The sequence below is a fragment of the Pyxidicoccus fallax genome (assembly GCF_012933655.1).
Classification (GTDB): Bacteria; Myxococcota; Myxococcia; order Myxococcales; family Myxococcaceae; genus Myxococcus; species Myxococcus fallax.
Genome location: NZ_JABBJJ010000030.1, coordinates 1 through 56,519 on the forward strand (window position 1 = coordinate 1; position 56,519 = coordinate 56,519).

The 56,519-nt window shown below is 69.6% G+C and carries 47 protein-coding genes (1 of these 47 running past the window's edge); 24 read left to right on the top strand and 23 right to left on the bottom strand.

Annotated features, from left to right (window positions below; genetic code table 11):
* The first annotated feature begins 81 nt into the window (after positions 1-81).
* Positions 82-984, top strand: coding sequence for an SDR family oxidoreductase (locus tag HG543_RS09065; protein WP_169344301.1), 903 nt, complete (start codon positions 82-84; stop codon positions 982-984).
* Between the two features lie 28 nt (positions 985-1,012).
* Here HG543_RS09065 and HG543_RS09070 read toward each other — a convergent pair whose 3' ends face one another.
* On the bottom strand, positions 1,013-1,315 hold the full coding sequence (locus tag HG543_RS09070; protein ID WP_169344302.1) for an Mpo1-like protein: 303 nt from the start codon (positions 1,313-1,315) through the stop codon (positions 1,013-1,015).
* Positions 1,316-1,503: 188 nt separating this feature from the next.
* Between HG543_RS09070 and HG543_RS09075 the strand changes: the two genes are divergently transcribed.
* Positions 1,504-2,010 (top strand): hypothetical protein, encoded by a 507-nt coding sequence (locus HG543_RS09075; RefSeq protein ID WP_246356865.1) that lies wholly within the window; start codon positions 1,504-1,506, stop codon positions 2,008-2,010.
* Positions 2,011-2,021: 11 nt separating this feature from the next.
* On the opposite strand, the gene HG543_RS09080 is transcribed toward HG543_RS09075, so the two are convergent.
* Both HG543_RS09080 and HG543_RS09085 read right to left on the bottom strand, forming a co-directional pair.
* A complete protein-coding gene (locus tag HG543_RS09080; protein WP_169344304.1) occupies positions 2,022-2,279 on the bottom strand; it encodes a hypothetical protein in 258 nt (85 codons plus the stop codon).
* 256 nt (positions 2,280-2,535) lie between these two features.
* Entirely contained in the window at positions 2,536-3,126 is a 591-nt protein-coding gene (locus HG543_RS09085) for a DUF4291 domain-containing protein (RefSeq protein ID WP_169344305.1), read from the bottom strand.
* Positions 3,127-3,266: 140 nt separating this feature from the next.
* Here HG543_RS09085 and HG543_RS09090 point away from each other — a divergent pair, with 140 nt between their 5' ends.
* Positions 3,267-4,340 carry a YihY/virulence factor BrkB family protein gene (locus tag HG543_RS09090; protein ID WP_169344306.1) on the top strand — a complete coding sequence of 358 codons (1,074 nt, stop codon included), beginning with the start codon at positions 3,267-3,269 and terminating at the stop codon, positions 4,338-4,340.
* A gap of 293 nt (positions 4,341-4,633) precedes the next feature.
* Positions 4,634-8,167, top strand: a complete 3,534-nt coding sequence (locus tag HG543_RS09095) for a chitobiase/beta-hexosaminidase C-terminal domain-containing protein (protein WP_169344307.1) — start codon at positions 4,634-4,636, stop codon at positions 8,165-8,167.
* 93 nt (positions 8,168-8,260) lie between these two features.
* On the opposite strand, the gene HG543_RS09100 is transcribed toward HG543_RS09095, so the two are convergent.
* Entirely contained in the window at positions 8,261-8,812 is a 552-nt protein-coding gene (locus HG543_RS09100; RefSeq protein ID WP_169344308.1) for a hypothetical protein, read from the bottom strand.
* Between the two features lie 135 nt (positions 8,813-8,947).
* Positions 8,948-10,546: an ABC-F family ATP-binding cassette domain-containing protein gene (locus HG543_RS09105; RefSeq protein ID WP_169344309.1), complete on the bottom strand. Its 1,599-nt coding sequence runs from the start codon at positions 10,544-10,546 to the stop codon at positions 8,948-8,950.
* 333 nt (positions 10,547-10,879) lie between these two features.
* Between HG543_RS09105 and tgt the strand changes: the two genes are divergently transcribed.
* The 6 genes from tgt (at position 10,880) to HG543_RS56240 (ending at position 16,485) form a co-directional block, all read left to right on the top strand.
* Positions 10,880-12,049 carry a tRNA guanosine(34) transglycosylase Tgt gene (tgt, locus tag HG543_RS09110; RefSeq protein ID WP_169344310.1) on the top strand — a complete coding sequence of 390 codons (1,170 nt, stop codon included), beginning with the start codon at positions 10,880-10,882 and terminating at the stop codon, positions 12,047-12,049.
* Positions 12,046-12,909 (top strand): MnmC family methyltransferase, encoded by an 864-nt coding sequence (locus HG543_RS09115; protein WP_169344311.1) that lies wholly within the window; start codon positions 12,046-12,048, stop codon positions 12,907-12,909. Before tgt ends, HG543_RS09115 begins: the two co-directional genes overlap by 4 nt.
* A 24-nt stretch (positions 12,910-12,933) precedes the next feature.
* Positions 12,934-13,740, top strand: a complete 807-nt coding sequence (locus HG543_RS09120) for a hypothetical protein (RefSeq protein WP_169344312.1) — start codon at positions 12,934-12,936, stop codon at positions 13,738-13,740.
* 63 nt (positions 13,741-13,803) lie between these two features.
* Entirely contained in the window at positions 13,804-14,112 is a 309-nt protein-coding gene (locus HG543_RS09125) for a hypothetical protein (protein WP_169344313.1), read from the top strand.
* 17 nt (positions 14,113-14,129) lie between these two features.
* Positions 14,130-14,597 carry a hypothetical protein gene (locus tag HG543_RS09130; RefSeq protein ID WP_169344314.1) on the top strand — a complete coding sequence of 156 codons (468 nt, stop codon included), beginning with the start codon at positions 14,130-14,132 and terminating at the stop codon, positions 14,595-14,597.
* 202 nt (positions 14,598-14,799) lie between these two features.
* Positions 14,800-16,485, top strand: coding sequence for a M57 family metalloprotease (locus tag HG543_RS56240; protein ID WP_281404378.1), 1,686 nt, complete (start codon positions 14,800-14,802; stop codon positions 16,483-16,485).
* On the opposite strand, the gene HG543_RS09140 is transcribed toward HG543_RS56240, so the two are convergent.
* Entirely contained in the window at positions 16,479-17,243 is a 765-nt protein-coding gene (locus tag HG543_RS09140) for an aminotransferase class V-fold PLP-dependent enzyme (RefSeq protein WP_169344315.1), read from the bottom strand. The genes HG543_RS56240 and HG543_RS09140 overlap by 7 nt on opposite strands.
* A 175-nt stretch (positions 17,244-17,418) precedes the next feature.
* On the opposite strand from HG543_RS09140, the gene HG543_RS09145 reads away from it, so the two are divergent.
* A complete protein-coding gene (locus HG543_RS09145; RefSeq protein WP_169344316.1) occupies positions 17,419-17,685 on the top strand; it encodes a GlsB/YeaQ/YmgE family stress response membrane protein in 267 nt (88 codons plus the stop codon).
* Positions 17,686-17,729: 44 nt separating this feature from the next.
* Positions 17,730-18,590 (top strand): alpha/beta fold hydrolase, encoded by an 861-nt coding sequence (locus tag HG543_RS09150; protein ID WP_169344317.1) that lies wholly within the window; start codon positions 17,730-17,732, stop codon positions 18,588-18,590.
* A gap of 1 nt (position 18,591) precedes the next feature.
* Here HG543_RS09150 and HG543_RS09155 read toward each other — a convergent pair whose 3' ends face one another.
* The 3 genes from HG543_RS09155 to HG543_RS09165 all read right to left on the bottom strand — a co-directional run bounded on the left by HG543_RS09155 (position 18,592) and on the right by HG543_RS09165 (position 22,693).
* On the bottom strand, positions 18,592-19,131 hold the full coding sequence (locus tag HG543_RS09155) for an OmpA family protein (RefSeq protein WP_169344318.1): 540 nt from the start codon (positions 19,129-19,131) through the stop codon (positions 18,592-18,594).
* An 87-nt stretch (positions 19,132-19,218) separates the two neighbouring features.
* Positions 19,219-20,589 carry a sigma-54-dependent transcriptional regulator gene (locus tag HG543_RS09160; protein WP_169344319.1) on the bottom strand — a complete coding sequence of 457 codons (1,371 nt, stop codon included), beginning with the start codon at positions 20,587-20,589 and terminating at the stop codon, positions 19,219-19,221.
* Positions 20,579-22,693 (bottom strand): two-component system sensor histidine kinase NtrB, encoded by a 2,115-nt coding sequence (locus tag HG543_RS09165; protein ID WP_169344320.1) that lies wholly within the window; start codon positions 22,691-22,693, stop codon positions 20,579-20,581. Before HG543_RS09165 ends, HG543_RS09160 begins: the two co-directional genes overlap by 11 nt.
* Before the next feature lie 298 nt (positions 22,694-22,991).
* On the opposite strand from HG543_RS09165, the gene HG543_RS09170 reads away from it, so the two are divergent.
* Positions 22,992-24,395: a sensor histidine kinase gene (locus tag HG543_RS09170; protein WP_169344321.1), complete on the top strand. Its 1,404-nt coding sequence runs from the start codon at positions 22,992-22,994 to the stop codon at positions 24,393-24,395.
* On the opposite strand, the gene HG543_RS09175 is transcribed toward HG543_RS09170, so the two are convergent.
* A complete protein-coding gene (locus HG543_RS09175; protein WP_169344322.1) occupies positions 24,370-25,155 on the bottom strand; it encodes a DUF3014 domain-containing protein in 786 nt (261 codons plus the stop codon). The two genes, HG543_RS09170 and HG543_RS09175, sit on opposite strands and share 26 nt — an antisense overlap.
* A gap of 204 nt (positions 25,156-25,359) precedes the next feature.
* Here HG543_RS09175 and HG543_RS09180 point away from each other — a divergent pair, with 204 nt between their 5' ends.
* The gene (locus HG543_RS09180) at positions 25,360-26,166 is read left to right on the top strand and encodes an alpha/beta fold hydrolase (protein ID WP_169344323.1); all 807 of its coding nucleotides are present in this window, start codon (positions 25,360-25,362) and stop codon (positions 26,164-26,166) included.
* A 6-nt stretch (positions 26,167-26,172) separates the two neighbouring features.
* Here HG543_RS09180 and HG543_RS09185 read toward each other — a convergent pair whose 3' ends face one another.
* The 3 genes from HG543_RS09185 to HG543_RS09195 all read right to left on the bottom strand — a co-directional run bounded on the left by HG543_RS09185 (position 26,173) and on the right by HG543_RS09195 (position 28,519).
* The gene (locus HG543_RS09185) at positions 26,173-26,634 is read right to left on the bottom strand and encodes a flagellar biosynthesis anti-sigma factor FlgM (protein WP_169344324.1); all 462 of its coding nucleotides are present in this window, start codon (positions 26,632-26,634) and stop codon (positions 26,173-26,175) included.
* Between the two features lie 166 nt (positions 26,635-26,800).
* On the bottom strand, positions 26,801-27,415 hold the full coding sequence (locus HG543_RS09190; protein WP_169344325.1) for a DUF2378 family protein: 615 nt from the start codon (positions 27,413-27,415) through the stop codon (positions 26,801-26,803).
* Positions 27,416-27,496: 81 nt separating this feature from the next.
* The gene (locus HG543_RS09195; RefSeq protein ID WP_169344326.1) at positions 27,497-28,519 is read right to left on the bottom strand and encodes a LysR family transcriptional regulator; all 1,023 of its coding nucleotides are present in this window, start codon (positions 28,517-28,519) and stop codon (positions 27,497-27,499) included.
* An 81-nt stretch (positions 28,520-28,600) separates the two neighbouring features.
* On the opposite strand from HG543_RS09195, the gene HG543_RS09200 reads away from it, so the two are divergent.
* Positions 28,601-29,500, top strand: a complete 900-nt coding sequence (locus HG543_RS09200; RefSeq protein ID WP_169344327.1) for an NmrA family NAD(P)-binding protein — start codon at positions 28,601-28,603, stop codon at positions 29,498-29,500.
* A gap of 276 nt (positions 29,501-29,776) precedes the next feature.
* Here HG543_RS09200 and HG543_RS09205 read toward each other — a convergent pair whose 3' ends face one another.
* Genes HG543_RS09205 through HG543_RS09215 form a run of 3 tightly spaced genes read right to left on the bottom strand, consistent with a single transcriptional unit; the run spans position 29,777 to position 32,702 of the window.
* A complete protein-coding gene (locus HG543_RS09205; RefSeq protein ID WP_169344328.1) occupies positions 29,777-30,964 on the bottom strand; it encodes a glycosyltransferase family 2 protein in 1,188 nt (395 codons plus the stop codon).
* Between the two features lie 30 nt (positions 30,965-30,994).
* Positions 30,995-31,507: a phosphoribosyltransferase gene (locus HG543_RS09210; RefSeq protein ID WP_169344329.1), complete on the bottom strand. Its 513-nt coding sequence runs from the start codon at positions 31,505-31,507 to the stop codon at positions 30,995-30,997.
* Positions 31,508-31,511: 4 nt separating this feature from the next.
* The gene (locus tag HG543_RS09215) at positions 31,512-32,702 is read right to left on the bottom strand and encodes a radical SAM protein (protein WP_343073308.1); all 1,191 of its coding nucleotides are present in this window, start codon (positions 32,700-32,702) and stop codon (positions 31,512-31,514) included.
* A 943-nt stretch (positions 32,703-33,645) separates the two neighbouring features.
* Here HG543_RS09215 and HG543_RS09220 point away from each other — a divergent pair.
* Together HG543_RS09220 and HG543_RS09225 are read left to right on the top strand one after the other, a co-directional pair.
* Positions 33,646-34,365: a siderophore-interacting protein gene (locus HG543_RS09220; protein ID WP_169344331.1), complete on the top strand. Its 720-nt coding sequence runs from the start codon at positions 33,646-33,648 to the stop codon at positions 34,363-34,365.
* A 69-nt stretch (positions 34,366-34,434) separates the two neighbouring features.
* Complete coding sequence (locus tag HG543_RS09225; protein WP_169344332.1) at positions 34,435-37,173, top strand: bifunctional acetate--CoA ligase family protein/GNAT family N-acetyltransferase; 2,739 nt, start codon at positions 34,435-34,437, stop codon at positions 37,171-37,173.
* Positions 37,174-37,178: 5 nt separating this feature from the next.
* Here the strand turns inward: HG543_RS09225 and HG543_RS09230 are convergent, their stop codons facing one another.
* Both HG543_RS09230 and sitA5 read right to left on the bottom strand, forming a co-directional pair.
* Positions 37,179-37,772, bottom strand: coding sequence for a pentapeptide repeat-containing protein (locus HG543_RS09230; protein WP_169344333.1), 594 nt, complete (start codon positions 37,770-37,772; stop codon positions 37,179-37,181).
* Positions 37,773-37,795: 23 nt separating this feature from the next.
* Positions 37,796-39,295 carry a SitA5 family polymorphic toxin gene (gene sitA5 / locus HG543_RS09235; RefSeq protein ID WP_439332603.1) on the bottom strand — a complete coding sequence of 500 codons (1,500 nt, stop codon included), beginning with the start codon at positions 39,293-39,295 and terminating at the stop codon, positions 37,796-37,798.
* 134 nt (positions 39,296-39,429) lie between these two features.
* On the opposite strand from sitA5, the gene HG543_RS09240 reads away from it, so the two are divergent.
* The 4 genes from HG543_RS09240 to HG543_RS09255 all read left to right on the top strand — a co-directional run bounded on the left by HG543_RS09240 (position 39,430) and on the right by HG543_RS09255 (position 44,385).
* Positions 39,430-39,624: a hypothetical protein gene (locus HG543_RS09240; protein ID WP_169344335.1), complete on the top strand. Its 195-nt coding sequence runs from the start codon at positions 39,430-39,432 to the stop codon at positions 39,622-39,624.
* Positions 39,625-39,787: 163 nt separating this feature from the next.
* Positions 39,788-42,469: a cyanophycin synthetase gene (cphA, locus tag HG543_RS09245; protein ID WP_169344336.1), complete on the top strand. Its 2,682-nt coding sequence runs from the start codon at positions 39,788-39,790 to the stop codon at positions 42,467-42,469.
* Entirely contained in the window at positions 42,421-43,569 is a 1,149-nt protein-coding gene (locus HG543_RS56750; protein WP_169344337.1) for an amidohydrolase family protein, read from the top strand. Before cphA ends, HG543_RS56750 begins: the two co-directional genes overlap by 49 nt.
* 3 nt (positions 43,570-43,572) lie before the next feature.
* Positions 43,573-44,385 carry a cyanophycinase gene (locus tag HG543_RS09255; RefSeq protein WP_169344338.1) on the top strand — a complete coding sequence of 271 codons (813 nt, stop codon included), beginning with the start codon at positions 43,573-43,575 and terminating at the stop codon, positions 44,383-44,385.
* Here the strand turns inward: HG543_RS09255 and HG543_RS09260 are convergent.
* Together HG543_RS09260 and HG543_RS09265 are read right to left on the bottom strand one after the other, a co-directional pair.
* The gene (locus HG543_RS09260) at positions 44,379-45,416 is read right to left on the bottom strand and encodes a cyanophycinase (protein ID WP_169344339.1); all 1,038 of its coding nucleotides are present in this window, start codon (positions 45,414-45,416) and stop codon (positions 44,379-44,381) included. The two genes, HG543_RS09255 and HG543_RS09260, sit on opposite strands and share 7 nt — an antisense overlap.
* Before the next feature lie 100 nt (positions 45,417-45,516).
* Entirely contained in the window at positions 45,517-46,110 is a 594-nt protein-coding gene (locus HG543_RS09265; protein ID WP_169344340.1) for a DUF4142 domain-containing protein, read from the bottom strand.
* A 296-nt stretch (positions 46,111-46,406) separates the two neighbouring features.
* On the opposite strand from HG543_RS09265, the gene HG543_RS09270 reads away from it, so the two are divergent.
* Positions 46,407-48,956, top strand: coding sequence for a DEAD/DEAH box helicase (locus HG543_RS09270; RefSeq protein WP_169344341.1), 2,550 nt, complete (start codon positions 46,407-46,409; stop codon positions 48,954-48,956).
* A 39-nt stretch (positions 48,957-48,995) separates the two neighbouring features.
* Here the strand turns inward: HG543_RS09270 and HG543_RS09275 are convergent, their stop codons facing one another.
* Entirely contained in the window at positions 48,996-51,734 is a 2,739-nt protein-coding gene (locus HG543_RS09275) for a hypothetical protein (RefSeq protein ID WP_169344300.1), read from the bottom strand.
* Positions 51,735-51,827: 93 nt separating this feature from the next.
* Entirely contained in the window at positions 51,828-52,343 is a 516-nt protein-coding gene (locus HG543_RS09280; protein WP_169344342.1) for a hypothetical protein, read from the bottom strand.
* 341 nt (positions 52,344-52,684) lie between these two features.
* Between HG543_RS09280 and HG543_RS09285 the strand changes: the two genes are divergently transcribed.
* Together HG543_RS09285 and HG543_RS09290 are read left to right on the top strand one after the other, a co-directional pair.
* Complete coding sequence (locus HG543_RS09285) at positions 52,685-55,354, top strand: phosphoenolpyruvate carboxylase (RefSeq protein ID WP_169344343.1); 2,670 nt, start codon at positions 52,685-52,687, stop codon at positions 55,352-55,354.
* Positions 55,355-55,388: 34 nt separating this feature from the next.
* Complete coding sequence (locus tag HG543_RS09290; protein ID WP_169344344.1) at positions 55,389-56,105, top strand: hypothetical protein; 717 nt, start codon at positions 55,389-55,391, stop codon at positions 56,103-56,105.
* 10 nt (positions 56,106-56,115) lie between these two features.
* Here HG543_RS09290 and HG543_RS09295 read toward each other — a convergent pair whose 3' ends face one another.
* Positions 56,116-56,519, bottom strand: partial view of an SGNH/GDSL hydrolase family protein gene (locus HG543_RS09295; protein WP_169344345.1) — the 3' end only. Its footprint extends 886 nt past the window's final position; only the last 404 of its 1,290 coding nucleotides appear in the window; its start codon lies off the right edge, out of view; it ends in the stop codon at positions 56,116-56,118.

The following is a 56,519-nucleotide window of genomic DNA, read 5'->3' on the forward strand; positions in this document are numbered from 1 at the left end:
GGGAGCGGGTGATGAGCGGCGCGTACCGCCAGTATTTCGACACCCAGTACAAGAACCGCCTGCACGGGAAGGGCTGACGTCATGCGGTTTCTCGTCACCGGCTCCAACGGACTCGTCGGCAGCCGCGCCTGCCTGCTGCTCCAGCAGCGCGGACATGAAGTGGTGGGCTTCGGCCGGGGCACGCGCCGCACGGGTGGCGACTACCGCTACGTGGGCGTGGACCTGACGCGCGAGGCGGACGTGGCCGCCGCCATCGAGGCCGCCGCGCCCGAGGTCATCCTGCACTGCGCCTCCGTGACGGAGGTGGACGTCTGCGAGAAGGACCCCGAGGCCGCCTTCGCCGGCAACGTCACGGCGGCAGCGGCCGTGGCGCGCGGGGCTCGCAAGGCCGGGGCGCACCTGGTGCACGTGTCCACCGACTACGTCTTCGACGGCGACGCCGGCCCGTACGACGAGGCGGCGCTGCCCAACCCGCGCGGCGTCTACGCGGTGACGAAGCACATGGGCGAGCAGGCCGCGCGCACCTTCGCGCCCGGGTGTGCCATTGCCCGCACGGCGGTGGTGTACGGCTGGCCTCCGGTGGACGGGCGCCTCAACTTCGGCGCGTGGCTGGTGACGTCGATGGAGAAGGGCCAGCCGGTGAAGCTCTTCGAGGACCAGGTGGTGTCGCCCAGCTTCGCGGACAACGTGGCCGCCATGCTGGTGGAGCTGGGCGAGCGGCGCCTGGGCGGCGTGTGGAACACGTGCGGCGGGGAAGTGATGGACCGGGTGACGTTCGGCCGCGCGCTGTGCGAGGTGTTCGGCTTCGACCCGAAGCTCATCATCCCCACGAAGATGGCGGAGCTGAAGCTGGCCAGCCCCCGGCCGCTCAAGAGCGGTCTGCGCACGGACAAGGCTCGCGCCGAGCTTTCGGCTCAGCCCCTGGGGCTGACCGAGTCGCTCGCGCGCTTCCACGCGACGTGGCTGGCGGCTCGGGGCTCCTGACGTTCGAGAATGGCGCGGGCGCGCCGTGTCAGGCCCGGCCGGCCATCTTCGCGGCCCACCAGCGCAGGCCCACGAAGAGGAAGCGCCAGTCCTTGAGGAACTCGGGCGGCTTGCGCTCGAAGGCGTGGCCCGCGAACTGGAAGCTCCAGCCCACCGTGAAGAGGGTGGCCGGCACCTTCCACAGCCTCGGAACGAAGACCGAGGCGGCCGCGAGCGGCACCGAGGCGGCAATCATCGGAATGCCGAGGGTGTGACAGAAGCGATTGACGGAGTGGGTGTGACTTTTCGAGTACTCCGAAATCCAGTCGTCCCACGTACGGTTCCCGAGCATGACCGTCAGGTATGCACTGCCGGTCGAGGCAAGCAGGCGCCGGCGGGATGCCTGCCTGCTCCACTCGCGGACGGGCGCCGACGAGGACTACGCTGACGCGGGTGACGGACCGACTGCCCGACCTTCTCCCAGCGGACACACTCGCGGCGGTGGACGCCCTGCTCCTGGAGCGACGGACGATTGCCGCCATGAGGCTCCTGAAGGAGCGCATGGGGTGGGGACTGCCCGAGGCGCTCGAGCAAGTCACCTACCGCACCGAGACGCTCAAGGCGCTCCACCCCGCGTTCCGTGAAGCGGAGGAGGCGCGGGAGTGGAGGGAGTCCACGCCCGAGGGCTGGCGCGCCCAGGCTCGCGAGCAGCTGGACGCGCTGGACCGCGCGCCCGTCGCGCTGGAGGCGCACTGGGATGGCGATACGACGGGCTGGTTTCTCGTGGTCGACGCCATCCTTCCCGGGGCCTCGCCGGAGCATCCGCGCTACACCCGCGTCCGCGTGGCCTGGATGCGAGGGAAGGATGGTGACTTCCGCCTCTTCACCGGCGCCGTCCCGCCCTGGCCCGAGAGTCAGGTGGCCCGTGAGATAGGCCGCATGGCGCGCGAGCGCTGGGGGATTCCCTTCCACTTTCCCTCGCCCGACGAGCCGAGCGACACCACCACGCCCTGGTGGGACCTGGAGCCCGGGCCCGGAGCATCCTGAGCCCCGGGCCGTCAGCGCCGTCTCGTCGGCCGGATCCGGCTGAGGGCGTGCGCGGCGTTGGCCAGCCCCACCAGCAGGAGGACGGGGACCATCAGCACGAGGGCGACCCAGCTCAGCGTGCACAGCACGCCGAAGATCATGCCCGGAGTGCCGCTCTCCAACTCCTTGGAGAACACTCCCAGGAACTGGATGCCTCCGACGATGTGCAGCACCAGGAAGACCGTGACCATCACCAGCGCGGTTTTCAGCATCAGCTTCGTGAAGTTCATCGGCGTACCTCCCGCGTGCGTACCCATGGCCCGGAGCCCTGCGCACCCAGAAGCACAAGGCGACCCGCGATATCCGGACCTCCCGTACCAACACGGGATGAAGGTGGGGACCCCACACGGCGGCTCAATCCGGGCTCGGGGTGCACGCGAGCGTCGGACCGCGGACTCCCGCTGGGCTCACGCGCTGGAGCGAGGTGCCTCCGGGGGCCGATGACGCGAGCGCCTCCACGCCCGGGCAAGCGGCCGACGCGAGCCGCTACATGCCCAGGCGGCGTGCGAGCTCCGCGGGCACGGGGTAGACGCGCTCGGGAGGGCACAGCCTGGCCGCCTGGTCCGCGCGGCCTTCGTCGAGGAGCTTGCGAATCTTCGCCACCTTCGGACTGAGGTCCTCGATGGAGACGGTCCACCCCTCCACGTAGCGGGTGATGACCGCGCGTCCCAGGCCGACCTGGATGCTGTCGTGCGGCAGGCCGGCGCCGCGCAGGGAGCGCTCCGGGTCCCACTGCACGTGGACGGGCGCGGACTCGAAGGCCTCGCGCCACTGCTCGGGCGAGCCGTGGACGCGGGGCTCGAAGGCGGTGAGGACGGCGAGACCGAGCGCCTCGTGCCAGCCCTCGCGCCGGATGCGCACCGCGAGCGTCCGCTCCTGCCCGCTCTTGCGGCCCCAGTTGGAGCGGTGCATGAGCCACAGGAAGCTGGGTTTGATCCACGTCATCCGGCCCACGGAGAACGGCGGGCCGAAGCGCTGCTGCTTCACGGCCACGTCCGCGATGGCGTCCGAATACGCCTGGTAGATGACGATGGAGTCGCGGTCATGGTCAGCGCGGATTTCGCGGGCGGCGGACATGGCCGGGAGAGGATAGCGCCGAGCGCCTCCTGGCTGGCTGCCCTGGGGGCACTCGGGCAACGGCTCGGCGTGGGGGAGGAGCCCGGAGGTGTGGGGAATGCACATCGTTCCCCAGGTCACAACACCTCCGTGGAGGCGGAATGGTACTGCCCGGCAAGGGAATGAGTTGGATGGAGTTCTTCAAGGCCCTGAAGGCGGAGTGGACGCGTGACGACGTTGGGGATGTCGCGGGCGCGCTGACATTCCGGGCCATCCTGGCGCTCTTCCCCTTCCTGCTGTTCCTGGTGTCGCTGGCGGGTGTGCTCATCGACCCCGCCCAGGCGCAGGTGCTCATCCAGGAGCTGGGCAAGGTGGCGCCCCAGGAGGTGACGAAGATCCTGGGTGACCGCATCACCTCGCTGGCGCAGAGCAACCCGGTGGGGCTCTTGACGGTGGGCGGTGTGGGCGCGGTGTGGGCGGCGTCGGGCGGCATGGTGGCGCTGATGGACTCGCTGAACACCGTCTATGGAGTGGAGGAGAAGCGACCCTTCTGGAAGGTGCGCGGCATCGCGCTGCTGATGACGCTGGGCGGCGCGGTGGTGGCCATCGCCGCGGCGCTGGCGGTGGTCGTCACGCCGGCCATCGCCGACAAGCTCGGGCCCCTGGGCACGGTGCTCACCTGGCTGCGCCTGCCCATCGCCGGCGTGGTGATGATGTTCCTGTGGGCGGTGCTGTACTACGTGCTGCCGGACGTGAAGCAGAAGTTCCGGTTCATCACCCCGGGCTCCGTGGTGGGCGTGCTCATCTGGGTGGTGGCCTCGTGGGGCTTCTCCAAGTACGTGGCCAACTTCGGCAGCTACGACGTGAACTACGGCGCCATCGGCGGCGTCATCGTCATGCTGCTGTGGATGTGGATCTCCGCGCAGGTCATCCTGCTGGGCGCGGAGATCAACGCCATCCTCGAGCACCGCTCTCCCGACGGGAAGGCGCCCGGCCAGAAGCTCCCGGAGGAGGGCAAGGCCGTGACGGCCACCAAGGGCGAGCTGGAGGAGGCCGGCGCTCGGCTGCCCGGCTCCCGTGAGTTCCGCCCCGTGGTGGACCCGCGCACGGGCCAGGCCCCGGCGGGCAACGCCCGGCCTCCGAAGCTGGCTCAGACGCCGCTGGCGGCCGCCGCCCGGTGGGTCGCGGGCCTGGGCCTGGGCCTGTTCCTCGTGCGCCGCAACACCGCCCGATAACAGGACGCCGCCTCGCGATTTCTTGAAGGGCTCCAAGGGCCCCGGTCTCCCGCGCACCCGAGCGCGAGAGGGCCGGGGCCTCGTCGTATCCGACAGGCGGGGTGCTCCCTGACCCCAACGAGAGCCACAGATGGCGGCCCCTTGCGGTGTCCCCCGTCGCGGTGACACCCTGCGCGCACTGTCAGAGACGCAACGTTTCATCCGTTGCCGGGCCGGCTCCTCCCAGACACGCCTCGATGGAAGGCACTGCCCGACGGGTGCGGCCGCTCTCGTCTTGTTGATTTGGAGTATCGATGTCCCCGCGAACCTCCTGGCTTCTTCGCTGCGCGCTGGCGCTGCTCACCGCGCAGTGGGTGAGCGCCTGTGGCAAGTCCGACCCCGACCCCCATCCGAATCCGCAGCCTGGAAAGGACACCACCGCGCCCGTGACGCGGGCCACGCCCGCCGGAGGCAACTTCACCCGCGCCGTACCGGTGGCGCTGGCGTGTGACGACGCAGGCGGCAGCGGCTGCGAGGCCACCTACTACACGCTGGATGGCTCCACCCCCACCACCAGCTCCACGCGGTATCGCGAGCCCTTCACGCTGACCGCCGCCACCACGGTGCGCTTCTTCTCCGTGGACGCGGCCGGCAACTCGGAGGCGGCGAAATCCGAGGCCTATGCCTTCGCCAACGCCACGGATACGCAGCCTCCTACCACCACGGCCTCGCTGCCGGGCGGCGCCTACAACAGCCCGCGCAGCGTGACGCTGACGTGCGCGGACGGCGGTGGCAGCGGCTGCGCGGCCACGCACTACACGCTGGACGGGAGCGTGCCCACGCAGGCGTCGCCCCGCTATTCGGCGCCGCTGACCATCGCCGCCACCACGACGCTGCGCTTCTTCTCCGTGGACGTGGCGGGAAACCTGGAGGGCGCGCGCCAGGAGCGCTACGTGCTGGACACGGTGGCGCCCACGGTGTCCGCCTCGCCCGCTGGTGGCAACCATGGCCGCGCGGTGGAGGTCACCCTGACGTGTGACGACGGCAACGGCTCCGGCTGCGCCTCCATCCACTTCACCCTCGATGGCTCCATTCCCTCGGCGGCGTCGAGCACGTACAGCGCGCCGCTGCGGCTGGTGGCCAACACCCGGCTGCGCTTCCTGGCGGTGGACCGGGCAGGCAACGCGTCCGAGGAGCAGTCGCAGGTGTACACGCTGGACCGCACCGGCCCAGGCTCCACCGCGACGCCCAAGGGCGGTCTGTTCCGCATGCCCTTCACGGTGGCCCTGGCCTGCGACGACAGCAGCGGCTGTCCGGCCACGTACTTCACCCTCGACGGCGCCGTGCCGACGCGTGCCTCCGAGCGCTACGCCGGCCCCATCTCCATTCGCGGCAACACGACGCTGCGCTTCTTCTCCGTGGACTCGGCGGACAACGATGGCCCGGCGGTGACGGAGACCTACGTCGTCGACATGGAGGCGCCCACCGTGTCCGCCGACCCGCGCGGCGGGGCCTACGCCTCGCCTCGGGAGGTGCGGCTGACGTGCGCCGACGTGGGCTCCGGGTGCGCCGCCATCCACTACACGACGAACGGCGCCATGCCCGGTACGGGCTCCACCCGCTACACGGGCGCGCTGACCGTCTCCACCAACACGACGCTTCGCTTCATCTCCGTGGACGTGGCGGGCAACACCAGCGTGGTGGGCGAGGAGCGGTACACCTTCTCGTCGGACGTCACGCCGCCAGTGACGGTGGCCAGCCTCCCGAGCAACACCCCCTATAACGTTCCGGTGGAGGTGCGGCTGCTCTGCGCGGACACGGGAGGCACCGGGTGCAACGGGACGTTCTTCACGCTGGATGGCAGCGACCCGTCCACGTCCAGCACGCGCTACACCGGGCCCATCCCCCTCACCGCCAGCACCCGGCTGCGCTTCCGCTCGGTGGACTTCGCGGGCAACCTCGAGGCCATCAAGAGCGAGGATTACGTCATCGACACCGCGCCGCCCGTGACTCGCGCCGTGCCGCAAGGTGGCATCTTCACCGAGCCCGTCACGGTGCGGCTCGAGTGCACCGACTCGGACTCTGGCTGCATGGAGACGCGCTTCACCACCGACGGCTCCACGCCGGGCATGACCTCTCCGCTGTACGAGGGCCCCTTCGAGCTCACCCGGGACACCACCGTGCGCTTCTTCTCCGTGGACATGGCGGGCAACGCCGAGGCGGAGAAGGTGGAGCGGTATGACCTCCAGCTCTACGCCAACACCGCCTCCGAGCAGATTGCCTGGGTGCGCGAGCAGCCCGATAGCCAGATGGACATGCCCATCGACGGGGCCACCGTCACCTACGCCAAGGCCTTCGGGAGCAACCTCAACGACCCGGCCGGCTTCTTCATCCAGGCCGAGCGCCAGGGGCCCGCGCTCTTCGTGGAGGAGAACCCCTCCGTGCTCAACCTCCGGGCGGGAGACCTCGTGAATCTCATCGTCTCCGAGCGGCGCACGGTGAACGGGCAGGTGCGCGTGAGGATCGCGAGGACCAACGTCACACGCGGGGCGGGCATCCCGCTGGCGGAGCTGGAACAGAACGTGAGCGCCGTGGACGTGCATGCGCTCGTGAAGACCTACGAGTCCGAGTACATCTCGATCTCCGGCCGCGTGGGCGGCGACTTCTTTCCGGCGGGGGCTGGCTTCGTGCAGGCGCCGCTCGTGACGGCCGGTGTGCCCGAGGGCTCGCCCAGTGCCAACAACCTGCGGCTGCGGGTGGTGGACATGGTGCGGGATGAACTCGACCTGACCCAGGGCTGCACGGTGACGGTCTTCTCTCCGCTGTGGCGCTTCACCCAGTCGGGCCAGAACACCACCCAGCCGTCCGTGTGGGAGGAGAATCAGGTCAGCGCGTTGATGTGTCCCGGGCCGCGCGTGGCCAGCGCGCTGGCGCTGGAGCGGAACCTCGTTCGCATCCGGTTCGACCGCCGCATCTCCCCGGGCTCCGTCCAGACCAATGGTCGCCAGTTCTCCATTCCGGGACTGGTGGTGACGAGCGCTTCCGTCAATGGGAACGATGTGTTGCTCGTCACCGGGAACCAGACAGAGCGCCAGGAGTACACGGTGACGGTGGCGAACACCGTGCGTGACACGCGGGGGAGCGCGCTGGAACCGGCCGGAGCCTCCGCGACCTTCAAGGGCTACGTGCGGCCAGCCCGGCTGCGCCTGTCGGAAATCGCTCCCGCCGTCTCCAGCGGCCGCGACCTGGTGGAGCTCTCCGTCGTCGAGGGCGGCAGCGTGCTGGGAGCCACCCTGGTGGATGGAAACAACCCCAACGCTCCGCTGGCCACGCTTCCGGATGTCACGGTGCAAACGGGCGACACCATCGTCGTGCACCTCAACCCGGACCGCTTCAGCTCCGGTGTGGATGCCCCGCAGTCGGAGACCCAGAGCCGGACCGAGTACCCGCAGGCGATGTACAGCTCGAACTACGACACGGCCTGGGACTTCCAGGGCGAAGCCTCGGGCATCAGCGAGGGGAACCGGACGCTGCGCATCCGGGACACCTTCGGCGTCACCCAGGATGCCATCGCCGCCATCGTCATCCAGAGCGGCACCCCCTTCGCGGGTTACCCCGCGCAGCTCCAGGCCCTCCAGGCCGAGGGGCAGTGGTGGCCCCCGAACTGCGGCGGCGTCCCGTGCACGTACACGAGCTTCCCGTCGGCGTTGGACGTCTCCATCAACTGGACGCTGGCGTTCTCCACCCCCGGCAAGACGACCACCCTGAGCCGCGTCCTGGTGGACGACAGCGACCAGGCGACGGACTGGGACGTGAGGGCCTCCACGCTCGGCTGGCCCAACCCGTAGGCCTCGCGGGCCCGGCTGGAAAAGCGAATCGCCGCCTCGTGCCGGGAGTGCTTCCCCGGTCCGGGCGGCGATTCGTGCTTCGAGCGCCTGGGCTCACGGGACCGTGGAGTCCGGGACTCCGTCCTGCCGGGCATAGGTGCGCACGGTCTCGACTTCTCCAAGGAGGTTGAGCGACTCCGGGAAGACCTGCTCCGCGAGCCTCGCGAGTCGCAGCGCCTTTTCCAGGGACTCCTTCGTCCGCGTGTATGCCCAGAACCGGAGCAGCCCCGTCCAGGCCGCTTCCAGCGTCTTCAGCGCCGTCCGAGCTCCTTCCTCGAAGAGGGCCTCGGCTTCGGGCGAGTCCCTGTAGACGTCCAGGAAGTAGCCCAGCTCCACCACGGCGGGAGCGCTGCGCCGCGAAACGAGGACGGCTTGCTCCAGCAGCTTCCCCGCTTCGCCCAGGGACTGCTCGGTCTCCACGCCAGGCTCGTCGGCGCGGGGGAGGAGCCGTGCGAGGTCCAGAAGCGCCGGAGTCAACGCAGGACAGTCCCGAACCAGCTCGCGAAGAGACTGGAGCCGCGCGGGAGAGGGCTGTCGGGCATCGCCGGTCTCCCGAGCGGCCTGGAGCCGCGCCATCAGTTCCTCCGGACTCGGATGAGGTGCCATGGTGCCTCAGTAGGTCTCCATGAAGCGGATGATGAGGCCCGGCCCGCTGGAAAAGCGAATCGCCGCCTCGTGCCGGGAGTGCTTCCCCGGTCCGGGCGGCGATTCGTGCTTCGAGCGCCTGGGCGCTGTCCGCGGCTAGCGGCGGCGGGCCGCGATGTCGGCGTGCTTCTCCAGGAACTCGGAGTAGGGGCCGTTGAAGTCCAGCACCTCCTGGCCCTGCTGGAGCGACCAGATGCGCGTGGCCACCTCGGAGATGAGCTCCTGGTCGTGCGTGACGACGATGACGGTGCCCTCGTACTTCTGGAGCCCCTCGGCGAGCGCGGAGATGGACTCGAGGTCCAGGTGGTTCGTCGGCTCGTCCAGCACCAGGACGTTGTCCTGCATGATCATCAGCTTCGACAGGAGCAGGCGCACCGTCTCACCACCGGAGAGGGTGTCCGTGTTCTTCATGCGCTCCTCACCGGAGAAGAGCATCCGGCCCAGCACGCCGGAGATCTCCTCGTTGGTGAGCTTGTCGTGCAGGTCGCGCAGCCAGCCGAAGCAGGTGGTGCCCTTGCGGACGACGCCGTGGTGGTCCTGCGGCAGGTAGCCCACCGAGGCCTGATGACCCCAGCCAATCTTCCCGGCATCCGGCTCGAGCTGGCCGGCAATCATGCGCACCAGCGTGGACTTGCCCACGCCGTTGCGGCCGATGACGCAGACCTTCTCGCCCTTGCACACCAGGGCGTTGAACGGCTTGATGACCTGCTGGCCGTCGAAGGACTTCTGGATGCCTTCGACCATCAGCGTCTGCTTGCCGCTGACGACCTTCTGGTCGAAGCGGATGAACGGACGCGCGATGTTGGAGCGCTTCAGGTCGTCCGACTTGAGCTTCTCAATCTGCTTGATGCGGCTCTGCACCTGCGAGGCGCGGGTACCGGCGCTGAAGCGGGCGACGAAGTCCTGCAGCTGGGCGATCTTCTTCTTCTTCTCGGCCGTCTCGGACTCGACGCGGCTGCGCAACTGGGCCTTCTGGCGCACCATGTCGTCGTAACCACCGGTGTACTGGATGATGGTCTCGTAGTCGATGTCGGCGATGTGCGTGCAGATGGAGTTGAGGAAGTGCCGGTCGTGGCTGATGGTGATGAGCACGCCCTCGAACGCGTGGAGGAAGTTCTCCAGCCAGCGGATGGAGTCGATGTCGAGGTTGTTCGTGGGCTCGTCGAGCAGCAGCCCCTCGGGCTTGCCGAACAGGGCCTGCGCGAGCAGCACGCGCAGCTTCAGGCCGCCGGTGAGCTGGCGCATGGGGCCCTCATGGAAGGACTCCTCGATGCCCAGACCCGCCAGCAGCGTGGCCGCGTCGCTCTCCGCGGAGTAGCCGTCCTCCTCGGCGATGACGCCTTCCAGCTCGCCCAGGCGGTTGCCGTCCTCCTCGGTGATGTCCGCCTTGGCCAGCAGGGCGTTCTTCTCCGACATGGCGGCCCACAGGTGCTTGTTGCCCATGAGCACCACGTCGAGGACGCGGTCGTTCTCGTAGCGGAAGTGGTCCTGGCGGAGGATGCCCAGCTTGCGAGGCCGGACGATGCTGCCCATGTCCGCTTCCTCGTCTCCGGCGAGGATCTTCATGAACGTGGACTTCCCGGCCCCGTTGGGCCCGGTCAGGCCGTAGCGGCGGCCCGGCGAGAAGGTGACGTTGACCTCCTCGAACAGCTTCTTGGGCCCGTAGGCCTTGGAGACGTTGATGACGTTGAACATGGCGGCGGCGTTGTAGCGGAAATGGCGCGGTGGGCCAAAGAAGCAAGGTGATTCGTGTCCCCGGGCCCGTTCGCGGTGACCCGATGTAACCACCGGGCGGGGGCGGAAAATGCCGCTCCCCGGATGGGCGGAGCGTCCTCATCCAGATGCCCCGGGTGTCGCCGCGTCGCGGGGGGCGCGCATGTCCTACCCCTGGCCGCCCGCCCGGGGGGCGGGGAGGGGATGCCCCGGCGGAGGGCTCCCAGGGCCATGTAAGGGCATGGCGGGCGGGGGAGCAGGCGTAGGCAGATGGTTGCGGTGTCCACCGGGTGTGGCGGGTATAAGGGCCGTTCAATGGCCGTCCGCTTCGAGCTGCTCACCACCGACCCCACTGGCGCCCGCGCGGGCATCCTGCACACCCGCCGCGGCTCGTTTCCCACCCCGATGTTCATGCCGGTGGCCACCCACGCCGCCTTCCGGCACCTCGGCACCGAGGAGGTGCAGGAGACGGGCGCCAGCATCCTGCTGGCCAACACGTACCACCTGATGCTTCGCCCCGGCGCGGAGGTGTTCAAGCGCTTCGGGGGCATCCACCCGTTCATGCAATGGGACGGGGGCATCCTCACCGACTCGGGCGGGTTTCAAATCTTCTCCCTGCCGGAGGACCGGCTCATCACGGAGAAGGGCGCGCACTTCCGCAGCTTCCACGACAACAGCCGGCAGCTGTTGAGCCCCGAGTCGAGCATCGCCATGCAGCAGGCGATCAACTCCGACATCATGATGGTGCTGGACGTGTGCATCGACTCGCGCACGGACGAGGCGGGCACGCGCGAGGCCATGGAGCGCACCCACCGCTGGGCGGTGCGCAGCCTGGAGGCGAAGACGAAGCACGACACGGGGCAGGCGCTCTTCGGCATCGTCCAGGGCGGCGTGTACCCGAACCTGCGCGACGAGAGCTCGGCCTTCCTGACGAAGCTGCCCTTCGACGGGTTCGCCATCGGCGGGCTGGCGGTGGGCGAGTCGAAGGCGGAGCGCGAGACGATGACGGCCCGCGCCACCGCCTCGCTGCCGACGGACAAGCCGCGCTACCTCATGGGCGTGGGCACGCCCACGGACCTCATCGAGGCGGTGCTGCGCGGCGTGGATATGTTCGACTGCATCATCCCCACGAAGATGGCGCAGCAGGGCTACGCGTACACGTTCGGCGGGCTGGTGCGCATCAGCCGCACGGCCTACCGGCTGGACGACACGCCGCTGGATGCGGAGTGCGACTGCTACGTGTGCAAGCGCTACACGCGCGGGTACCTGCAGCACCTGGTGCGCGGCCGGCACCACCTGGGCTCGCGGATGCTGTCGGTGCACAACGTGCGGCACTACCAGAAGCTGATGGGCCGCATCCGCGCGGGCATCCTGAGCGGCACGTATGACCAGGTGGCCCGCGAGCTGAAGGCGGCCATCGCCACGCCGAAGGACCTGAAGGAAGAGGCGCTGGCGCGCGAGGTGACGCTGAAGGAGGTCGGGTGAGCACCGGGCCCGCGCCCGTTCCGGAGGCGAATCCGCGAGACGGGGACTTCGAGGTCGTCACGCTGCGCAATGGCGCGCGCGCCGTGCGGCACCTGGGGCACGGCGAGGTGATGCACCCGTCCGTGGGCCCGTGGCAGGAGGCGCTGCGGCTCTACGTGGAGCAGCCGCGCCTGGCCGAGCGCCTGCGCCAGCCGGGTCCGCCGCTGGTCATCCACGACGTGGGCCTGGGGGCCGCCACCAACGCGGTGGCCGCGCTGACGTGCGCCCGCGAGCTGGGGGCCGAGCAGAAGCGCGTGCTGGAGGTGGTGAGCTTCGAGGTGGACCTGGCGCCGCTGCGGCTGGCGCTGGCGGACGCGGCGGGCTTCCCGTTCCTCCAGCCGTTCCGCGAGGCGGCCGAGACGCTGATGCGCGACGGGGTGTGGGAAGGGGAGGGCGTGCGCTGGCGGCTGCTGCTCGGGGACGCGGTGCCGCACCTGGACGGGGCGCTGCCGGTGGCGGACCTCGTGTACTTCGACCCGTTTTCTCCCGCGTCCAACCCGGACATGTGGACGGAGGCGGTGCTGGCGCGGGTGCGCCGGCACTGCCGCGAGGACGGGGAGGGCACGCTGCTGCTGACGTACAGCGCGGCCACGCCCACGCGGGTGACGCTGCTGCTGGCCGGCTTCTACGTGGGGGCCGGCGTGTCCACGGGAACGAAGGGCGAGACGACGGTGGGCGCCACGCGGCGTGAGTCGCTGGATTTGCCCCTGGGCGCGCGGTGGCTGGAGCGGTGGAAGCGCTCGTCGTCGCGGGCGCCGCATGGCGCGCAGCTCACGCCCGAGGTCGAGGCGCGCGTGCTGGCGCATCCGCAGTGGCGGTGATGGGGGACCCGTCGGGTCTACCGGATGCACTGCTACCTGGCACGCAGCCTCTCCGACGTTGAGCTGGAGGCCTGGTTGCGGCGGCGCTTCCCCGAGGAGCGCTTCCGCATCAATGGCGACCCGGCGCCAGGCGAGGTCTGGGTCGAATCGCGCCCGCAGCAGGAGGGGGATTTTCCGTGGTTCGTGGAGGTGTACCGCGGCCCCACGCCCTTCAAGGTGAGGATGGAGCAGGCAGCGGCGCTGGCGGCGGACCACCAGTGTGCCGCGCTGGTGCCGGACGAACGTCCAGCACCTTTCTCGTACGTGCTGCTGACTCCAACGGGAGAGCGACTCTGGGTCGACGTGGACAGCCATGCTCTCGATGAGCGCGAGGCCCTCGTCATCGCGGGACCGGCGCGGCATCCCGAAGGACGGTTCTCCAGCTTTACAGCGCTCGAGCCCGCGGTGCTGACGCACGCACTGTCCAAGCTACTGGAGGCTGACGAATCGCGGATTCGCGTGGAGGCGTGGGTCGGGCCGGAGGCGCTGCCGCCGACGCCGTTCGACGCGTGGCATCCCATCGTGGATGGCGTGCACTACCGCTTCACGTACTCGGTCAGCGTCCGCCGGGAGCGTCGACCGTGGCGCGCTCTCGCCGATGACGCGGCCTGGTGCGAGCACTTCGTCTCACGGTTGGCGGCCATGCTGGGCCAGCCGCTCTGCGCCCATGCCGAGTACTTCGAGCAGGTCGCCAACATCCCCGGAGGAAGCGATTCCGAGCGCAGGTGCATCTGGGTGGATGGGGTGTCACGACGCGAAGTCGTCACCAAACGACGACGCGTATCCTGGTGAGGCCGCCCGGGGATATAGTCCGAGGGCTTACGGGGGGGGCGTCCGATGGTGAGTCTGTGGTTCATGTTGACCTTGTTCTCTGGCGTCACCCCTATCGGCGGCGCGCTGGCCGGGGCACATCTGGCGGGAGGCGGCAGCGCTCGGACTCTGCTGGGCGTGCTCCTGGGACTCGGGCTGGGAAGCCTGTCCATGTTGGCAGTCTGGTTCGTGGATGCGCGTGTCCTCCGGAAGGTTGGCGTGGAGAACATCTCCGAGAGCACGCTTCGCCTCCTCTATCTCGGAGTCGCGGTGTGGGTCGTGGGTCCTGCTCCGTTCCTCAGCACACTGGTCGCGAAAGGCATCATTCGCGCCGTCATGGGTGAAGTCTCATGAGGGAAGACACGCGAGAAATGAAGCTCGTGATGGAGGTGCCGATGTCGGCCGGTGATGCCGCGGCACGGCTGGCATCCGCCCTGGCACCCAGTTCGTTGTTCGACCCGTTCGCGCGCTCGCGCGGGGACACCCAGTACCTGGGACGGGTCCGCGGCCGGCGCTTTGGCTATCGCTTCGCCCACCCGCTCCGCCTCAGCCGGAACCTTCATGCGGTCGTGCGCGGGCGCCTGGAGGACGTGCCGGGTGGGGGCACCCGGGTCGAAGCCTGGTGCGCGCCCCTCATTCCCACATGGCTCATGCTGAGTTTCGCGGGGATGTTGTCGTGCGTGTTCCTGCTCCTCGCCATCAGGCGCGGAGCACCTGCCTTGTGGCTCTTCGTGGCGCTGCCCTGGGCCGTGGCGGCACTCTTGAGCTGGATGAACAGTCGCGTGTTGCGGGAGGAAGGGCCACCGGGTCTCGCCTTCCTGAGAGCGGTACTCCGCTGAGACTGATGTCAGCGCCGCATGTGACGGTGTGGTTGTCTACCGCCTGGACAACCCCAGTCAGGCGCCCACAGAGATAGTCATAGTTCACTCGCTTTTCTGTTCTCGCTGGTGCTGATATCCGATTAAGTTGGGCACGTGTTGCCGGAAGGGCGCGCCGCGCGCCGGTGACGCTGAGAAGCGGCTCCAACCCAAGAGGATATCCATGTTTTCAAGAAGTCTCGTGCTTGCGGCGGGATGCATTGCACTGGCGTTCGGATGCGCCGGGCAGCCCGATGAGACGCAGGAGATCGTCGGCAACCTGGTCAAGGCCGGGTTTCCGGCCAATGACATCATGGTCGTCGACGGGAAGGTCTACGTCGGGCGGGACGCCGAGGTCTCACTGGCCGCGTCGCGCGAGATGCTTGGGACTGGCGACACCCCCCATGAGCAATACCGCACCACCAACCTCATCAGCACGTCACTGACGAAGATCTGCATCAACGGCTCGACGTTCACCGGCGCGTTCAGCACGGCGCTCGACCTGGCCATCCAGAACTACGACGAGCTGCCGCTCACCTTCGCCATGGCGCGCACGCCGAGCACCGACTGCAGCTTCACCATCAACGCGGTCATCCAGCCGGGCGTGGTGGGAGGCTCGGCGGGGTTCCCGTCGGGCGGACTGCCGTACCACACCATCAACATCGGCGGCGGGCTCTCCTCCTACAGCGTCGACGTCATCGAGCACGTCATCACTCACGAGATTGGCCACACCATCGGCTTCCGCCACACGGACTACTACAACCGCAGCATCAGCTGCGGCAGCGGCGGCAACGAGGGTGACGCGGGCGTCGGAGCCATTCACATCCCGGGCACCCCGACCACGGCGACCGTTGGCGGCTCGCTCATGAACTCCTGCTTCCGCTCGGTCGAGACGGGCGAGTTCGCCGCCAGCGACATCTCCGCGTTGAGGACGCTGTACCTGGCCCCGCAGAGCACCTGGGCCCAGGTGCACGGGGCCCACGATATGCGCCACGTGACGGCGGGCGACCTGGATGGCAACGGGGTCGAGGACCTCATCGTCGACTTCGTCGGCTCGGGGCTGTGGGTTCGCTACAACAACACCTCGACCTGGACCCTGGTGCACGGGGCCCACGACATGCGCCACGTGACGGTGGGCGACCTGGACGGCAACGGGGTCGAGGACCTCATCGTCGACTTCGTCGGCTCAGGGCTGTGGGTTCGTTACAACAACACCTCGACCTGGACCCTGGTGCATGGGGCCTACGACATGCGCCATGTGACGGCGGGCGACCTGGATGGCAACGGGGTCGAGGACCTCATTGTCGACTTCGTCGGCTCGGGGCTGTGGGTTCGCTACAACAACGCCTCGGACTGGACCCTGGTGCACGGGGCCCACGACATGCGCCACGTGACGGTGGGTGACCTGGACGGCAACGGGGTTGAAGACCTCATCGTCGACTTCGTCGGCTCGGGGCTGTGGGTTCGCTACAACAACACCTCGACCTGGACCCTGGTGCACGGAGCCCACGACATGCGCCACGTGACGGTGGGTGACCTGGACGGCAACGGGGTTGAAGACCTCATCGTCGACTTCGTCGGCTCGGGGCTGTGGGTCCGCTACAACAACACCTCGACCTGGACCCTGGTGCATGGGGCCTACGACATGCGCCACGTGACGGTGGGTGACCTGGACGGCAACGGGATTGAAGACCTCATCGTCGACTTCGTCGGCTCGGGCCTGGAGGTTCGCTACAACAACGCCTCGACCTGGACCGAGGTGCACCGGGCCTACGACATGCGCCACGTGACGGCGGGCGACCTGGACGGCAACGGCGATGACGACCTCATCGTCGACTTCGTCAGCTGGGGCCTGGGAGTGCTCTACTGAGCACCGAATCCGCGGTGGCGGTGATGGCGCTTCAGTGCCGCCGCGCCAGCTCCGCCACCGCGTCCGCCAGGACATCCGCCTCCTGGCGCGTGTTGTAGAACATGAACGACGCACGCACGGCGATGTCCGTCCCCAGTGCCTCCAGCATGGGCTTCGCGTCCAGCGAGCCCGAGGTGCGGCACCGCCTGCGCTCCATCCACCAGCACGGGGATGCCCCGCGCGTGTGCCATCCGCGTGATCTCCTTCACCGGGTAGATGGTCCCCGTGACGTTCGACACGTGCGACACCGCGACGATGCGCGTGCGCTCCGTGAGGAGCTTCTCGAACGAGCCTGGCTCCAGGGCGCCTGACTTCGTGATGGGCACCACCCGCAGCGTCGCGCCGCTGTCCTCGCACGCCAGCTGCCAGGGGATGATGTTGGAGGCGTGCTCGGCGCAGGTGATGAGCCGCGCGACCTTCGCCCGGACCTCCTCGAACACCTCCGTCGCGTGCTGGCTGAGTGAGTGGCCTTCCTCCACCTTGGCGTACTCCCCGGCGTACAGCCGGCTCAGCTGGTCGATCATCACCCGCGGCTTCTGGCTCGTCGCCGCGCTGTCCAGGTAGACGAGCGGCCTGCCTTTCATCATCCGCTGGAGCATGGGGAAGTCACCCCGGATGCGCTCCGGGTCCAGGCTTGACAGCTCGCGCTCACGGGAGGTGACACATCGCTGGCTCCTGGGAACTCCAGGCAGGCTGGGCACGCCTCGCGATGGCGCCACCTGTCCCTGCATCCAGGGGCCGCACGGCAGCCTGCCCGGCGCGAGCCAGTCGCTGGTGACGGCACGCTGGGAAACGGCCGGGCAGACGGTCGTCGGACTCGGGTCCCGCTTGGCATGACGCCGGAAGGCCGCACTCTACAAGGGGCCACCGCGCACGGCCCATGGAGAGACACGCATGGCCGCAATCGTGTTCATCATCGTCGGCTGGGTCGTGGGCCTGGTTGCCCGGGCCATCCTCCCGGGCACGAGGCACATGGGGCTCGTCTCCATGCTCCTCATCGGCATGGTCGGTGGCATCGTCGGAGGCATGTTCGCGGGGACCTTCAACACGGGCACGTCCCTGTTCGTCGTGCGGCCCGGCAACCTCGTGGGCTCCGCCATCGGGGCGCTCGCGGCGGTCCTCATCGTGCACGTCCTCAACCGGAGCCGCGCTCACGCCTGACGCGGGCGCAGACACCCGGCCCCTTCTGGAGTATTCGGGAGGGGATGAGCGACGCCCTTCACCTGGAGGATTGGGGCGGCACCGGACCGGTGCTGCATCTGGCCCACGCCAACGGCTTCCCGCCGGGCAGCTATCGCAAGCTCATCGACCGGCTCAAGCCGCGCTACCGCGTCTTCACGCTCCACGGCCGCGTGCTCGTGCCGGGCTCGGACCCGAAGTCACTGCGAAGCTGGCATGACCTGGCCGACGAGCTGCTCCACGCCCTGCGCTCGCGGGGGCTGAAGGGCATCGTCGGGGTGGGGCACAGCGTGGGCGGCGTGGCCACGCTGCTTGCCTCCGTGAAGGCGCCGGAGCTCTTCCGGGCCGTCGTCGCGTTGGACCCGGTGCTCGTCACCGGCAAGCGCCTGATGCTCCTCCGCGCCACGTCGCTGCTCGGGATGCGCGGCCGGATTCCCCTGGCCCAGGGCGCCCGGCGCCGCCGTGACGCCTGGGGCTCGCGCGAGGAGGCCGCCGTCAGCTACCAGAAGAAGCCCCTCTTCCAGCGCTTCGACCCCGACTCCTTCCAGGACTACCTCACCCACGGGCTCGTGGACGCTCCCGGGGGCGGCGTGCGGCTCACCATCCCCGCGGCCTGGGAGGCGCGCGTCTTCGAGACGATTCCCATCGACGTGTGGCCCCGGCTGCGCGCGGTGCCGGTGCCCTCGCTCGTGGTGCGCGGAGAGAGCACCGCCACGCTCACCCCGGAGGGCCTGGAGCGCGTGCGGCGCACCGTGCCCGGCGTGCGCACCGATGAACTCCCCGGCACCCACCTGTTCCCGCTGGAGCACCCGGAGGCGTGCGCCCGGCGCATCCTCGCGTTCCTCGACTCGCCGGGCACCGAGAAGGGTCGCGCGGCGGCGCGCTGAGTTACAGGCTGCTGCCCCGCGACGCGTCGTCCGACGAGAAGCTGAACTCCGCCCGGCGGTTGCGGTTCTGCGCCTCTTCCGAATGGGAGTCATCCAGCGGGCGCTCCTCGCCGAAGGACAGGGTGCGGATGCGCGAGGCATCCACGCCCAGGCGCCGCAGGTAGTCGCGCACCACGGCCGCGCGCCGCTGCCCCAGCGCGAGGTTGTACTCCGTGGTGCCCAGCTCGCACGTGTGGCCTGACACCGTCACCCGCGTGCCCGGGCGCTGCCGCAGGCCGTCCGCGAGCTGCTCCAGCGTCTGCCGGAACTCCGGGCGCAGCGTGGCCGAGTCGAGTTCGAAGTACACGGGGTCCAGCGACAACGGGATGAGGGCCGCCTGCCCGTCGCGGTCCGCGTCCTCCGCGGCCCGCTCGGTCCTCGCGGTCGAGGTGGCCGGCGTCGAGGTGGCCGCCGACGCGTCCGTGACGGTGGGAGTCTTGGGGCGGGCCGCACAGCCCATGAGGCCGAGCCCGAGGAGGAGGGGAAGGAGGGTCTTGTGCATGGCCTCTCCCATCTCAAGCCTCGTGCCGCGGACTCTTCCCTCGGAGGTGCTGCCGCGTGGCGCGCGCGCCGTTGCGGAACGCGCGGCTCAGCGTGGCGGATTGCCTTCGGAGCGCTCGCGCCGGTGGATGGTGGAGACATCAATGCCGAGCAGCTCCGCCGCGCGCGTCTTGTTGCCTCCACAGCGGGCGACCGCCCAGGCGATGTACTCACTCTCCAGCTGCCGCAGGGGGATGATGTCCCGCTGCGCGGCGGCCAGCGGATGCGCCTCGGCGCCATCGGCAGAGGCGTACAGCCGGAGCTGGCGCGGGTCCACCGACTCCTCCGCGCCGAGCACCACCAGGCGCTTCACCAGGTTCTCCAGCTCGCGCACGTTGCCCGGCCAGGGCATGGCGCACATCGCCGCCACCGTCTCCGGAGCGAAATGCCGCACCGGCGAGCGGGGATTCTGGGCCCGCGCCTGCGCGAGGAAGTGCTCGATGAGCGCGGGAATGTCCTCGCGGCGCTCGCGCAGCGGCGGCACCCGCAGCGTGACGACGTTGAGGCGGTAGAAGAGGTCCGCGCGGAAGCGCCCCTCCTTCACCCGGGCCTCCAGGTCCTGGTGCGTCGCGGCCACCACGCGCACGTCCACCGTGCGCGAGCCATCCGCGCCCACCGCGCGCACCTCCCCGTCCTCCAGCACGCGCAGCAGCCGCGCCTGCAGCTCGGGCGCCATGTCGCCAATCTCGTCCAGGAACAGCGTGCCGCCATCCGCTTCCACGAAGAGGCCCCGGCGCGCCGTGGTGGCTCCCGTGAAGGCGCCCTTCACGTGGCCGAAGAGCTCGCTCTCCAGCAGCGCATGAGGCAGGGCGGTGCAGTTGACGGCGACGAAGGGCCCCGCGCTGCGCGTGCCGGTGAAGTGCAGCGCCCGGGCGACCAGCTCCTTGCCGCTGCCGCTCTCTCCACGCACCAGCACTGGCGCGCTGGACACCGCCACCCGCTCCACCAGCGCGTAGAGGCCGCGCATCAACGCGCTGCCGCCCACCATCGCGCCCAGGCTGCTCCGGTCCGCCGCCTGTTGCTTGAGGGCGCGGTGCTCGGCGCGCAACCGCCGCTCCTCCAGCGCGCGCGCCACGAAGAGCAGCACCTCGTCCAGCCGGAAGGGCTTGGTGAAGTAATGCCAGGCGCCGCGCCGCATGGCCTCCACCGCGCTCTCCACGCCGCCGAACGCCGTCATCATCAGCACCGGCAGCTCGGGGTCCAGCTTGCGCGCGGCCTCCAGCACGTCGAAGCCGTCCACGTCCTGCATGCGCAAGTCGCAGACCACCGCGTCGTAGACGCGCGCCCGCAGCTGGGCGATGGCCTCCGCCCCCCCGGAGGCCAGGTCCACGCGGTAGCCGGCGTCCGTCAGCGGTTCCTTCAGCATCTGCCCCATCTCGATGTGGTCATCGACGACGAGGACCCTGGCCCTAGATGGCATGTCGTTCCTCCGTGAGGGGCGCGGCGGCAGGCCACAGCACCGTGAAGCGGGTGCCCCGCTCCGGCGCGCTGTCCAGCTCGATGCGGCCCCCGTGGTTCCGGACGATGTGGGCCACCATGGCGAGGCCGAGCCCGGTGCCCTGGCCCCGCTTCTTCGTGGTGAAGAAGGGGTCGAAAATCTGGTGCAGGTGCTTCGGGGCGATGCCACAGCCGTCGTCCTCGACGGTCATCCGCACCAGGCCCCACGCGCCCGGGGTGTCACCGCCGGCCAGGTCCACCCCCAGCCGGACATGGCCTCCCCGCGCGCACGCGTCGTAGGCATTGAGCACGAGGTTGACGAGGACCTGCTGTAGCTGGTCCGGGTCCGCGGCCACCGGAGGGAGCCGGGGCGCGACGTCTACCTGGAGGCGCACGTGCCGCCGCTCCGCCTCCACGGACAGCAGCTCCCGCACGCCGTGCACGAGCGGCGCGAGCGCCACCGCGCGGGCCTCGGCCGGTTGGAAGCGCGAGAAGTCCAGGAGCTGCCGGAGCGTCCGGCTCACGCGGTCTATCTGCTCGATGATGGAGTCCAGGCCCGGCCCCTGGGGGTGCTCCGGCCCCAGTTTGCCCCGCACGTACTCCGCGCGCCCCCGGATGATGCCGAGCGGCGTGCCGATTTCGTGGGCGATGCCCGCGGCCAGCACCCCCACCGTGGCCAGCTTCTCCGCGCGCAGCAGCTGGCCCTCCAGGGCGCGCACGTCGCTGAGGTCCTCCACCACGAGCAGCGTGCACACGTCCGCCGCGCCCGGCTCCAGGGGCACCGCGTGCACGTTGTACTGGCCCTCCTCCTCGAAGAGGCGGAGCGGCTCGCCATGCAGGCTGCGCACGTGGCGTTCCCAGCGGGCGGCGGTGACCAGCTCCTCCAGCCGCTGGAGGACGGGCTCGCTGGCGTGCGGGAAGGCCGCCGCGAGCGTCCCGCCCACCGCGTCCGGAGGCATGCGGGCAGCCAGCGCGCGGTTGGCGGCGGTGATGCGCCCCTGCTCCGACAGGGCGAGGACGCCGGTGGGGATGTTGTCGAGAATCTTCTGCGTCTTGTCGTGCAGGTGCGCGAGGCGCTCCGCGTGACGCCGGCTCTCCCGCAGGGCGACGGCCCGGCTGCGCGCCAGCACCACGTACACGCCGAAGGCGATGAGGAAGACGGCGATGAGCAGCGCCGCCAGCGACAGGCGCAGCACCAGGCCGCGCTCGTGCGAGCGCAGCACGCGTGTGGAGGCGAGCGTCGCCACGGGCCAGTGGGCGCCATTCTTGAAGCGCACCGGGCTGAACGTGGCCACCACCTCCGCGTCTCCCAGCCCCAGCCGCGCGGCCTCCTCCCGCTCGATGAGCAGCGAGCCCGCCTCGCCCAGCCGCATGCGCCGCGCCAGCGCGTCCAGGCCCGGCGTGAGGTGGGCGTCCGTGCCCAGTCGGGCATAGGGAGACAGCAGCGACGGCGCGCTCAGCGCCGTGGGCGTGCCGTGCGCTCCCAGCGAGAACAGGTGCGTGTCCGTGTCCGAGGCGAGCAGCTTCAGGGGCGCGAAGAGCGGCTCGGTGTCCACCAGGACGACGATGGCGCCCCCTCCGTCCGGCGCGTCCTCGGGCAGGGCGGTGGCGAAGGCCCTCAGCCAGCCCGAGGTGGCCCGGGGCAGGGGCGGGGACGAGGCGATGTGACCGGGCGGATTGCGCAGCGCCTGCACCACCGTGGGCGCCAGGTCTTCCGGCGCGAACTGGCTCACCATGGAGGCCGCCGTGCGCCGGTCCAGCAGCCGGAGGCGCTCATGGCCGTCCGGCCCGAAGACGAGAATGGCCTTGTACTGCCCCACGGCCTCCAGCAGGGCCCGCAGCTCGCGCCGGTGCTCCTCCCGGGTGCCGGGCTGGGACAGCAGCTCCCCCGCGAAGCGCAGGTCATCCCCCGTGTCCTCCAGCGCGTCCGACACGCCTCGAACACCCTCCTGCAGCTGCGTCCACCGCTCCCGGGCGAACTGGTCCACCAGCGCCCGCCGGTCCCTCTGGATGAAATGCACGACGCCCAGGACGGTGCCGGCGAGCACCCCGAGCAACAGCAACGCTGGCAGCACCGAAGAGCGCATGGGTGACACCTGACAACGCTCCGCCAGGGTTCCGGCCCCTGGGCCCGCCCGGGCTCCAGGCGACCGGGAGACCGTCCCCGCGAGAGCGGCGACCCGATGAAGCAACCCGTGTGCCCCCGGTTTCCGGCCCGAGACACCCCGGGGATGGCCGGCGGAAGCGCGGCAAAGCGCCAGGGTCCCGTTGCATCCCGCCATGCCCGCCCGGGCGAGGCGTGGGGCGGCGACGACTCGCGCACGGTTTCGGTTTCGCCGCCGTGCGCGTCCTGCAATATCGCGCCATGCGGAAGGTGCACCGTCGATGATGAGCTTGCGAGGGCAGTGGGTGGCGAGTGCCACCGTCCTGGGCGGCCTGGTGTTGTTGGCGGCGGCGGCGCTCGCCAACATCACCACCGACATGGAGCGCAGCAGCAATCGGCTGTGGCAGGCGAGCGAGAGTGTGCGGGCGGCGGAGGAGCTGGAGGTCGCGCTGCTGCTGCACAGCCGAGATCGCCGTCTGCTGGACCTCACGGGCGAGGAGGTGCACGCGAGCGCGCTACGGAACCGCGAGGCCCAGCTCCAGCGCTGGCTGGGGGAGGCCCGCCTGCACCTGAGCGGCGAGGATGAGGCGGCGCTGCTGGCCCAGCTCGAATCGGAGGTCACCGCCTACTTGAAGGCCATGCGCCAGGAGATGGAGCGCCAGCCACCGACGCCCCTCGAGAAGAGCAAGGCCTCCATCGAGCGAAGCGTGGGACTCGCGGAGCGACTGGTGGACCTGAACGTCACGGATGCGCGGACGGCGCTGGAGGAGGTCCAACGGCTGAATCGCGCGGCCGACGTGTTCGGCCTGCTCTCGGTGGGACTGCTCCTGGCGGGAGCGGCGGGCGTCCTGTGGGGATTCCAGCGGCGGGTGTACCTGCCGCTCCAGGACATCGGCCATGCCCTGGCGAGCTTCCAGCTCGGCGGCACCCACCCGCCCCTGCCCCAGCGGGGCACGGCGGAGCTGCGCGACCTCGTGGGCCACTTCAACGACATGGCGGCTCGACTGGCACGGCAGCGGGAGACGCAGCTCGCCTTCCTCGCCGCGGTGGCGCACGACCTGCGCAACCCGCTCACGGCGCTGAGGCTGGCCGTCTCCAGCTCCCGCCGGGAGCCGAGCCCCCGGGCCATGGAGGTGGTCCGGCGCCAGGTGGACCGGCTGGAGCGGATGGTGGAGGACCTGCTGGACACGGCGCGGGTGGAGGCCGGGCAGTTGGAGCTGCGCATGGACGAGCACGACCTCGCGGAGCTGGTGCGCGAGTCGGTGGAGCTGCACCGTCCCGTCTCCCAGCAGCACACCCTGGAGACGCACCTGCCCGACGCCCCTGTCTATCTGGCCTGTGACGCGACCCGCATCACCCAGGTGCTCAACAACCTGATTGGCAATGCCATCAAGTACTCCCCCGAGGGCGGCGTCGTGAAGGTGGCGCTGGAGCGCGAGCGCGACGGCCTCGGCGTGTCCGTCACGGACTCCGGCATCGGCATCCCGGAGTCGGAGCTGCGGAGCATCTTCGAGCCCTTCCGGCGCAGCACGCGGACCCGCGGCGTCATCGCGGGCGTGGGGCTGGGGCTCTCCGTGGCCCGCCGCATCATCGAGGCCCACGGCGGGCGGCTGGAGGTGACGAGCCGCGAGGGCCACGGCTCCACCTTCCGCGTGTGGCTCAGGGCCTCTCCGCCCGAGCGTTGAGCCGCTGGGACACCTCGCGGACCTTTCCCTGGATGAGGCGGAGGTTCGTGGGGCCCATGCGCAGCAGGTGCTTCTGCGCGGCGGTGAGACCCTCGTGGGCGGGGTCCGCGTAGACGTACATCGCGCCCTTCGCGACGACCTCCACGTCGCCGTCGAGGACGGGCACGGCCAGCACCTGCTCGAAGGCGCGCTGGAGCGTCGCGTCGAAGGTGGAGCCCGGCGGAGCGCTCTCCCGGTGGAGGCGCTCGGCGAGGCCGCGCACCTCCTGGTACGTGGACACGAGCACGTCCGCGTTCAGCGAGCCCACCCCGCGGCCGATGGCGTCGTAGCGGGCGTAGCTCTTCCGGTCGATGAACTCCTTGCCGGCCTTCTTGCGTGCCTGGAAGCCGCCGCTCGGGGCGAGGAAGCCCACCACGGCGCGGGGGCTGTCCCCCGAGGCCACGTTGGCGACGACGGCGACGAAGCGGCGCAGCAGGTCCTGCTCACGGAGCCAGGCGGCGAACTCGGGCGCGGTGGATGCGCCGGCGAGACGCTCTCGCAGCAGCGCGTCCGTCTCCGCGGTGGGCGGCAGGGGCGGCTCAGGGGGTTGCGCGGGCGTCTGGGGCGCGGCGGCCACGGCCGGCGGCGCGGAGGCGGGCGGGGACGAGGGCCCGCGGAAGGCGAGCCACACTCCGACGCCCACGAGCACCACACCGAGCACCACCAGTCCCACGACCCAGCGCGGGCGCTGGGGCTTCAACTGCACTGCTTCGTCGTTCATGAGTCAGTCCCTCCGAGGACGGACCCATGGATTGCAGTCCTGGTGCCAGCGACGCGCCGGGGCTCGCGCGCGGCGGCTTCCCTCGGGGCCGCGATAACTCACCTGCCTGTCCGCCTGGACTGGGAGCATGGCGTGATGCACGGGCCCCCCTGGCGGAACGCCACTGTGGCCCGGTGCCCGCGCACCTGTGGGAAGCTCCGTTCCGTGAGCCCCTCATCCCGCGTCGGTGCTGTCGAGGAAGCAGTGCGTGTCGAGCTGCCAGGCACCCGGTATCGCATCCTCCGAGGACGCTCCTCGGGGACGGGGCCGGTCATCGTGTACCTGCACGGCCTGGGCTGTGCTGGAAGCCGGGACTGGCCTCCCGTGGCGCACGGTGACGCGCTCGATGGCCACGCCAGCATCTGGGTGGACCTGCTCGGCTTTGGCCAGAGCGACAAGCCCCAGGACTTCAGCTACGAGCTGACGGAGCAGGCGCGGCTGCTCGTGGAGTTGCTGGGGACGAACGTCGGGCCCGTGGCGCTCGTCGGACACAGCATGGGTGGCACGCTGGCCCTGCTCGTGGCGGAGGAGCTGATTAGCGCCGGGCGTCCTCCCGCGGCCCTGCTGGTCGCCGAGCCGAACCTGCGAGCCGAGGACGCCACCGGAAGCGCGGTGGCTGCGGCCACGCCCGTGAGCGACTTCATCGCCAACTGGCCCCGGTGGGTGGCGTCGATGGACTCACCCCATTACCGGGAGACCGTGCGCCTCGCGGACCCGCTGGCCTTCCACCGGAGCGCGACGTCACTGGTCCGGGTGGGGCAGGGGCTCATTCCCCGCCTCGCCGCGCTGCCCGTTCCGGTGAAGGGCTACATCCTCGGGGAGCGCAGCGACGCCAACACCCACGAGACGGCCCGGCAGGTGGCCGCCGCGGGCATCCCCATCGTCACCGTGCCCGCCTCCGGGCACGGCTTCTCCGAGGACAATCCCGAGGGCTTCGCGCGCGCCATCGCCGAGCTGCTGCGAAGCCGGTAGCGGGCTTCAGAACCCGAGGAACTCGAGCTCGTCATCCGTGAGCTCGTGCAGGGGCTGGCGGCTCTTGACCTCGCCCGTGCGCGGGTCGTTGTACAGCTCCTGGTCGGGGAGGTTGCGCAGGATGAGCTCCATCTTGCGAATCTGTCCCCGCTCCGAGTCGATCATCTCCCGCTCGCGGATGATGTTGGCGATGACGCCCGCGGGGACGATGGTCCCGGAGTCGCCCTGGACCTGGTAGGAGACCCTGTCCGAGTCCTGGTTCTTGTACTGGATGACCAGCGCGGCCAGCCGCTCGGCGTCGATCTGGTACTCCTCGCGAATCCGCTTCATGCGGCCCTCGCGGTCCTCGATTCGAGCCCGGATCTCCTTCACCTTCTTCTGCATCGCCTGACGAAGCTCGGGCGTCGTCTTGATGTTGTAGTAGACGCCTTCGAACAGCTCGGTCGGTTTCTCGGCGTAATAACCCATGGGCCCGCTCCTCGTTCTGTGGGGTGGAAGGACGGCGCGGAACGCAAGCCGCTGGCCGCCACGCCGGGCCCTGACGGGAGGGGCCGCCCTCATCTGACGCACGAGCCGCGCGCCACCATGAGGGGGCAGGCGCGACCTCGCGAGAGGTCGCGCCCGACTTCAGACGCTACGCCCGGGGCCGGGGAGCGCCACCATCCTCCGTGGCGGTGAGCGCCGCCTCGGCGGGCACTTCCGACCAGCGGATGTGGAACGTGGACGACGTCCCGTCGAACTCCTCGGGGACGGCTACCACACGCCACCCGCCGCACAGCTCCACCGCACGGGACAGCAGCCCCGACGCGAAGGTGGGCAGGTCCGCCAGCACGTCGTTCATCTTCAGCTCCACCGACGTGGGGCCACGCTCGACGATTTCGACCTCACTGAAGTTGTTGCCCGCACGAAAGCCCATGTCCGCCCGCAGCAGCATCCTCCGGGGGCCAGCCAGCCGGACGACGCCCAGCAGGGCCCGGCCGAAGAAGGTCCCAAAGTAGGCGTCCATGAAGCGCTCGCCGAGCGAGTAGTACGCGGCCTCCGCGGGCACACCGCCATAGACGTGGCCGGCGGCGATACGGAGAAACTCCTTCCACTGCTCCAAGGTGTAGGTCCGCTCCAGCTTCTGGTCCAGGTCCAACCCCGCCCGGCGCAGGTGCTCACGGCACGCCGGGGTGAGGCGGTTCTCCAGGGCTCGCACGAAGAGCGCTTCGACCGTCTGGGTGAAAACAAGCTTCTCGGAAGAAGTCATAGGTGTAGCACCCTACAACGGGAGGGCCGTGGGATGCTCGCCCACCCGTGAATCTGCGTTCAGTGTCCCTGTCCAGGAGTGTCAGGAAGATTGCGTCCGGCGCACCCGCCGTGAAGCCCTGGACGGTAGGGCGGCTTCCGCACCGGCGGCTCGGTGCACCACGCCCCGCAGCCAGCGGTGGGCTGGGTCATCGTCGAACCGCTCGTGCCAGAACTGCACGACGTCGAAGGTGCGGAGAGGCACCGGCGGTGTGAGGACCTGCAAGGGCCAGGCCTCGGTGAAGGGCTCCACCAGCCGGCGGGGCGCGGTGAGGATGTGGTCCGAGCGGACCACCGTCAGGGGCGCGGTGAGGAAGTAGGGCAGGCGCAGGGCGATGCGCCGCGAGCGCCCCCGCCGCGCCAGCTCGGTGTCGACCACCCCGACGCCCTCGCCCCGGGGACTGATGAGGACGTGCGGGAAGCGCAGGTAGGTGTCCAGGTCCAGCCCCTTGCGGATGACGGGGTGCCCCTCGCGTACGACGCACACGAAGTCCTCCGTGAAGAGCTTCTGCTGGCGCAGCCCGGGGAGGTCCGGAGGGAAGGCCCCCACCCCGAGGTCCACCTCGCCGCTCTCCAGCGGGGTGGATACCTGGTCCACCACGAGGTGGCGGACGGCGAGGTCGACGTGGGGCGCCTCGCGGCCCAGCAGCGCGAGCAGCTCCGGCAGGAGCGTGGCGGCGAAGTAGTCCCCCGTGACGAGGGTGAAGCGGCGCCGGGCGGTGGCGGGCTCGAAGACGGGCTCGTTGCGCAGCGCGCGCTGGAGCTCCAGCAGGCCCCGGTGCAGGGGCGCGGCGAGCTGCTCGGCGCGCGGCGTGCGCACCATGCCGCCCCGCCCGCGGATGAGCAGCGCGTCCCCCAGCAGCTCGCGCAGCTGCCGCAGGGAGTGGCTCATGGCGGACTGGGTGACGCCCACCCGCTCGGCGGCGCGGGTGACGTTGGCCTCGGTGAGCAGCGCGTCCAGCGCCACCACGAGGTTGAGGTTGATGCCGGTGAGGTCCGCGGGCGCCGGGGACGCGGGCGGCTTCGCGGCCGGGAGGCGCGGACGGCGAGCATGAACGGGGCTCATGTGCCCATGAATACCATGCGGTGGCCTCATGCCGGGGATGCGAGCAGTTTTGGGCCATCTCGCGGTTCCCGGAGGCAGAACATGAGCATCGTCATCAACACCCCCAATGGACAGATTGGCCGTCTTCTCGCGCTGCGCCTGCTGGAGGCGGGCCGTCCCCTCACCGTCATCAGCCGGAGCGCGGACAAGGTGGCGGACCTGGTGAAGCAGGGCGCGAGGCTGGTGCAGGGCTCCACGGATGACGCGGCGGTGCTGGAGCGCGCGCTGGCGGGAGCGGAGGCGCTGTTCTGGCTGACGCCCCCGGTGAACGGGCCGGACTTCGTGGCGTGGTCGCGCGAGGCGGCGCTCACGGCGGCGAAGGCGGTGAAGGCGCACGGCGTGAAGCGCGTGGTGGTGCTGTCCAGCGTGGGCGCGCAGCACGGCGCGGGCACCGGGCCGGTGAACTCGCTGAAGGCCGTGGAGGAGGCGTTCAAGGCGGTCTGCGCGGACGTCACGATTCTGCGCCCGGGCTTCTTCATGGAGAACTTCCTGCGCGACGTGGGGACGCTGGCGAAGACGGGCTCGCTCTTCATGCCGGTGCCGCGGAGCAAGGCCGTGCCCTTCGTGGCGGTGGCGGACATCGCCGCCAAGGCCGCCGAGGTGCTGCTGGACGCGGGCTGGAAGGGGCACCGCTACGTGGGCGTCCACGGCCCGGCGGACGTGACGTACGCGGAGCTGGAGGCCACCTTCAGCGAGGCGCTCGGCCGCCCCATCCGCTACGTGCAGGTGTCGCTGGAGGACGCACGCAAGGGCATGGTCGGCGCGGGAATCCCCGGCTGGATGGCGGACGTCTTCGCGGAGATGTACGGCGGCATCGGAGACGGCCGCATGGATCCGGCCGAGCCCCGCTCCGCCCAGACGACCACGCCCACCTCCCTGGCGAAGTGGGCGCGCGAGGTGCTCAAGCCGGCGGTGGAGCAGGCCGCCTCCGCAGCGGCGTAGCGGCGATTCTGGCAGCGCGTTACCCGAAGCCGGGTGAGTCGTTCCACGCCTCCACCGGAATGAAGCGGAGTTCCTCCGGTGGAGACGTTAACGACAACATGCGGTCCACCACGTTGACAGCCTCAGCGGCACCTGTCCGCGATTCTCCTCGGCCCTGTACGAAATCAGCCCGCCCCCTCAACACGGCCCCCATACCTCCTATAAACGTCGAGGGACCGCGCCTGGTGGCGAGAAGCGGAGATTGCCGATCGTCGGGGTTGGCATCCACGATGCGCGTCAGTCTCGGCGGAACAGCAGCGCGCTCTTGAAGAAGAAGCTGCGCTTTTTCACGAGCATGAGAATCGAGCCCACCAGCGCCGCTGAAATGATGAGTGGGAAGCCCAGGCAGTGGAAGAGAATGCCGGGCAGGGAGTTCGCGTAGTGGTGCCGTCCCAGGTATGCCGAGCGGAGTATCTGGAGCGAGTACAGGAACAGCGGCATCAAGAAGAAGGGCCATGCGTCCCAGCTGAAGGGCGCCAAGAGCAGCCCTAGCGCGATGACGTAGTGCTGGAACTCCCACATCACATGGTAGGAGTTGATCAGGATCTTCTGTGGCCACGCCGTCCGAGTGGAGGCGGTTCGCACCTGGGTGGGGAGGTGTTCGATGGCGCCCAACGTCCACCGCACGCGCTGCAGGAACAGGCCACTCAGGCTCTGCCGCTCCACCTCGTAGCCGAGCACGCGCGGCAGGATGGAGATCCTGCCATCCGTGGACAGCACGCGATACGTGGCGGTCAGATCCTCCAGGAAGCCGTCCACCAGCAACTCGGCATACTTTCGGTAGTTCACCATCTGTATGCCGCCGGGGAAGTTGCCAACCCCGAACAGGTTCTTCACGGTCTGCAGCACGCCTTGCCGATAGAGGCGGTTGTTGCAGATGAGGTGGGCGGTCAGGTTGTGCTCCTTGCCAGCCTCCTGGAATGGGAAGATCAGGCACGACGAGAACGGCTCGCCGCACCGGCGATGGAACGCCACCAACTCCTCCAGGCCCGTGGGCTCCAGCACGATGTCTGCGTCTAGCAGGAGGACGGTCTCGGACGCGACGTGCTGGCCTCCCAGGAGGAGCCCGGCGACCTTGCCGCTACGGGCCTCGGGCAGGGTGAGCAACCGCAGCTGCACGCCGCGCTCCGCGAAGCGCTCCACGAATGACCGGGCGAGAGTGTCGGACCCATCCGTGCAGCGATCGAGCACTACCACGATGTTGGACAGGAGTTCGAGTTTGTTGTTGAGGATGGACGACAGGCACCTGTCCAACGTCGATGCCGAGTTGAACACGGGGAGCAGGATTGAGACCTTCTCCACGTCGTCCGACGGGAGCGCCGCGATGCTCCTCGGGTGAATCCTGACCTTGAATGAACAGACAAGGTAATAGAGCTGGAAAAAGCAGATGCACCCGATGGGGAGGAGAAGAATCCAAGCGTACATGGTGGCTCGGAGGACCCAGGAGAAACTCCCTTACTGGCTCGTGGCCAGCCGGGCTTCCATCTCCCTCAGCTCACGTTCGGACATCCACGGGTAGAACAGCCAGTTCGTCTTTACCTCGATGAAGTAGTCAGGCTTGAATCTAGAGTAGGTCTTGACCTGCAGGGTGGCCAGCTTAACGACAGCCGCGCCACGGCTGCGAACCTCGTCGAGAACCACCTGAGCGCTCTCGCCGGAGTCCAGGACGTCGTCTACCACGAGGACGCGCTTGCCCTTGAGATTGATGTCGTTCATCGGGACCACGACGGTGCCCTTCTCCGCGCGGTAGGAGCCCTGGCTTTGACCCGCGCCGGTCACCTGCCCCCGCTGGACCACCTTGATGCCCATCATCAGATCAATGCCCAGCTCGTTGGCGAGGATCGCTCCCGGCACAGCGCCACCGCGCAGGATGCAGACGATGGCGTCGAAGGGTTCACGGATGGTGGCCGCCAACCGCCGGCACAGGGAGTCGATCTCGCTCCAACCGTACTTGTCGATCTGCTTCATGGCATCACTCCATGTACCCGTTATGGATTTCCCAATCGATCGTGTTGCGCATGCTCACGTCGTAGATGGTCCGGGCCTTGGGGTACTTGCGGTAGAGCTGCGCCTCGTACCCGGCCAGTGCGATAATGTCCTCCTCCGACGGCTGCGGGTGGTTTTGCATCACGGAGCCCGGGTCCGCGTGGAAGATGTTGGTCGCCAGGCCGATGTTGCGACTCAGGATGGTATCCATCCCCTCCATGCTGCTCTCCAGCGGCTCCACGCCCCAGACGAGGCCGCAGAAGACATTCCACTCGCCGAAGACCCCCTTCGCGTACTCCAGCGAGTCCCACCACTTGTCGTAGCCGTAGAACTGATCCTTGCCGGGGCAGACCTCCGCGAAGGTCTTGCGGTCATAGACCTCAAGGTTGAAGGCAATGGAGGTGACGCCGACCGCCTTGTACTCGTCGATCAGCGAGAAGTCGTTGGGCGGGTGAGCCAGGACGTGGATGTTCACCTTGGGATCGCACGCGTCGTTGATGGCCTTCAAGGGCTCGATGATGTACTTACGCGTGCCCTCGTCATCGAGCGGCGTGCCGCAGGTGTTGGTGATGATCGGGATCTTCCAGCCGGAGGACTGGATGTGCCGGGTGGTCTCCATCATGCGCTGCCGGCCGAACTCGGTGACCAGCGGCTTGCCCACCGTCTTGCGGGCTTTCCGCAGGGAGCAGAAGCCGCAGGGCTTGCCTTTGTCGAAATAGTAGCAGTCAGGATAGAGGAAGAAGCCAGGGGTCACCGCGCCATAGGCCGAGATCACCTCGTCGGTCCGCGTGCCGTCGCTCAAGGTCTTCCCGAAGAAGGGCAGGGCTTCCGGCAGTTGCACTGTCTGCACGAAAGCGCCGTCCTTGTAGAGGTTCAGATCGTCTCCATCGAAGCGGAGGCTCCAGGGCGAATTCTCACGGCGGAGCACCGAGACCACCAAGTTGTCACCAAGCCAGAGCACCTGGGGCAGGCGGTGCTCGCGCTTCACGTTCCGGTTGGTGATGCAGTACCCGTACGTATTCTCGTAGTACCTCTTGTCTGTATCTACGAACATGCCCAAGTCGAATTGCATCCCCTTGGAGATCAAGGAGATTTTCGTTCTCAGGGAATTACGCATGAGGCCCCCTTGCGCAGGAATTGGCGACAACGCTCGGACGGAAGCGTAACACCATTGCATGTGGAAAAACCACTCCCCCTGGGGTTCTACTTAGAACTCCTTTCAAGAGAGTGATCGGTGCCGGGGTGTTCGCCTTGAAGTGGGCGGGTCAAGCAGAAAATCCCCACCACTGCTCACATCAGACGCAATATCGGGTAGTGGACATGCCTGCCATTGAGATGTGCTGGCTGACTGATCGCTCTCGAGACGCAAAGATACGACTTGGCAGTAAAAATATGCATCCCGCTCCCGTGTAGTGCACCCAGCTCGAGAGGCGGATGGAGCGCCACCCGCGAAAGTTCTTCCCCTAGAACTGCCGCAAGATCGGCGACGCGGGGCTGGCAGAAATGACTCGTTTGGGGATTGAGCGTGCGGCGCACCTTTCTGGAAGACACCTCGTTGGGCAGCCACAGAAGCCTCTCAGTTCAAGCTGGAACTGCCAGTGTCTCATGCACCGGGAGTCGCCGCGGGTCGAGAAAGCCTGATGGGGCTTGCCGAGGTCAACCGTGAGGCCCCCACCTTTCTGAGGGCAGCCAGCGCAAGAGCCGGAGCCTCTGGCGTTGATTCCTGGAGCGCTGGAGCCTGCCTTGGTGGAGATGATGGGCCGCACGTTGCTGCTGCATCGCCAGCCCATGACGCCATGGTTCGTCTTTTTCCAAACCTCATGCCATTCCACTGCGAGTGGGCCCAGCTCTCTGCCGCTGACTCCGAAGGAAACTGACAAATCAGGCAATCAGTTGTTGAGGCCGCGGTCGTATCGCTCCAACGCGGGGCTCAGACGTGACGCGAAGCATGCGGATACGCGAGCTGTAGCGCTCCTCGGCTCGATGCTGGCCCCTGACGCAGAGGCGTAGCGGCGGAGCCTTCCAGGTTCTTCACGCTTCTTCATGCCCCCGTGCCGCGCGTTCGACCATGCTTCGACTCGAGGGCACGGGGCTGACCCGTGCCACCGGGAGCGACACGGATGACATCGGGAAAGGCCATCATCGGCGGCGTACTGGGGCGGTTCCTCTTCCGCGACGCGCGCGTCGAGCAGGTCCGCGAGGTGTCCGCGCACTTCCGCTGGCTGGAGCTGGTGGGGGAGGGGCTGAAAGACGCCTCCTGGAGCGCGGGCGACAAGGTACAGGTGTTCCTGCCGGGCGAGGGCATGCGGACGTACACCCCACTGGCATGGGACGCGGTGCGCGGGGCGACGCAGTTCCTCGTGTACCTCCACGGTGACGGCCCCGGTGCGCGCTGGGGTCGCTCCGTGCGAGTGGGGGACCGGTGTCAGCTCTTCGGGCCGCGAGGCTCGGTGCCGCTCGCGGCGTACGAGGGCCCGGTGGTGCTCTTCGGGGACGAGACGTCCTTCGCGGTGGGGCACGCGCTGCGCAACCTGCGCGCGGGCATCGGCGGCGTCGAGCAGGTGTTCGAGGTGTCCTCACGCCCGGAGTCCACGGACGTGTTGCGGGAGTTCGGGCTCGCGCAGAGCGACGTCGTGGAGCGGACGGCCGGGGACGGGCACCTGCCCGAGGTGGCGGCGCGGCTCCAGGCGGCGCTCCAGCGGCGGCCGGGGGCGCGGCTGGTGATGACGGGCCGGGCGCAGGCCATCCAGGCACTGAGGGGCCGGCTCAAGGCGGCGGGGGTGGAGCCGGCGCAGAAGGTGAAGGCGTACTGGTCGCTCGGCAAGGCGGGGCTCGACTGACGCCTGTCACACGAAGTCCACCATTCGGGCATTGCGCGCGGGCGGGTGACGCTTCAAACACGGCGTGTCATGGACTCGCGCGCGCCCGGCTCTCCGAAGACCGACCCGTCCCACAACGTGCTCCACCAGCAGCAGACGCGGCTGCCGCTGGACGTCATCTTCTCGCCGCGCAGCGTGGCCGTGGTGGGCGCCAGCGAGCGCCCCGGCAGCGTGGGGCGCACCGTCCTCTGGAACCTCATCAGCAACCCCTTCGGCGGCACCGTCTACCCCATCAATCCGCAGCGGCCCAACGTACTGGGCATCAAGGCGTGGCCGTCCTTGCGCGCCCTGCCGGAGGTGGTGGACCTGGCCATCATCATCACCCCCGCGCCCACGGTGCCCGGCGTCATCCGTGAGTGCGCGGAATTGGGCGTGCGCGGCGCCATCATCATCTCCGCGGGCTTCAAGGAGACGGGGGAGGAGGGAGCGCGGCTGGAGCGGGAGATTCTCGACATCGCCCAGGCGGCGCGCATCCGCCTCATCGGGCCCAACTGCCTGGGCGTGATGCGGCCGCCGAGCGGCTTCAACGCCACCTTCGCTGGCGCCATGGCGCGGCCGGGCAACGTGGCCTTCGTCAGCCAGAGTGGCGCGCTGCTCACCGCCATCCTCGACTGGAGCCTGCGCGAGGGGGTGGGCTTCAGCGCCTTCGTCTCCGTGGGCTCCATGCTGGACGTGGGCTGGGGCGACGTCATCGACTTCCTCGCGGACGACCCGATGACGCGCTCCATCCTGCTGTACATGGAGTCCATCGGCGACGCGCGGGCCTTCCTCTCCGCCGCGCGCGAGGTGGCGCTCACCAAGCCCATCATCGTCATCAAGGCCGGGCGCACCGCGCAGGCCGCGCAGGCCGCCGCGTCCCATACGGGTACGCTGACGGGCAGCGACGAGGTGCTCAGCGCCGCCTTCCGCCGCACCGGCGTGCTGCGCGTGGACTCCATCGCCGACCTCTTCTACATGGCCGAAACGCTGGCCCGGCAGCCGCGTCCCGCGGGGCGCAGGCTGTCCATTCTCACCAACGCGGGCGGCCCTGGCGTGCTGGCCACGGACGCGCTGGTGGCGGGCGGCGGCGAATTGGCCGTGCTCGGCGAGGACACGCGCAAGGCGCTCGACGGCTTCCTGCCGCCGCAGTGGAGCCATGGCAACCCGGTGGACATCCTCGGCGACGCGGACCCGGAGCGGTACGCGAAGGCGCTGGAGGTGACGGCGAAGGACCCGAACAGCGACGGTCTGCTCGTCATCCTCGCGCCGCAGGACATGACGGAGCCCACGAAGACGGCGGACCGGCTCAAGGGCTACGCGAAGCTGCACGGCAAGCCGGTGATTGCGAGCTGGATGGGCGGCTCGGTGGTGGCCGCGGGCGAGCGCATCCTCAACGACGCGGGCATCCCCACCTTCGGCTATCCGGACACGGCGGCGCGCATCTTCAATTACATGTGGCGCTACACGTACAACCTCGCCGGGCTCTACGAGACGCCCACGCTGGCGGAGGAGTACCGCGGCGTCCGAGATATGGCGCGCCGTCAGGTGGACGAGGCTCGCGCGGCGGGGCGCACGCTGCTGACGGAGTACGAGTCCAAGCGGCTGCTGGCCGAGTACGGCATTCCCACGGTGGAGACGCGGCTGGCGCTCACGGAGGACGCCGCGGTGGCGGAGGCCGAGTCGCTGGGCTTCCCGGTGGTGGTGAAGCTGCACTCGCTGACGGTGAGCCACAAGTCGGACGTGGACGGCGTGCGGTTGGACCTGCGGGACGCGGACGCGGTGCGCGCGGCGTTCCGGGGCATTCGCGAGCGGCTGGCGGAGCTGGGGCAGCCGGGCGCGTTCGACGGCGTCACGGTGCAGCCGATGGTGAAGCTGGACGGGTACGAGCTCATCATCGGCAGCGGGCTGGACGCGCAGTTCGGGCCGGTGCTGCTGTTCGGCGCGGGCGGCACGTTGGTGGAGGTGTTCAAGGACCGCGCGCTGGGGCTGCCGCCGCTCAACACGACGCTGGCGCGGCGGATGATGGAGCAGACGCGCATCCACCAGGCGCTGAAGGGCGTGCGCGGGCGGAAGCCGGTCGACCTGGGGGCGCTGGAGCGGCTGATGGTGCGCTTCAGCCGGCTGGTGGTGGAGCAGCGCTTCGTGAAGGAGATCGACATCAACCCGCTGCTGGTGTCGCACGAGCGGCTGCTGGCGCTGGATGCGCGCGTGGTGCTGCACCCGCCCACGGTGACGGAGGCGGAGCTGCCTCGGCTGGCAATCGAGCCGTACCCGCAGCAGTACGTGGCGCCGTACCAGATGCCGAATGGCGAGGAGGTGCTGCTGCGGCCGATTCGCCCGGAGGACGAGCCACGGATGGCGGAGTTCCACCGGACGTTGTCGGAGCACACGGTTTTCCTCCGGTACGCGGGGCTGATGCACCTGAGCACGCGGGTGGCGCACGAGCGGCTGGCGCGCATCTGCTTCAACGACTACGCACGGGAGCTGGCGCTGGTGGCGGAGCGGAAGAGCGGGGAGATACTTGGGGTGGGGCGGCTGACGCGGCTGCGGGGGACGCAGGACGCGGAGTTCGCCATCCTCATCAGCGACCAGGTGCAGAAGCAGGGTCTGGGCACGGAGCTGCTGCGCCGGCTGGTGGACGTCGGGCGCGATTGGAGGATGCAGCGCATCGTCGCGGACATCCTCGCGGGCAACCGGCCCATGCAGACCATCAGCCGGAAGCTCGGCTTCGCCATCGTCCCCCACGAGGAGCTGGCGCCGGACATGGTCAAGGCGGTGAAGGTGCTCTGACCCGGCTACAGCTTCACGCCGTCCAGTTGCTCCAGCGCGGCGCGGATTGCGTCCTCGGTGGTGCCGAACTCCTTCGCGAGCTTCGGCGCGGAGAACGTCACGGCCGCAGTGGAGGGTGGGTACTTCGAGAAGGTGCTCACCACGACTCCAAGCTGGCCGGGCCATGGGAGCACAGCCAGTTCGCGACTCCTCCGCGCGGGGTCCAGAACCGTGAAGCAGGGCCACGAGGGAAAGCGAAGGGTGGAGGCGTCACAGCCGACGAAACGGCACCCTTCCAGCTGAGCACTCGTGAAGTCGCAGTCCTCGATGCCGCCGTCTTCGGAATCCGGCCAGCGCCCGAAGTCACAGCCGGTCAGCACGCCCGTGAATCGGCAGCCCCTCAACGAGACTCCTTCCCAGCTGAAGTGCTTGAGCCCCTTCTTCACCTCGATGGTGCAGTCGATGAGTCGCGTCCTGGCGATGGTCAGCGCGTTCGCTGGCACTCCGATGACGAGCGTGCAGTTCCGTAGGGTCAGATGATGACCGAGGTAGTAGTGCTCGATCTTGCTGGTCAGCTCGAGTCGCTGGTTCTCGAGTTCCGTATCGCGGAATTGAATCATGGTGTCGCGACTCGCCGAGGTCCTCAGAACGTAATCATCCGGAACAGGGTGCCCATCATGCGCTGGCCGTGCAGGGCGAGGTTGGAGTCAGTCCCGGAGAGAACTTCGTATCTGTACCCGGTTGAGGGATCAACCGCGTCGACTCCGGTCCGGCTCCACTGAAGTTGTGGAAACTGCCTCCTCAGTTCCCTCTCCACGAAACGGCCCCGGGATTGGCGTTCGAGGAGCCGCGCCAGCCACTGCTTGCCTTGCGCCAGGGCACGTTCAATGGCCGCCAGTTCATCCGCATCTGGACCTCGCGAGGTCCAGCGCTGGGCCGCGCGAACAGCGGCTGCTTGAAGCTCGTCACCGACGAGGTCGGGGGTCGGAACGTCCTTCAGCGACTTGTTGGCGGGCACATGCCAGCGCTGTCCCTCGATGACCACCTGCCGGTTTCCTCCCTGGTGTCGGATGACGGTGGTCGCCGCACGCGCTTCCGTGGTCGCCGCGCTCGCCTGACTCCCGGGGCTCTTCATCATCACGGCGAAGGTGCCTTCCGACGAGGCCGCCACCGCCTCCACCTCGGCCACCGCGAGCCGGATGCCGCCCTGCGCTTCCGCCTGCACCGCCGCCTGGGTGTAGCCGGGCAGCTTCGGCATCTTCTGCGCCAGCGGCTTCACCGCGCCGCCCAGCACCGCCGTGACCAGCATCACCAGCACGCGCGCGGTGTTCTCTCCCATCACCCGGCCAAAGTGCTCTCCGGCGGTGCTCAGTTGCTCGAAGGAGACGGCCCGGTTGGCGTCCTCCACCAGTCGCACCCAGCCCTGCATCAGGCTCCACAGCGTGTCCACGCCCAGCCAGGCCAGGAGGGTGACGGTCAGGGCCGCCGCGACGCCTTTGGACATCGGCTCGGGCAGCGCCCACAGCAGCAGGTACACCGTGGCCGTCCACACCAGCATGGACAGCACCGCGGACGGCTCCACCATGCCCCTCAGCGCGTGCTTCGTCTCGTCCAGCACCGCTCCCAGGGAGAGTGCCAACGCCAGTGCGTACCGGTCCTCGCCCCGTACCGTGGGGCCGTCCATGAGCAGGTGCAGGCAGTCACCACCGCCCTGCGTACGCTCGCACCAGCGCAAGTACTCTCGCGTCAACTCCGCCTCGGCCCTGGTAGCGGAACCGCGCACGTTCACGGGGGCCAGCCGGACGACACGCCCGGCACCTTCGTTTGCCGGGACTCCCTCGGCGTGCGACTCCTCGAATAGCCGCCGCGCCGCCTCCCGGGGATTCCCCACGGGTCGAGCACCACGGACCAGTGCTGTCACCGCTTCCGTGAAGTCGCCCTCATCCACCTCGACTGGCTCGGACGGGACGGTCCGAGGTGCGATGACGCTCAAGCCATACCGGGCCGTGAATGGCCCTCCCTCGGAATCATCCCAGGCCTGGCTCGGGCGCCGTGGCGTGCTGCTGCACGCTGTCAGCAGCATAAGGAGGATGGCGCCTACCTGACAGTGCGCCGTGCACTCCCTTCTCTGGTTTGAGGTCATGCGCCAATGGAGCACGCGAGGGACTCCTTGGACATGGGGCTGTGAAGGTGCCCTGAGGGGGAAACGCCGATCTTGGAACTCGACTGGTTTACGGACCAGTATCGGACTTTGGCTGGGTACGTTGGAGGTACTGGATGCGGTCCTTGCGGTCCCTCAAGTCCTTCGACGAGCTGACGGAGAAGCTCCGCATCATCGCGTTTATCGAGGAAGGACTCGATGATGCGAGGGCAGGGCGAGTGCACGCGCACGCCGACATCGTGGCGGAAATGAAGAAGCGCTACCGGAAGCCGGCGAGGCGCGGCTCGCCAAGCCCTCCCGGACGCCCCTGACGCATCGCGCCGCACCCAGCCGCCGTGCTCTCGTGCCCGCCGACGGAGCGACTTGTCCTGCTGGCCCTTGCGACCCATTGTTCCTCGGTACAAGGGGCCGGGTAGGACGGAGGTCCCTAACTTCCTGACAGCCGGGGGCAATCAGTGCCGCCTGGCACACACCATGTCAGAGACCTCGACCTCGCTTCATGGAGTCACGGTCCGCCGGGTACAAGCGCTGCGCGGACCCAACCTCTACGCGTACAAGCCCGTCCTCAAGGTGGTGATGGACATCGGCCCGCTCGAGGAGCGACCGAGCAACTCCTTCCCGGGCTTCGTCGAACGGCTCATGGGCTGGCTGCCCGGCCTTCATGAGCACGAGTGCAGCGTGGGCCGCCCCGGCGGTTTCCACCAGCGCCTGCTGCGCGGCACCTACCTCCCCCACATCGTCGAGCACGTCACACTCGCCCTGCAGAACCTCGTCGGGTTCGACGTGGGCTACGGCCGAGCCCGCGGCGCTGGCGAGCCCGGCGTCTACAACGTCGTCATCGCCTACGAGGAAGAAGAGCCCGCCCGCGCCGCCTTCGACATGGCGCTGCGCCTCGTCCTTGCCGGCATGTTCGACGAGCCCTTCGACTTCGCCGCCGAAATCGAGCGCCTGCACGAGGTGGCGGACGACTACCGCCTCGGCCCCAGCACCCGCGCGCTCGCGAATGCCGCCCGCCGCCGCAAGATTCCCGTGCGCCGCATCACCCCCACCGGCAGCCTCCTGCAGCTGGGGCAGGGCATCCACCAGAAGCGCATCCTCGCCTCCCAGACGTCCGACACCACCGCCATCGCCGTCGACATCTGCCAGGAGAAGCCCCTCACCAACCGCATGCTCCGCACCGTCGGCGTCCCCGTTCCCGAGGGCGAGACGGTCCGCTCGGCCGACGAGGCATGGCGCGTGGCCCAGGACCTGGGCCTGCCCGTCGTCCTCAAGCCCGAGGGCGGCAACCAGGGCAAGGGCGTCCTCGTCAACCTCCGCTCCGAGCGCGAGGTGCGCGACGCCTTCGAGGTGTCCAGCCAGTACGACAGCCGCGTGCTCGTGGAGCGCCACATCGAGGGCCTGGACTACCGGCTCCTCGTCGTCGGCGGGAAGATGGTCGCCGCCGCCCGGAGAGATCCGGCGCTCGTCGTCGGCGACGGCCACCACACCGTCGCGATGCTGGTGGACATCGTCAACCAGGACCCGCGCCGCCGCCCCGGCCACAGCGGCACCCTGAGCCGCATCAAGCTCGATGACGCCGCCAAGGTGGTGCTCGCGCAGCAGGGAATGACGACGGAGTCCGTGCCCGAGCCGGGCCAGGTCGTCCGCCTGCGCCAGAACTGCAACCTCTCCACCGGCGGCACCGCCACCGACGTGACGGACGACGTCCACCCGGAGAACGCGCGCCTCGCCGAGCTGGCCGCGCAGATTCTCGACCTGGACGTGGCCGGCATCGACATGCTCTGCCGCGACATCAGCCGGCCCATCGAGGAGCAGGCCGGCGCCATCGTCGAGGTCAACGCCGCCCCCGGCCTGCGCATGCACCTGGAGCCCGCGGTGGGCACGCCCCGCGACGTGGGCGCGGCCATCATCGACATGCTCTACCCGCCGGGCGCCCCCTCGCGCATCCCCCTGGTCGCCGTCACCGGCACCAACGGGAAGACGACGGTGACACGGCTCGTCGCCCACATGTTCGAGACCGCCCGCAGGGTCGTCGGCTTCACCTGCACGGACGGCACGTACATCGCCGGCAAGCGCATCATCCAGGGCGACTGCTCCGGCCCCCGCAGCGCACAGGCCGTGCTGCTCCACCCCAAGGTGGAGGCCGCCGTGCTGGAGGTCGCCCGCGGAGGCATCCTCCGCGAGGGCTTGGGCTTCGACTGGTGCAGCGTGGGCGTCGTCACGAACCTCAGCCCGGACCACCTGGGCCAGGGCGGCGTCAACACCCTGGAGGAGCTGGCCCGCGTGAAGCAGGTCGTCGTCGAGTCCGTCGCGGAGAGCGGCGCGGCCGTGCTCAACGCGGACGACCCGCACGTGGCCGAGATGGCCGCGGCGTCGCGCGGACGCGTCGTGTACTTCGGCCGGAGCGCGGACGGGCCCGTCATGGCCTCCCACCTCGCGGACGGCGGCGCGGGCGTCTTCGTGGAGGACGGCGCCGTCGTCACCGCGCGCGGCTCGCACCGGCAGCGGCTGGTGGACCTGGAGCGCGTGCCCCTCACGGCCGGCGGCACCATCCGCTTCCAGCTGGAGAACGTGCTCGCCGCCAGCGCCGCCGCCTGGGCCGCCGGCATCAACCCGGCGATGATTGCCCGCGCGCTCAACACCTTCCGCTCCGACCCGCTCATGACGCCGGGCCGCTTCAACATGATGAGCGTGGGCGGGCGCCAGATCATCGTGGACTACGGCCACAACACAGCCGCCATGCGGGCCCTCGCCGAGGCCCTGCCTCGCGACGGCTCGCGCAAGACGCTGATGGTGGTGGGCCTGCCGGGAGACCGGCGCGACGAGGACCTCCTCACGACGTTCCAGGCCGCGCTGCCCATGGCGGACGAGTACGTCGTCCACGACTTGAAGAACCTGCGGGGCCGCGCGAAGGACGAGGTGCCCCGCATGTTCATGAGCTGCGTGACGGACGGGCGCCCCTGCCACCTGGTCGAGGACCAGAGCGCGGGCGTGACGCGCGCCTTCCACCGCACGCAGCCCGGAGACCGCATCATCGTCATCGCCGACGAGGTGGATGAAGCGCTGGACCTGGTGAACGCGCTGGCGTGCGAGCACGACGAGGAGCTGTGCTCGACGCCCGTCTGGTCCGGAGGGGCGGTGGCAAGCGCGCCGTGATGACCCTGCTGCGCCACGGTGCGGTGTACGCCCCCGAGCCCCTCGGGGTGCGGTCCGTCCTGCTCGTGGGTGGGCAGGTGGCCCGCATCGGACTGGTGGACGAGGCGGCGGTGCGCGCCCTGGGCCTGCCCTACGAGGTCATCGACGTGGCCGGGGGACTCGTCATCCCCGGCTTCGTGGACCCGCATGAGCACTTCATCGGCGCGGGTGGGGAGAAGGGCTTCCGTACCCGCATGCCCGAGGTGTCCTTCGAGCAGCTCGCCCGCGCGGGCGTCACCACCGCCGTGGGCTGCCTGGGCACCGACGGCGTCACCCGCAGCCTGGAGGCGCTCGTCGGCAAGGCCCGTCAGCTCACGGAGGAGGGCATCACCGCCCTCGTCTACACCGGCGGCTTCCACATTCCGCCCCGCACGCTCACCGGCACCATCGAGGGCGACCTCGTCCTCATCGACCTCGTGGTCGGGGTGGGAGAGCTGGCCATCTCCGATGTGCGCTCCAGCCAGCCGCACCTGGACGAGCTGGCGCGCGTGGTGGCCTCCGCCACCGTGGGCGGCCGCATCTCCGGCAAGGCGGGCGTCACCCACTTCCACGCCGGCCCCGGGCGTGGCCGCCTGTCCCTGCTGCACGCGCTGCTGGACACCCACGAGGTGGACCCATCCTGCCTCTACATCACCCACGCCAACCGCACCCCGGAGCTGATGGACGACGCCATCGCCCTCGCGCACCGGGGCGCCTACGTGGACCTGGACACGGTGGACCCGCCGCTGGGCCCGTGGGTGCGCCAGTACCGGGAGCGGGGCGGGCCTCCCGCGCGGCTGACGATGTCCTCGGACGCGCACACGCCGGGCGCCCACCCCGGCCGCTTGAGGGAGGAGCTGGCGGCCCTCGTCCGCGATGAGCACCTGCCCCTGGAGGAGGTGCTGCCGTACTTCACGGCCAACCCGGCCTCGGCGCTGAGGCTGGGACGCAAGGGGCGGCTGGCCCCTGGCATGGATGCCGACGTGGTGGTGTTGGACGAGCGGACACTGGAGGTCGCCCACGTCTTCGCACGCGGCCGGGCGCTGGTGCGGGAGGGGCGACTCGTGTCCCGCGAGGGGTGAGGGATGAAGAAGAAGCGCAGGGGCGAGCTGCTCATCATCGGAGGCAACGAGAAGAAGAACCCCGCGGACGAGGAGCAGGCCGCCATCCTCCGCCACGTGGCCCGAGCGGCCACCGGCAACGGGCGCCTGGTCATCCTCACCGTGGCCAGCAGCGAGCCCGAGGAGATGGAGCGCGTCTACCGCGCCGCCTTCGCCCGCTTGGGCGTGAAGCACTTCGACTGCCTGGACATCCGCACGCGCGAGGAGGCCGTGGCGGGGAAGGGCATCGAGAAGCTGGATGGCGCGTCCGTGCTCTTCTTCACCGGCGGCGACCAGCTGCGCATCACCAGCCTCATGGGCGGCACGCCGGTGATGGACCACATCTTCGGGCTGCACGAGGCGGGCGCGGCGATTGTCGGCACGTCCGCCGGGGCGGCGGCCGCGGCGGAGACGATGCTCGGTTTCGGGGAGAGCAACGTGTCGCGCCTGACGCAGCTGACGCTGGCGCCGGGCCTGGGTCTGCTCAAGGGCGTCATCATCGACCAGCACTTCGCGGAGCGGGGCCGCTTCGGCCGGCTGATGGGCGCGGTGGCGCAGAACCCCCACAGCCTCGGCATCGGCATCGACGAGGACACCGCCATCCACGTGATGAATGACGAGGAGTTCACCGTGCTCGGCTCGGGCGCCGTCTACGTCTTCGACGCCACCGGCATGACGTACACCAGCCTGTCGGACCGGCACTCGGAGGGCATCCTCACCGTGCACGACACCAAGGTCCACATGCTGGGCCGGGGGGACCGCTTCAGCCTGGTGTCGCGCCGCCCCCTGCCTCACTGAGGGGCGGAGGCGGCGGAGTCCGCGGCCTGCGGCTTGCGGCCCAGGCGGCGCTCGGCGGCCTCGATCTGCTTCTCGATTTTCTTGGCGAACTGGTGCGTGGGCCGGCGCGTGCGCAGGTCGTAGTGGTCTCCCTGGCTGAGCACGTGGAGCCGGACGTTGAAGATGGAGAGCGTCCGAGAGGACTCCTCCTCGGCCACGTTGGTGTACGTCACGTCCTCCGCGTCCGCGACGTAGACGGCCCCGGAGCCGATGACGGTGAAGGACTCCTCGCGCTCGACGACGACGGCCGTGTCCTCGTCGATGCCCAGGCCAATGAAGCGCGGGTTCTGCGCCACCGCGCCCAGCAGGCGGCCGATGCGCCCACGCTCGGCGAAGTGCTGGTCGATGATGACGTCGCGCAGGAAGCCCAGCCCGGGGGCCATCTGCAGCGTCTCTCCAATCTTGTGGCTCTCGCGGCTGTTGCCCGTCACCAGCATGGTGTCGGACATGGCCGCCGCGCCCGCGGATGTCCCCGCCACCGTGCCACCCTGGCGATAGAACTCCTCCACCGCCGCGCACAGCCGCGTGCCCGCGAAGCGCGTGGTGATTTTCAATTGCCCGCCGCCGGTGAAGAAGAAGACGTCGGCCCCGTCGAGGATGTCGAGGGGCGGGTCGACCAGCAGGTCCGCGCGCTGTTCGATGTCGAGCCGGACGACGTCCTTGCACCCGATGTCCTGGAAGGTGCGCTGGTAGGTCTCCCACAGCTCCCCGGGCACGTCGCTCGCCACGGTGCAGACCACCACGCGGCCGCCCCGCGCGCAGCGGGCCACCTGGCGCAGGATGACGCGGTCCTTCTCCTTGTCCTCGTGGCCGCCGATGATGACGAGCCGTCCGGAGGCGGGCCGCCGCCGCTCCGAGGGGGCGTGCGGGCGCTCGGGAGGCGCTTCGCCGCGGTCACTCGAACGGACGACCTGGCTCTCGCGCAGCGCCACGTCCTGGATTCGCGGCCTTCCATTCCGCTTCGGTTTCGCCTTGGCAGCCTTCCGGGCCATGGGGCTCGCTGCTCCTTTCGCAGGTGGAGTTCGGAACTCCCACCAATCCCTCAAGGTGGAAGTCCGAAATCCACGACGCCACTGGCCCCAGGTACACCCGCTAGGGAAGCGTGTCGGCGAGGTCCGAGTGGATGTCGGCGCCCTCCTCGAGGTGCTCCTGCACGCTCCTGCGCAGCGTCATCAATTCCTGCCGGAGGGCCGTGTTCTGCACCTGCGGCATGAGCAGGGCATCTCCCGTCATCGCCGTGCGCGCGTGGGCCGCCACCTGCGAGCCCATCATCGCCAGGTCGAAGGTGTCGGCCGGGGCCGCCTCGAGCGTCTCCATCATCCTCTGGACCTCGTCCTGGAGCTGCTGGGACACGGCGCTGTCCTCGGGGACCAGCCCCTGGTCCTGGGCGAGCTGCTCCAGCCGCTGCTGGGCCTCGGTGTGCTCCGTCACCATGCGCGCGTTGAAGTCACGCACCTCCGCCGAGGTGGCCCGCTGCTGTCCGAGCTGGCCCAGCATCACCTCGCCCTCGTTGGCCACCACCAGCACCCGGACAATCTGCGCGTCACTGAGCGTCAGGTCCTGCACCTCGGGCGCGGCCTCCGGGGGCGGAGTGTCGCCGTTGTTGTCGTCGTCATCGCAGCCCGCCCCCAACACCAGCAGCGCACTCACCAACACCGCTCCCATCCACGACCGCTTCGTGTGCATGCCTCTCCTCCGTCAAAACGGTGTGGGGAGGTTGGTGCCACACAGCGCCAGTCGTTACTGGATGTGGAGGTAGGGGGAGTGTGGTGCCGCGGACTGCGCGACTGCCCACCGGAAGAGACCTGGCCGCGACAATGGCCTCCCCCCCCACCCGCACCCATTGGACCCAGGTGCAGCGTGGAGGAGGGGACACCCGGGCCCTCCTGGCGGCCAGGGTGGCGTCTTCCTTCACGCAGCGTGTGCCAGCAGGCGATTTTTCCCGGTGGGAGCGGGGGCGCCCGCCTAGAGTCTGGCCTGTGATGGCCACTTCCGAAACCCAAGCGCCGCTCGCCGCCCTGCTTCCCAAGCCGGGAGAGCCTCCCCTGGACGCGGATGAGACCCTCAACCGCTTCGTCGGCTACGTGGCGACGAATGGACTGAGCCTCTACCCGGCCCAGGAAGAAGCCATCCTGGAGCTGCTGGCCGGCAAGCATCTGTTCCTCAAGACGCCCACCGGCTCCGGCAAGTCGCTGGTGGCCACCGCCCTCCACTTCAAGGCCATGGCCGAGGGCAAGGTCTCCTACTACACCTGCCCCATCAAGGCCCTGGTGAACGAGAAGTTCTTCGCGCTCTGCGACGCCTTCGGCGCGGAGAACGTGGGCATGCTCACCGGCGACGCGAGCATCAACCGCAACGCGCGCATCATCGTCTGCACGGCGGAAATCCTCGCCAACCTGGCCCTGCGCGACGCGGGCGCCCGCGTGGACTACGTCGTCATGGACGAGTTCCACTACTACTCCGACAGGGAGCGCGGGGTGGCGTGGCAGCTGCCGCTCATCGCGATGCCGGACACGACGTTCCTCCTGATGTCCGCCACGCTCGGGCCCACGCACGTCATCGAGGAGAGCCTGCAGAAGCTCACCGGCCGCGAGGTGGCCACCGTGCGCAGCGACCAGCGCCCCGTGCCGCTGGACTTCGACTACCGCGAGACGCCGCTGCACGAGACGATTGAAGACCTCATCGCGCGCGGCAAGTACCCCATCTACCTCGTCAACTTCACCCAGCGCGCCGCCGCCGAGCAGGCGCAGAACCTGATGAGCGTGGACTTCTCCACCAAGGAGGAGAAGGAGTCCATCCGCCAGGAGCTGCTGGACGTGCCCTTCGACACGCCCTACGGCAAGGAGTTCCAGCGCTTCCTGCGCCACGGCGTCGGCATGCACCACGCGGGGCTGCTGCCCAAGTACCGGCTGCTGGTGGAGAAGCTGGCGCAGGGCGGCCACCTCAAGGTCATCAGCGGCACGGACACGCTGGGCGTGGGCGTCAACATCCCCATCCGCACCGTGCTCTTCACGCAGCTGTTCAAGTTCAACGGCGAGAAGCTGGCCACCCTGAGCGTGCGCGACTTCAAGCAGATCGCCGGCCGCGCGGGCCGCAAGGGCTTCGACACCCAGGGCAGCGTGGTGGCCCAGGCCCCCGAGTACGTCATCGAGAACATCAAGCAGGCCGCCAAGGAGGCCGCCGGCAAGAAGAAGGCGCCCAAGGCCAAGCCGCCGCAGAAGGGCTTCGTGCAGTACGACCGGAGCACCTTCGAGCGGCTCCAGAACGGCATGCCCGAGCCGCTGGAGTCCCGCTTCGCGGTGTCGCACGGCATGATTCTCAACCTGCTGCAGAGCGACCACGAGACGGAGGCGCGCGGCGGGTACCGGCGGTTGGTGAAGCTCATCCAGCAGTGCCATGACTCGGACTACCTGAAGCGCCGGCACCTGAAGGAGGCGGCGCGGGACTTCCGCACGCTGGTGGGCGCGGGCATCGTCGAGGTGGTGCGCGGGCAGAATGGCTCCGGCGCCCACGTGAAGGTGGCCGGCGAGCTGCAGCACGACTTCAGCCTCAACCACACGCTGTCGCTGTACCTGCTGGAGACGCTGGAGCTTTTGGACCCCACCACGGACACCTACGCGCTGGACGTGGTGACGCTGGTGGAGTCGATTCTGGAGAACCCGGACGTGGTGCTCTACGCGCAGCTCAACCAGCTCAAGGGCGAGAAGGTCAACGAGCTGAAGGCGCAGGGCGTGGAGTACGACGACCGGATGGAGGAGCTGGAGAAGCTGGAGTGGCCCAAGCCCAACCGCGACTTCATCTACGGCACCTTCAACAAGTTCGCGCAGAAGCACCCGTGGGTGGGCGAGGAGAACATCCGCCCCAAGTCGGTGGTGCGGGACATGTTCGAGCGCTTCATGTCCTTCCACGACTACGTGCGCGAGTACGGCCTGCAGCGCAGCGAGGGCGTGCTGCTGCGCTACGTGAATGACGTCTACAAGACGCTGGTGCAGACGGTGCCCGAGCGCTTCCGCACGGAGGAGGTGGAGGACTTCTGCGACCACCTGCGCGCCACGCTGCGGCAGGTGGACTCCAGCCTCCTGGACGAGTGGGAGCGGATGAAGAACCCGGACGCCGTCGTGGCCACGAAGCCGGTGGTGGAGCTCAAGCCGAAGGAGCTCACCGACGACCCGAAGGCCTTCGCCGCCCGCGTGCGCGAGGAGCTGCACCGGCTGCTCCGGGCGCTGGGACAGAAGCGCTACATGGACGCGCTGGCCATGCTGGACAACCCGCTGGGCGAGTGGACCGCGCCCAAGCTGGAGCAGGCCATGGTGCCGTACTTCGAGGAGCACAAGCTGGTGGTGCTCACGCCCCAGGCGCGCAAGCCGTCCAACACCTTCCTCAAGGAGTCGGGCACGCGGCTGTGGGAGGCCCAGCAGCGCATCATGGACCCCGAGGGACACGGGGACTGGATGCTCGACTGCGAGATCGACCTGCGCGACCGGAAGCTGGACGACGGCCCCATCCTCATCCTGCGGCGCATCGGACCGTAACCGCCGGGGGGCCCCCCCGCCCCCCAGCGGCACGGGGTCTCACGCGGCCTGCTTCGGCTGCGACGGCCCGGTGAGGTAACGGTGGAGCGCGTCCAGCTCGCTCTTGTAGTGGGTGTAGTAGCTGGTGGTCTCGAGCTTGCCGCTGAAGAAGCGCTCCCAGTCCTCCCGGCGGTTGGAGGACGGGGCGCGCGACAGCGAGAGGACGTTGACGAGGCGCCGGAAGTCCTTCTTCGGCCCGTCCTTCTCGGTGGGGAAGGCGTCCATCAACCCCAGCAACTCGGAGCCCTCGACGCCGTAGGCGGCCCCCAGTTGCGCGAGCTTCTCCATCTCCTTGGGATGCAGGCCGAGCAGCTCCGGAGCCTCCCGCGCGGCGCGCTGGATGTCCTGAGGTGACAGCTTCAGCTCCTTCGTGAGCGCCTTGAGCTTCTCCTCGTCCGCGTCCATCAGGTGGGAGAGCGCGGGCTCGGTGATACCGGCCGCCTGGAAGCTCTTCTTCATCTCCGCCTCCTTCTTGTCGGCATCCATCTTCTCGAACACGGCGGAGGTCACGGCGCCGCCGACGAGGAGGGCGCCGCCAACAATCTGCCCCCAGACCGGAACGGGCAGCACGGTGGCCGCGGCGAGGGTCATCCCGCCCAGGGCGGAGGCGCTGTCCGCGGCACCCTCCCAGATCTTCCCCTGGGTGAAGTTGTCGGCGGCTCCGATCATGTCGCCAATCGCCGACACCGCGTTGCCGACGCCGGAAAGGCGGCCGAGGACGGACGCGACGGAGCCCGTCGACTTGCCCAGCATCTGGAGCACCATCGTCCCGCTATCTCCGGTGACACTGAACGCTTCGCCGATGGTCTTCACCTGATCCTTGAGCTCGCTCTCGGTGAACTTGTGGCCGCCATTGACCACACCGACGAAAGAGAACGCGATTCCGAGCGCGCGGATGGGCTCGACGACTCCCGGAGCCCCACCCGCGAGCTCGCCGGAGCGCCGCATGAACTCCTGCCTCGCCGCCGCCGCCTCCTCCGCGCTCTGGCCGCTCGTGGACAGCTCCTTGAAGACATCCACCATCCCCTTCATCTCGGCCTGGGTGCAGCCGAACAGGGCATGGTTCTTCTCGAGCGTGCCAAGGAGCCGGTCCCTGGCCTCCGGGTCATCGGCCTTCGAGAGCACCAGGGAGCCCATGGCCTTGGTGGTGGCCGCGGTGAGCTTGGTGGAGAAGTCCGTGCCGAGCTTGCCGAGCTTCGCCGGGTCCTCGAGTTCCTCGAAGATGTTGGGCTGGCCCTCGGCCTGCTTCTCCAGTTCTCGCTGGAACAGCTGCTGGCCCGTCTCGGTGTTGGCGAAGTCGGGGAAGTGCTCCATGGCCGCCGTCGCCTCGTTGCCGAGGTGCCCCATCCAATTCGGCGACTGGCTGCCGGTGGCCTTGGCGTAACTTCCATAGACGGAACCGGGCGTCGTCAGGCATCCCTCGAGCTTCCGGGCCGCATCCTCGTACTCGCGATACGCGGGGGTGCGCTTCTGGTAGTCGAGGACGGCCTTCTTCTGCTGCTCCGAGGTGAGCGCGGGACTGAGACGACTGACGAACGCCGCGAGCTCCTCGTTGGCCTTGCCGACCGCCTTCTTCTTCTCCTCGAAGTTCTCCCGGGTCTTCCGGATGCCTTCGGCCAGCGAGTTGCCCACCTGCTGGGCCGCACCGGGCTTGCGCGCCGACTGGAGTTCGTGCGCGAGCGCCGTCCCCAGCTTCGCACCGCCGGGGGACTGCGCGAGCTCGGAGAACAGGGGCGACTGCCCCTTGAAGAGCCCCTGGGGCGGGCACGCGTTCGCCATCTCTTTGGCGAGCGTCTGGGTGAAGAACGTGCCGCCGATGGTGCCCGCCCGGGCCAGCGCGGTCAGCTGGGGCTTGCCGAGCTGCGGGGTGGTGTTCAGCGACTGCGCGGCCATCTGCTTCAGCTCGGGCCCGAGCTCCTGGACCAGGGCCTGCTGGTAGACCGGGTCCTTGTTGGCGTCGAGCAGCCCCACGAAGGTCTTCGCGCCCACGTCGTAGATGCAGCCCTGCTTCATGTCCTTGCGGACCTTCTCGGCGTCGGCGCGCGCGGCCTGCTTCGCCTCTTCCGGGGTCAGCTTCTTCGTCGCGACGCCGCTCCCCGCATCGGACTGCTGGGGCGAGTCCGCCACCATCATGGACTGGAGCTCGGGGGACACCTTCGCGCGCTCCAGCGCCTTCTGGCGCTCGGGGGAGCCGGGGGGCGCGTCGAGGATCTTCTTCGCCTGACCGGCCGGCAGCGAGCCCGCCTCCTCGTAGTGGGGCTGCTCCTTCAGGAACGCCTCCGTGGAGCCGTAGCTCTTCTTCGTGGCGGGGTCGTAGACCTTGGAGCCCTGGCGGACGACCACGTGGCCGGACTGGCCCTCTTCCCCGGCGCGCTTGTCCTTGAGGAACACGAGCTCCGAGCGGCCGCGGATTTCGGGCGACGCCAGGTCCACCCAGTCCTTGGCCTTGTCCAGGCAGTTCGCCTTGCCGTCCCGGGTGTTCTCGGTGAGCAGCGAGGTGGCGGGAGCCGCCTTCGGGTCGAGCTCGGGCCGCTTCGCGGGCGGGGCGCCGGCCTGGAAGCCGGAGCGGAACCGCTCCCCATCCTTGGGGGACTTCGCCTGCTCCGCCTGCCGCGCCTGCTCCGCCTGGCGGGCCTGTTCCGCCTGCCGCGCCTGCTCCGCCCGGCGGGCCTGCTCCGCCTTGCGGATGTTGACGGAGGGGTCGATACCAGGACCTTCAGGGACTCGCGTACCGGACATGGGGGCCTCGCTGGAAACGGGTTGTTCGACCCGTCAAGAGCGCCCCACTTCGTCGCCGTCCCAAAAAACCCTGAAGCCCCGTCGCGTGCCGGCTCAGGTCTCCGAGGCCGGAGCGGCCAGCTCGGCGGGGGCGGTCTCCGGCTCGGCCGGCGTCGCCTCCGCGACGTCCATGGCGCCCTGGGCGTCGGGCTCCAGCACCCACTGCCAGTCCTGCGTGGAGAGGACGACACGGTCCGTCTCGCAGCGGACCTCCAGCTCCGCGTCCTCGACGGTCCACGAGCCAATCCAGACCGTCGTCGTCCGGATGCACTCGGCCTCGCCGCACTCCTCCGTGTCCGCCACCCAGACCCGGCCCCCCGGCACGGCGGGGCAGGAGAGGGGCTCGGCGTAACGGAGCCGGGGCGAGTCCAGGGGCTCCTCGGTGTCACCCGGGAAGAACGTATCCGGGTCCACGAGGCGGCCCATCTCGTCCGGGGCCCCTTCCGTGTACGCGTCCTCCACGTCGGCGCGAGCGTCCGTGGGCAGCTCCTCCAGCTCCATGGCTCCGGCCAGCGGCGCGGCCAGCCAGCCACACAGCAACGTCACCTTCCCCCACCGTGTCGTCCACATGTCTCGGCTCCTCGCCGCGGACTCGTGCGCGGCTCACGGGCGGGGTGTTGTGCAAGGCATGGACCGGGCCTCCGTGTGGCTCCGGAGCCACGGGGCCGGGGGCCTGGGCCCACCGAGTGTCCGGCACCGGGCGGATGCCGTGAGCGTCCGAAAGGTGTGTGTGGCCCCGGAGACGCGGTGTGCGCGGGTCGGGGCCATGACCCGATGCCAGGAGTCGCTCGTGGATGACGGGGCGACCGGCACGGAGCAGCCAGCCCGTGCGGTCCCACCGTCCGCTGCCGGTCGAATGTCCTGTGAATGACCGGGCCGAAGACGCGGTGCGGCGTTACGGTTGAAGGCGTATGGCTCGAACACGCGCTCTGGATCAGCCCCTCCGTCGTGACGTCCGCCTGCTCGGCAGGCTTCTGGGGGAGGTACTCGTCGAGCAGGAGGGACAGGACCTCTTCGACCTGGAGGAAGAGGTCCGGCGCCTGTCCATCCAGCGGCGGCGTGGGCCGGTGGCGGGGCGGCGGGCCGCCGCGGCGCAGCTCGCGGACATCCTCCAGCGACTGCCCCTGGAGCGCGCCGAGCCCGTGCTGCGCGCCTTCGCCGTCTACTTCCAGCTCGTCAACCTCGCGGAGCAGCACCACCGCATCCGCCGCGCGCGCACCCACGCGGGCTCCGCGTCCGCCCGGCCCCAGCGCGGCTCCATGGAGTCGACGCTGCTGTCGCTCAAGGCGGCCGGCGTGCCACCGGAGCGCGTGCGCGAGGCGCTGCGCCACATGCGCGTGACGCTGACGCTCACCGCGCACCCCACGCAGGCCGTGCGCCGCACGCTGCTGGAGAAGCTCTACCGCATGGCGAGCCTCCTGGAGGAGAGGGATCGCTGCGCGCTGACGCCCCGCGAGTCCGCCGAGAACCTGGAGTCCCTCCGCGAGGAGATCACCACCCTGTGGCAGACGGACGAGCTGCGCCGCGAGCGCCCCACGGTGGGCGACGAGGTGAAGAACGCCCTCTGGTACGTGGAGGAGGTGCTCGCCGAGCAGCTCTCCCTCACCCCGGAGATGCTGGACTGGGCCTTCGAGCGCGCCTATGGCGAGCCCCTCGGGAAGGTGGGCACGCCGGTGCGCATCCACTCCTGGGTGGGCGGGGACATGGACGGCAACCCGCTGGTGACGCCCGAGGTGTTCGCGGACACGCTGCGCGCGCACCGCGCCCGCGGCCTGCGGAGGCTGCTGCATGACCTGGAGGCGCTGGGTGGAAGGCTCTCCCAGTCCGCGCGGCATGCGAAGCCGTCCCCGGCGCTGGAGGCGTCCCTGGCCCGCGACGCGGCGGAGCTTCCCGAGGCGCAGCGCCGCCTGGCCCCGCGCACCATCGGCGAGCCGTGGCGCCGCAAGCTGCGCTTCATGGAGGAGCGGCTGCAGCGCGCCCTCGACTACGTGACGGCGCAGCGGGCCGGTGAGACGCGCGAGATGCCGGCCGGGGCCTACCGCACGCCCGAGGCGCTGCTGGAGGACCTGGACCTGCTGGCCAACGCGCTGGTGGACGCGAAGGGCGCGCGCGCCGGGCTGCGGCGGCTGCGCTGGGTGCGCGAGCGGGTGTGCGCGCTGGGCCTGTCCCTGGCCGAGCTGGAGGCCCGCGTGCCCGCGGAGGACGCGGTGAGCGCGGCGGCCTCGCTCGACGGCGGGCCTCCGCCGACGGAAGGAGGCACGCGGCTGTTGGCGGTGCTGGCGCGGCTGAAGGAGGCCCAGGCGGAGTCGGGCGAGCCCGCATGCCGCACCCTCATCCTGAGCATGGCCAGCACGGCGGAGGACGTGCTCGCGGCCTTCCAGTGCGTGAAGCACGCGGGCCTGTGGGACGAGAAGCGCGGCTGCGCCACGGTGGACGTGGTGCCCCTGTTCGAGCAGCTCGGGGCGCTGGACTCGGGGCCGGACGTGCTGCGCGCGCTCTTCGCCCACCCGGAGTACCGCCGGCACCTGAACGCGCGAGGCGCGCAGGAGGTGATGGTGGGCTACAGCGACTCCGGCAAGGAGGTGGGCCTCTTGGCGGCGAGCGCCGCGCTCCAGCGCGCGCAGGTGGCGCTCACGGAGGTGTGCCGCGAGGCCGGGGTGCCGCTGCGCCTGTTCCACGGCCGCGGCGAGTCCGTGGCGCGAGGCGGAGGCCCCGCGCAGGAGGCCATCCTCGCGCTGCCCCCGGGCGCGGTGGCGGGCGGCTACAAGGCCACGGAGCAGGGCGAGGCGCTGGACCACAAGTACGCGCGCCCGGAGCTGGCGCGGCGCACGCTGGAGCTCATCCTCGGCGGCGTGCTGCTGCACACGCTGGACGCGCAGCCGCGCCCGCCGCCGGAGGCCGAGGCCACCTTCCGCGCCGTGTTCGACACGCTGGCGGAGACGGGACGGCGCGAGTACCGCGGGCTCGTCTGGGAGGACCCGCGCTTCCTGGAGCTGTTCACCGCGGCGACGCCGGTGGAGGAAATCGGGGCGCTGCCCATTGGCTCGCGCCCGAGCAAGCGCAAGGCGGGGGGACTGGAGACGCTGCGCGCGATTCCCTGGGTCTTCGCCTGGACGCAGAACCGCGCCATCCTCCCCGGCTGGTACGGGGTGGGCTCCGCGCTGGAGGCGTACTCGCGCGAGCCAGGCGGGGCGGAGATGCTGAAGCGGATGTACAAGGAGTGGCCCTTCTTCCGCGTCGTCATCGACAACGTCACCATGGTGCTGGCCAAGACGGACCTGGCCATCGCCGGCCGCTACGCGAAGCTGGCGCCCGTCTCCACGCGGCCCCTGTGGCGCCGCATCCAGGAGGAGCACCGGCGCACGCGCAAGCAGGTGAAGGCGCTCACCGGAGAACTGAAGCTCCTGGACCACAACCCGCAGCTGCAGCGCAGCATCTCGCTGCGCAACCCCTACGTGGACCCGATGTCCTTCCTCCAGGTGGAGCTGCTCAAGCGCAAGCGCGAGGGCCAGGCCGAGTGCGACCGGCCGCTGCTGCTCACGCTCAACGGAATCGCTGCGGGCATGCGCAACACGGGGTAGTGAAGCGCGCACGGCGGGCCGTTAGGAGAATGGAATGCCCAGGGACACGTTCAGCGTGGTGGAGATCAACCCGAAGCACGGCTTCGCGCTCTTGCGCCCGGACGGCGGCGCGGGCCCCTTCCACGCGCCGCTCTACCCGGACGAGGAGTCCGGAGAGCCGCGGATGCAGCTGCGCGTGGGAGACCGTGTGACGGGCTTGCGGCGCGGCCAGTCCGTCTCCGACGTGAAGTGGCAGTCGCGCGCGCAGCCCCCGTCGGACCTGGTGGAGCGGATGGGCGAGCTGCTCGCGAAGCTGGAGCGGTGGGAGCTGCGCATCCCCGCCACCGCCTTCGACCTGGCCGAGCACCACTGGCGCGACAGCCGCGAGGACCCGCTCCACCTGGAGCTGCTCTCGCAATTGCCCACCTTCTTCGAGTGGGACGTCGACCACCCCTACGAGGACGCCGGGCTGCTGGAGCGGCTGCAGGCCGCGATGCAGCCGTACCTGCCGGGCTTCCAGGTGCAGCCCGTCCAGGGACGCCCCGCCTTCATCCTGACGCCCGGTGACGTGGAGGTGGCGGCGGGGGAGGGGAGCTGGGAGTCGCCCGACATCACCTTCGCCCCGCTGATTCATCAGGTGAACGCGCGGCTGGAGGCGGCGAGCGCTCCGGTGCGCTGGGTGCCCACCGAGGACGACTGGGTGCTGGCGCCGCCGGGGCTCGCCGAGCTGCTCGTGCTGCACGGCGTGCTGGGCCCGCGCCCGGCGGCGTGACACGCGGGGCCTACAGCTCGCCCCGCTCGCGCAGCATGCGCACCACCTCGGTGGACATCACCCGGTGGCCCTCGGCGCTGGGGTGGATGCCGTCCACCACCAGCCCCTCGAGGAAGAGGTGCGGGTTGTCCGGCCGGCGCGTCACCGCCTCCAGGTCGATGAGGTCCGTGCCGGTGGCGCCCTGGCGCAGCCACTCGTTGAACGCCAGCCGCTGCTGCTTCACCACCGTGTAGGGGCTGTGGTTCGACTTCTCCTTGGGCAGCAGCGTGCTCACCCACACCCGGCAGAAGGGCCGCAGCCGCTCCACCAGGCGCAGCATCCGCGATTGAATCTGCCCCAGCGCGCCGTCGTTGCCCAGGTCATTGGTGCCCAGCAGCACGAGGCAGTCGGTGATGCCCCGCAGCGTGAGCACCT

What these genes read in the sequence shown, in the direction of transcription:
- HG543_RS09270 (WP_169344341.1), top strand. Translation starts at nt 46,407, where the DNA reads ATGGCCACTTCCGAAACCCAAGCGCCGCTCGCCGCCCTGCTTCCCAAG.
- HG543_RS09290 (WP_169344344.1), top strand. Translation starts at nt 55,389, where the DNA reads ATGCCCAGGGACACGTTCAGCGTGGTGGAGATCAACCCGAAGCACGGC.
- HG543_RS09130 (WP_169344314.1), top strand. Translation starts at nt 14,130, where the DNA reads ATGAAGCTCGTGATGGAGGTGCCGATGTCGGCCGGTGATGCCGCGGCA.
- HG543_RS09150 (WP_169344317.1), top strand. Translation starts at nt 17,730, where the DNA reads ATGAGCGACGCCCTTCACCTGGAGGATTGGGGCGGCACCGGACCGGTG.
- HG543_RS09105 (WP_169344309.1), bottom strand. Translation starts at nt 10,546, where the DNA reads ATGTTCAACGTCATCAACGTCTCCAAGGCCTACGGGCCCAAGAAGCTG.
- HG543_RS09075 (WP_246356865.1), top strand. Translation starts at nt 1,504, where the DNA reads ATGAGGCTCCTGAAGGAGCGCATGGGGTGGGGACTGCCCGAGGCGCTC.
- HG543_RS09100 (WP_169344308.1), bottom strand. Translation starts at nt 8,812, where the DNA reads ATGGCACCTCATCCGAGTCCGGAGGAACTGATGGCGCGGCTCCAGGCC.
- HG543_RS56240 (WP_281404378.1), top strand. Translation starts at nt 14,800, where the DNA reads ATGTTTTCAAGAAGTCTCGTGCTTGCGGCGGGATGCATTGCACTGGCG.
- HG543_RS09095 (WP_169344307.1), top strand. Translation starts at nt 4,634, where the DNA reads ATGTCCCCGCGAACCTCCTGGCTTCTTCGCTGCGCGCTGGCGCTGCTC.
- HG543_RS09215 (WP_343073308.1), bottom strand. Translation starts at nt 32,702, where the DNA reads ATGCAATGGTGTTACGCTTCCGTCCGAGCGTTGTCGCCAATTCCTGCG.
- cphA (WP_169344336.1), top strand. Translation starts at nt 39,788, where the DNA reads ATGTCAGAGACCTCGACCTCGCTTCATGGAGTCACGGTCCGCCGGGTA.
- HG543_RS09225 (WP_169344332.1), top strand. Translation starts at nt 34,435, where the DNA reads ATGGACTCGCGCGCGCCCGGCTCTCCGAAGACCGACCCGTCCCACAAC.
- HG543_RS09070 (WP_169344302.1), bottom strand. Translation starts at nt 1,315, where the DNA reads ATGCTCGGGAACCGTACGTGGGACGACTGGATTTCGGAGTACTCGAAA.
- HG543_RS09145 (WP_169344316.1), top strand. Translation starts at nt 17,419, where the DNA reads ATGGCCGCAATCGTGTTCATCATCGTCGGCTGGGTCGTGGGCCTGGTT.
- HG543_RS09255 (WP_169344338.1), top strand. Translation starts at nt 43,573, where the DNA reads ATGAAGAAGAAGCGCAGGGGCGAGCTGCTCATCATCGGAGGCAACGAG.
- HG543_RS09175 (WP_169344322.1), bottom strand. Translation starts at nt 25,155, where the DNA reads ATGAACGACGAAGCAGTGCAGTTGAAGCCCCAGCGCCCGCGCTGGGTC.
- HG543_RS09185 (WP_169344324.1), bottom strand. Translation starts at nt 26,634, where the DNA reads ATGGGTTATTACGCCGAGAAACCGACCGAGCTGTTCGAAGGCGTCTAC.
- HG543_RS09120 (WP_169344312.1), top strand. Translation starts at nt 12,934, where the DNA reads ATGCACTGCTACCTGGCACGCAGCCTCTCCGACGTTGAGCTGGAGGCC.
- sitA5 (WP_439332603.1), bottom strand. Translation starts at nt 39,295, where the DNA reads ATGACCTCAAACCAGAGAAGGGAGTGCACGGCGCACTGTCAGGTAGGC.
- HG543_RS09160 (WP_169344319.1), bottom strand. Translation starts at nt 20,589, where the DNA reads ATGCCATCTAGGGCCAGGGTCCTCGTCGTCGATGACCACATCGAGATG.
- HG543_RS09190 (WP_169344325.1), bottom strand. Translation starts at nt 27,415, where the DNA reads ATGACTTCTTCCGAGAAGCTTGTTTTCACCCAGACGGTCGAAGCGCTC.
- HG543_RS09205 (WP_169344328.1), bottom strand. Translation starts at nt 30,964, where the DNA reads ATGTACGCTTGGATTCTTCTCCTCCCCATCGGGTGCATCTGCTTTTTC.
- HG543_RS09155 (WP_169344318.1), bottom strand. Translation starts at nt 19,131, where the DNA reads ATGCACAAGACCCTCCTTCCCCTCCTCCTCGGGCTCGGCCTCATGGGC.
- HG543_RS09125 (WP_169344313.1), top strand. Translation starts at nt 13,804, where the DNA reads ATGTTGACCTTGTTCTCTGGCGTCACCCCTATCGGCGGCGCGCTGGCC.
- tgt (WP_169344310.1), top strand. Translation starts at nt 10,880, where the DNA reads ATGGCCGTCCGCTTCGAGCTGCTCACCACCGACCCCACTGGCGCCCGC.
- HG543_RS09280 (WP_169344342.1), bottom strand. Translation starts at nt 52,343, where the DNA reads ATGTGGACGACACGGTGGGGGAAGGTGACGTTGCTGTGTGGCTGGCTG.
- HG543_RS09195 (WP_169344326.1), bottom strand. Translation starts at nt 28,519, where the DNA reads ATGAGCCCCGTTCATGCTCGCCGTCCGCGCCTCCCGGCCGCGAAGCCG.
- HG543_RS09240 (WP_169344335.1), top strand. Translation starts at nt 39,430, where the DNA reads ATGCGGTCCTTGCGGTCCCTCAAGTCCTTCGACGAGCTGACGGAGAAG.
- HG543_RS09260 (WP_169344339.1), bottom strand. Translation starts at nt 45,416, where the DNA reads ATGGCCCGGAAGGCTGCCAAGGCGAAACCGAAGCGGAATGGAAGGCCG.
- HG543_RS09220 (WP_169344331.1), top strand. Translation starts at nt 33,646, where the DNA reads ATGACATCGGGAAAGGCCATCATCGGCGGCGTACTGGGGCGGTTCCTC.
- HG543_RS09275 (WP_169344300.1), bottom strand. Translation starts at nt 51,734, where the DNA reads ATGTCCGGTACGCGAGTCCCTGAAGGTCCTGGTATCGACCCCTCCGTC.
- HG543_RS09200 (WP_169344327.1), top strand. Translation starts at nt 28,601, where the DNA reads ATGAGCATCGTCATCAACACCCCCAATGGACAGATTGGCCGTCTTCTC.
- HG543_RS09165 (WP_169344320.1), bottom strand. Translation starts at nt 22,693, where the DNA reads ATGCGCTCTTCGGTGCTGCCAGCGTTGCTGTTGCTCGGGGTGCTCGCC.
- HG543_RS09080 (WP_169344304.1), bottom strand. Translation starts at nt 2,279, where the DNA reads ATGAACTTCACGAAGCTGATGCTGAAAACCGCGCTGGTGATGGTCACG.
- HG543_RS09285 (WP_169344343.1), top strand. Translation starts at nt 52,685, where the DNA reads ATGGCTCGAACACGCGCTCTGGATCAGCCCCTCCGTCGTGACGTCCGC.
- HG543_RS09065 (WP_169344301.1), top strand. Translation starts at nt 82, where the DNA reads ATGCGGTTTCTCGTCACCGGCTCCAACGGACTCGTCGGCAGCCGCGCC.
- HG543_RS09210 (WP_169344329.1), bottom strand. Translation starts at nt 31,507, where the DNA reads ATGAAGCAGATCGACAAGTACGGTTGGAGCGAGATCGACTCCCTGTGC.
- HG543_RS09170 (WP_169344321.1), top strand. Translation starts at nt 22,992, where the DNA reads ATGATGAGCTTGCGAGGGCAGTGGGTGGCGAGTGCCACCGTCCTGGGC.
- HG543_RS09085 (WP_169344305.1), bottom strand. Translation starts at nt 3,126, where the DNA reads ATGTCCGCCGCCCGCGAAATCCGCGCTGACCATGACCGCGACTCCATC.
- HG543_RS09265 (WP_169344340.1), bottom strand. Translation starts at nt 46,110, where the DNA reads ATGCACACGAAGCGGTCGTGGATGGGAGCGGTGTTGGTGAGTGCGCTG.
- HG543_RS09230 (WP_169344333.1), bottom strand. Translation starts at nt 37,772, where the DNA reads ATGATTCAATTCCGCGATACGGAACTCGAGAACCAGCGACTCGAGCTG.
- HG543_RS09090 (WP_169344306.1), top strand. Translation starts at nt 3,267, where the DNA reads ATGGTACTGCCCGGCAAGGGAATGAGTTGGATGGAGTTCTTCAAGGCC.